The sequence below is a fragment of the Myxococcales bacterium genome (assembly GCA_023898405.1).
GTDB lineage: Bacteria > Myxococcota > UBA727 > UBA727 > JABDBI01.
The window spans coordinates 1,095,758-1,153,428 of record CP060221.1 but is presented as its reverse complement, the minus strand read 5'-3'; the positions used below and the strand labels follow the sequence as shown (position 1 = coordinate 1,153,428).

General features: G+C 42.1%; 36 protein-coding genes and 1 tRNA gene (2 of these 37 running past the window's edge). 25 read left to right on the top strand and 12 right to left on the bottom strand.

Annotation, left to right across the window (positions count from 1 at the left end):
- A protein-coding gene (locus H6731_05185; GenBank protein USN51801.1) for a hypothetical protein crosses the window boundary here: on the top strand, positions 1–1,114 show its 3' portion. Its footprint begins 377 nt before the window's first position; only the last 1,114 of its 1,491 coding nucleotides appear in the window; its start codon lies beyond the left edge, outside the window; the stop codon is at positions 1,112–1,114.
- A gap of 44 nt (positions 1,115–1,158) precedes the next feature.
- Here H6731_05185 and H6731_05180 read toward each other — a convergent pair whose 3' ends face one another.
- Together H6731_05180 and H6731_05175 are read right to left on the bottom strand one after the other, a co-directional pair.
- Positions 1,159–1,605, bottom strand: coding sequence for a hypothetical protein (locus tag H6731_05180; GenBank protein ID USN51800.1), 447 nt, complete (start codon positions 1,603–1,605; stop codon positions 1,159–1,161).
- Between the two features lie 500 nt (positions 1,606–2,105).
- The gene (locus tag H6731_05175) at positions 2,106–2,456 is read right to left on the bottom strand and encodes an arsenate reductase (glutaredoxin) (protein ID USN51799.1); all 351 of its coding nucleotides are present in this window, start codon (positions 2,454–2,456) and stop codon (positions 2,106–2,108) included.
- Positions 2,457–2,594: 138 nt separating this feature from the next.
- On the opposite strand from H6731_05175, the gene H6731_05170 reads away from it, so the two are divergent.
- Positions 2,595–3,011, top strand: coding sequence for a hypothetical protein (locus tag H6731_05170; GenBank protein ID USN51798.1), 417 nt, complete (start codon positions 2,595–2,597; stop codon positions 3,009–3,011).
- On the opposite strand, the gene H6731_05165 is transcribed toward H6731_05170, so the two are convergent.
- The gene (locus H6731_05165) at positions 2,974–4,035 is read right to left on the bottom strand and encodes a leucine-rich repeat domain-containing protein (GenBank protein ID USN51797.1); all 1,062 of its coding nucleotides are present in this window, start codon (positions 4,033–4,035) and stop codon (positions 2,974–2,976) included. The genes H6731_05170 and H6731_05165 overlap by 38 nt on opposite strands.
- A 164-nt stretch (positions 4,036–4,199) precedes the next feature.
- Positions 4,200–4,508, bottom strand: coding sequence for a hypothetical protein (locus H6731_05160; protein USN51796.1), 309 nt, complete (start codon positions 4,506–4,508; stop codon positions 4,200–4,202).
- A 632-nt stretch (positions 4,509–5,140) separates the two neighbouring features.
- On the opposite strand from H6731_05160, the gene H6731_05155 reads away from it, so the two are divergent.
- A complete protein-coding gene (locus H6731_05155) occupies positions 5,141–5,473 on the top strand; it encodes an ASCH domain-containing protein (protein ID USN51795.1) in 333 nt (110 codons plus the stop codon).
- 111 nt (positions 5,474–5,584) lie between these two features.
- Here H6731_05155 and H6731_05150 read toward each other — a convergent pair.
- Positions 5,585–5,661, bottom strand: a tRNA-Asp gene (locus tag H6731_05150).
- Positions 5,662–6,067: 406 nt separating this feature from the next.
- Here H6731_05150 and H6731_05145 point away from each other — a divergent pair.
- From H6731_05145 to H6731_05100, 10 genes are all read left to right on the top strand, one after another.
- Positions 6,068–8,368: a UvrD-helicase domain-containing protein gene (locus H6731_05145; GenBank protein ID USN51794.1), complete on the top strand. Its 2,301-nt coding sequence runs from the start codon at positions 6,068–6,070 to the stop codon at positions 8,366–8,368.
- A gap of 116 nt (positions 8,369–8,484) precedes the next feature.
- Positions 8,485–10,743 (top strand): S8 family serine peptidase, encoded by a 2,259-nt coding sequence (locus H6731_05140; GenBank protein ID USN51793.1) that lies wholly within the window; start codon positions 8,485–8,487, stop codon positions 10,741–10,743.
- 184 nt (positions 10,744–10,927) lie between these two features.
- Positions 10,928–16,822, top strand: coding sequence for a thrombospondin type 3 repeat-containing protein (locus tag H6731_05135; GenBank protein USN51792.1), 5,895 nt, complete (start codon positions 10,928–10,930; stop codon positions 16,820–16,822).
- 121 nt (positions 16,823–16,943) lie between these two features.
- Positions 16,944–25,301, top strand: coding sequence for a thrombospondin type 3 repeat-containing protein (locus H6731_05130; protein USN51791.1), 8,358 nt, complete (start codon positions 16,944–16,946; stop codon positions 25,299–25,301).
- Between the two features lie 437 nt (positions 25,302–25,738).
- On the top strand, positions 25,739–28,189 hold the full coding sequence (gene gyrB, locus H6731_05125) for a DNA topoisomerase (ATP-hydrolyzing) subunit B (GenBank protein USN51790.1): 2,451 nt from the start codon (positions 25,739–25,741) through the stop codon (positions 28,187–28,189).
- Positions 28,190–28,294: 105 nt separating this feature from the next.
- Positions 28,295–28,690: a nucleoside triphosphate pyrophosphohydrolase gene (locus tag H6731_05120; protein ID USN51789.1), complete on the top strand. Its 396-nt coding sequence runs from the start codon at positions 28,295–28,297 to the stop codon at positions 28,688–28,690.
- A gap of 210 nt (positions 28,691–28,900) precedes the next feature.
- On the top strand, positions 28,901–29,521 hold the full coding sequence (locus H6731_05115) for a hypothetical protein (protein ID USN51788.1): 621 nt from the start codon (positions 28,901–28,903) through the stop codon (positions 29,519–29,521).
- Between the two features lie 57 nt (positions 29,522–29,578).
- Positions 29,579–30,016 carry a hypothetical protein gene (locus H6731_05110; protein ID USN51787.1) on the top strand — a complete coding sequence of 146 codons (438 nt, stop codon included), beginning with the start codon at positions 29,579–29,581 and terminating at the stop codon, positions 30,014–30,016.
- A complete protein-coding gene (gene yidC, locus H6731_05105; protein ID USN51786.1) occupies positions 30,003–31,667 on the top strand; it encodes a membrane protein insertase YidC in 1,665 nt (554 codons plus the stop codon). Before H6731_05110 ends, yidC begins: the two co-directional genes overlap by 14 nt.
- 58 nt (positions 31,668–31,725) lie before the next feature.
- Complete coding sequence (locus tag H6731_05100) at positions 31,726–32,550, top strand: hypothetical protein (protein USN51785.1); 825 nt, start codon at positions 31,726–31,728, stop codon at positions 32,548–32,550.
- Positions 32,551–32,568: 18 nt separating this feature from the next.
- Here H6731_05100 and H6731_05095 read toward each other — a convergent pair whose 3' ends face one another.
- Together H6731_05095 and H6731_05090 are read right to left on the bottom strand one after the other, a co-directional pair.
- Positions 32,569–32,976 (bottom strand): hypothetical protein, encoded by a 408-nt coding sequence (locus tag H6731_05095; GenBank protein ID USN51784.1) that lies wholly within the window; start codon positions 32,974–32,976, stop codon positions 32,569–32,571.
- Positions 32,961–33,896, bottom strand: a complete 936-nt coding sequence (locus H6731_05090; GenBank protein ID USN51783.1) for a sigma-70 family RNA polymerase sigma factor — start codon at positions 33,894–33,896, stop codon at positions 32,961–32,963. The genes H6731_05095 and H6731_05090 overlap by 16 nt, the downstream gene beginning before the upstream one ends.
- 185 nt (positions 33,897–34,081) lie before the next feature.
- On the opposite strand from H6731_05090, the gene H6731_05085 reads away from it, so the two are divergent.
- The 4 genes from H6731_05085 to rpsI all read left to right on the top strand — a co-directional run bounded on the left by H6731_05085 (position 34,082) and on the right by rpsI (position 36,772).
- Complete coding sequence (locus H6731_05085) at positions 34,082–34,585, top strand: cysteine hydrolase (GenBank protein ID USN51782.1); 504 nt, start codon at positions 34,082–34,084, stop codon at positions 34,583–34,585.
- 51 nt (positions 34,586–34,636) lie between these two features.
- The gene (gene hemW, locus H6731_05080) at positions 34,637–35,779 is read left to right on the top strand and encodes a radical SAM family heme chaperone HemW (protein USN51781.1); all 1,143 of its coding nucleotides are present in this window, start codon (positions 34,637–34,639) and stop codon (positions 35,777–35,779) included.
- A gap of 157 nt (positions 35,780–35,936) precedes the next feature.
- Positions 35,937–36,368 (top strand): 50S ribosomal protein L13, encoded by a 432-nt coding sequence (gene rplM, locus H6731_05075; GenBank protein ID USN51780.1) that lies wholly within the window; start codon positions 35,937–35,939, stop codon positions 36,366–36,368.
- Positions 36,369–36,382: 14 nt separating this feature from the next.
- Positions 36,383–36,772, top strand: coding sequence for a 30S ribosomal protein S9 (gene rpsI, locus H6731_05070; protein USN51779.1), 390 nt, complete (start codon positions 36,383–36,385; stop codon positions 36,770–36,772).
- 191 nt (positions 36,773–36,963) lie between these two features.
- Here the strand turns inward: rpsI and H6731_05065 are convergent, their stop codons facing one another.
- Positions 36,964–37,305 carry an iron-sulfur cluster assembly accessory protein gene (locus H6731_05065; GenBank protein USN51945.1) on the bottom strand — a complete coding sequence of 114 codons (342 nt, stop codon included), beginning with the start codon at positions 37,303–37,305 and terminating at the stop codon, positions 36,964–36,966.
- 42 nt (positions 37,306–37,347) lie between these two features.
- Positions 37,348–37,545, bottom strand: a complete 198-nt coding sequence (locus tag H6731_05060) for a zinc-finger domain-containing protein (protein ID USN51778.1) — start codon at positions 37,543–37,545, stop codon at positions 37,348–37,350.
- Positions 37,546–37,893: 348 nt separating this feature from the next.
- Between H6731_05060 and H6731_05055 the strand changes: the two genes are divergently transcribed.
- The 5 genes from H6731_05055 (at position 37,894) to H6731_05035 (ending at position 43,279) form a co-directional block, all read left to right on the top strand.
- Positions 37,894–38,274 carry a hypothetical protein gene (locus tag H6731_05055; GenBank protein ID USN51777.1) on the top strand — a complete coding sequence of 127 codons (381 nt, stop codon included), beginning with the start codon at positions 37,894–37,896 and terminating at the stop codon, positions 38,272–38,274.
- 421 nt (positions 38,275–38,695) lie between these two features.
- Positions 38,696–39,808, top strand: a complete 1,113-nt coding sequence (gene ald / locus H6731_05050; protein ID USN51776.1) for an alanine dehydrogenase — start codon at positions 38,696–38,698, stop codon at positions 39,806–39,808.
- A gap of 170 nt (positions 39,809–39,978) precedes the next feature.
- A complete protein-coding gene (locus H6731_05045; GenBank protein ID USN51775.1) occupies positions 39,979–41,013 on the top strand; it encodes a phosphotransferase in 1,035 nt (344 codons plus the stop codon).
- A 269-nt stretch (positions 41,014–41,282) separates the two neighbouring features.
- Positions 41,283–41,675: a TlpA family protein disulfide reductase gene (locus tag H6731_05040; protein USN51944.1), complete on the top strand. Its 393-nt coding sequence runs from the start codon at positions 41,283–41,285 to the stop codon at positions 41,673–41,675.
- 116 nt (positions 41,676–41,791) lie between these two features.
- A complete protein-coding gene (locus H6731_05035; GenBank protein USN51774.1) occupies positions 41,792–43,279 on the top strand; it encodes a hypothetical protein in 1,488 nt (495 codons plus the stop codon).
- 2 nt (positions 43,280–43,281) lie between these two features.
- Here H6731_05035 and H6731_05030 read toward each other — a convergent pair whose 3' ends face one another.
- Positions 43,282–44,187 carry a hypothetical protein gene (locus tag H6731_05030; protein ID USN51773.1) on the bottom strand — a complete coding sequence of 302 codons (906 nt, stop codon included), beginning with the start codon at positions 44,185–44,187 and terminating at the stop codon, positions 43,282–43,284.
- Positions 44,188–44,377: 190 nt separating this feature from the next.
- On the opposite strand from H6731_05030, the gene H6731_05025 reads away from it, so the two are divergent.
- The 3 genes from H6731_05025 (at position 44,378) to H6731_05015 (ending at position 56,214) form a co-directional block, all read left to right on the top strand.
- Entirely contained in the window at positions 44,378–55,144 is a 10,767-nt protein-coding gene (locus H6731_05025; protein ID USN51772.1) for an S-layer family protein, read from the top strand.
- Positions 55,145–55,312: 168 nt separating this feature from the next.
- The gene (locus H6731_05020) at positions 55,313–55,543 is read left to right on the top strand and encodes a hypothetical protein (protein USN51771.1); all 231 of its coding nucleotides are present in this window, start codon (positions 55,313–55,315) and stop codon (positions 55,541–55,543) included.
- A gap of 98 nt (positions 55,544–55,641) precedes the next feature.
- Complete coding sequence (locus H6731_05015) at positions 55,642–56,214, top strand: hypothetical protein (protein USN51770.1); 573 nt, start codon at positions 55,642–55,644, stop codon at positions 56,212–56,214.
- Positions 56,215–56,252: 38 nt separating this feature from the next.
- Here the strand turns inward: H6731_05015 and H6731_05010 are convergent, their stop codons facing one another.
- Together H6731_05010 and H6731_05005 are read right to left on the bottom strand one after the other, a co-directional pair.
- Complete coding sequence (locus H6731_05010) at positions 56,253–57,500, bottom strand: hypothetical protein (protein USN51769.1); 1,248 nt, start codon at positions 57,498–57,500, stop codon at positions 56,253–56,255.
- A 57-nt stretch (positions 57,501–57,557) separates the two neighbouring features.
- Positions 57,558–57,671, bottom strand: the 3' end of a protein-coding gene (locus tag H6731_05005; GenBank protein USN51943.1) for a KamA family radical SAM protein. 1,002 nt of this gene lie beyond the right edge of the window; the window shows 114 of its 1,116 coding nt (coding positions 1,003–1,116); the start codon falls outside the window, past its right edge; it ends in the stop codon at positions 57,558–57,560.

The window sequence follows — 57,671 nt, the reverse complement described above, 5'->3', positions numbered from 1 at the left end:
GCATTTGAAAAAAGCAGAAGAGCATAGTTTAGCAAGCATTATGGGAAATTCTGCTCAACATGTTCAGAATCTCTATTTAGATATCCAACGGCAGATTTGGCTGATCAGTGTTTTAGAATTTTACAGCCATGAACTCGATAGATTCATTAAATTTTTTCAAGATGAACGCGAGAGAGGATTAATACGCGTGAGTGAGGGAGATATTCAGGCACTAAAAAATATGCAAGGCCGATTTTTAAGTGACCGAGCATTTGTCGACGGTCTTTCAGCTTCAATACCAAAACTTGCAGCTGCTATGGGGTTTAGTCCTGAAATAGACTGGTCTGAGTTGCCGGTGGAGGCAATGCAAATTAAAACTCTGGGAGATGTTTATAAAAGACACTATTCAGAATTTTGGGAACTCGCCTATGAACGCTCTACAGAGCTTGCAACAGTTCGCGAACTTATTACTGCAGCACACAGTCAAAGACGAGCACTCTATTTAGATCCGCTCGATCCTGACTCAGGCAATAATCTTGGTCTTATGATGGCGCCACGGATCAAAAGTACCCGTACCAATGTGCTTCTTCTCATTAATAAATTAAAACAAACTGCCATCCAACTGGGTACTGCAATACAGGATGAGCTCAACAACTATAATGATGCGGTAGACTCTCTATCGGCTTTAAAAGAAAGCCTTGAATCATTACATGGAATGAAAAAAGAAATAGAAAAAAAATTAAATAACAGATATTCGCCAATTGATTTTAATAAAGTTATAAGACTTTTAGAATATTCAGAAATTACGGCAACAGACTATATAAAATATTATTTTTCACTTAAAGAAGCTGAAGCTAAGCTTAATCGGCTCACTTGGAACGGCGAAATTTATAAAATTGTAAATGATTACCGGGAAAATGAGATACCAAAAATGTTGAAAGAGATCAGGAAAGAGCAATCTTTGCGCCATAGGATAAAAAGAAAAGTGAAAAAAATTATTCCTTCTTGTCTAGAAGCAACACATGAAAATAGAGTATTAGATTTTAGTTCTGCTTGTATGCCTGAGCATGCATTAAGAAGTTGCCGTCAGCGAATTATGGAACAGCAACCTCTCTTTAACCACGCGGCCAAATAGTTTGCACTGATGTTGCACTTTTGGCGTTAATAAAGCTATTGCGATTAAATACACTGATAGGTTATTCGCCATTGTTCGATATCGTAGGTTCGAGTGGTGGCGTTCTCATGTTCATGTGTTGATGAGCGTGAATGCGCTTTGGCTTTTGATCTAATTTCGTCTCCGCCATAAAAACTGTAACCTTTTTGAGTTTTTGCCGTCGCATTTCCATGGGAGGCTGTGTCAGAATTTTGGCTGCGGTGAAAAGATGTTTCTTCACCAACTTTAACGTAACCTTCTTCGAGAATTTTTACTTTTCCGCTACCGCAATTGAATTCCATGGCAGCCATGGCCTTTGCTCTTACCTCTGGGTCGTAAATAGATTTGAAACCAGGGTTTACTGCAATGATGCCGCCCTTACCAGGCAGAAGCCTAATTGGTTTGATGGAAACGCAACCAACAGTAAAAAGTGTTGCTAAACTTAGAGCAATATAAGCGATATTCTTAGGCATTTTTAGCTCCAAAAACTAGTTTAAAATTAAAGATCGCAGCGGTTTTATCGTGAAAAAAGAAAAAATACCAGGCCCTAGGTTTTTTTATTTAAGTGAAAAATAACTCTTTTAAAATAGGGATGTATTGTGATTTTATGCTTGCTTATGTGTTGTTGTTTTTATGTTTATTTATTTGTTTGTTTTTTGTTTTCTTTAGTTCTTTTAAAATATTCACAGCAAAGTCAGTTGCTTAAATTTTGTACGATTGGACCTGCTGCTTATTGATAAAAAAGTTGTCATCGCTCTGCCACCAGCACTGAAAAATTTTATGCAGCCAAGAAGTTTAAAAATTTTAAGAATATACAGTGGAAGTTTATAAGCTGATTTTTCTTCGGAGACTTAAAGAGGCGTATCCCAAACTTATCTTAGAGCCTTTAAGTTCAATCTAAATCGATGGCGCAATTGTATCCTATGTTAGAACTTACTTAGTGTAGGGCCATTGCTCCTAACATTATCAACTTCTAAAGCATCGTATTTATGAGTTCTGGCGGCCGAGCGATGATAACTTTTTTATCAATAAGTAGCAAAGGGCGCTCTAATAATTTAGGGCAGTCATGCAAAATTTGAGCAACTGACTTTGCTGTGAATTTTTCAGTAGTGCAAAAATCTTCGAATTCTTTTTCCTTTTTTCTAATGAAAGTATCGGGGGCCAAACTTGAGTTGATAATAATCTGTTCCATCTCTTTTTTATCGATACCTACTTTAAGATATTCGATAATTTGTGGCTCAAGCTTTTTTTCCTGCAAAATCGCCAAAGCTTGTCGACTCTTTGAACAGCGAGGATTATGAAAAATTTTCAAATTTGAAGCCATAATTTCTCCTAAAAAATAGTGCGAGAATGCTTAGATGTATCTTGTTATTCAAAGTTGTTAAGAGCTGATCCTATGAGTTTAAAATGAGAACGATTAAATGAATTATACTTTTATTGATTGATGAAGTCGGGGATAAGAATGTTGCGCAATTTTTTGATGGTGGGCTTTTGTTTGCTTATGTTAGTTCTTGGTGGAGGATGCGCAAGCGCAACCATACTTAAGGCTGAAACTGGTGCTAAAATTTATGTCGATGGAAGATATGTGGGTGAGGAGTCAGCTTTTTATTCAGATAAAAAAGTTATCGGCTCTTTTACGGTAGTGGAAGTAAAAAAACCAGGATTTAAAGACAAAGTAGCCATTATAAATCGTTCAGGAGAAATCAATACACCGGCATTGGTTGGTGGTATTCTTTTGGCACCAACAGTGGTGGGGCTGTTGTTTTTTTTGTGGGTGATGGACTACAGGCCTTACTATGTATTTGATCTGGAACCAGAATCAAAGCTGGCTCGCAATAGTTTTATTGGAAATCACCCTGTAAATCATGAAGTGAAATAAAAGTTTCAGAGAATGTTCCATCGCCATTATTCACAAAAGCTTTTATTCGTTTTGAAAAAAGTGCTTCTTTTTGAAATTCAGGGGTACGTGAATCGCCGTAGACAAAATTGTTTGTGCCTATTTGGAAAGAAAGCTGTGGCAGAGGATTGGTTTGGAATTTATTGTCGCGAGCGCAGAGCATTTTTAAATTTTCTAAGGAGCAAAGTTCATTAGGCAATGAATAAAGCTGATTTTCATGAATAAGAAGTGTTTTAAGTTTTTTCAGCTTAATAATCTGAGGGGATAATTTATTTAGTTTGCATTCGCTGATCGCCAAAAATTCTAAATTCGATAATTCCCACACAAACGATGGAACATGATCAAAATAATTTTGACTCAGATGAAGCGTTTTTAAATTTTTGAGTTGGATAATTTCTTGAGGCAGGGCACTCAACTGATTGCCGGAAAGGGCCAACGTTTCAAGAAAATTAAGACAAGCTATTTCTTTGGGGAGCTGATGCAGTTGATTGCTGCAAAGGGAGAGCCACATAATATGATGATTCTCTGCCAATGGCTCAAGCAAGGGAATTAAAAGAGAGAGTAGTTCATGGCGTTGAGTGAAGAGTATGTTATCCGGAAAAATAATTTCAAGAAAGCACTGCTCGCTTCTTTGCCCACAAACGCGCTTTTGTTGAATTTTAACGAATTTCTTGAGCGACTTTGCTGTGGGTCGTAGGTCAATCTCATCTATGCACAAGGTAGGGTGATTCATTGAGTATAAAATTCTTACAGCCATAGCAAAATGTGCGTCGATAATATTCATGAAGGCATGTTGATTTTGCTGGTGAGATAATAAGCAGAACTCTTCGATCCATTCTTTGGCCTCACTCACAATCATTTGTGCGCCCACTAGATTTAGAGATGATTTTGTCTGAGGTGTATCAATTATTTCTTCAATTGTTGTTGATTCATCATCTGTGAAATCAAGAGCAAAATTGTAAGTTGAAAATATGCAAAATAGGACTAAAAGATTATATTTACGCATTAAGAGCTTCCCTGAAATTTTGAGCTTTAAATTGCTGTGAAGTTTTATACGTAATTAAATTTTTGAAACAAGTAGTTTTGTTGTGCTCAAGATGATAAATGAAGCACCAAGGCGAGTACGTTTAGGTAGCCAATTACCTTGATGTAAAGAGATGTCTGAGCAGATTAACGGCGGTGTATCAGATTATTTATCTTGATCCTTTCTGTAGTATCGGCACGTAGGATCTTTTTTTCACTTTTGATATTTCTACTGAAATGAAGTCCGCACGCATTGCAGAGAGATTTTTTGCCATCTGGCCCCCTTCGCCACTGTGGAGTGAAACCATTGCCACAATGGAGAAATAGTTTAGGCTGATTTGGATCAGTATAGGACTGTCGTGAATAATGCTCTAATCTTTCTTCATAAAAAGCAGATAAAGAATGAGCTAGAAAAAAAGCACAGCTAAAAACAAAAAATAATTTATAAAGTTTCATGAAAAATCCTCTTAAAATTTATTAAGAAAGAGTTTTTCATATTTATGAAAAAATACAATATGAATAAAAATTAAAAAAAGTATATTAAAATACCAAGTGCTATTTAAACAGTTATCGCTTAATTTTTTTGGCTAAGATTTTATGCATGAGTTTTAAATTTTGATGAGCTCCAGCCACTTTACCTAATTCAAGTGTTGTTTTGTGAGGAGAAGCCCTTAATAAAACGCTAAACTTTGCTCATGAAGTAATAGAGCATTTAGAAAGCAAAGAGCACAAATTGATCTTTCGCTTGTTTTTATTTCAAACCCAGCTTCGTTTAATTTTTAATAAGGGCAATCCTTTTGATTTAGATCGGTAAAACACACCAGCAATAACAAGGTGGGAAATATTTATTTCCAAAAAACATTTAGATAGCAAAAAATTTTGGTGAAGGAGATTAAAAAAGCAGGAAAGATATAAACTGGGATAAATAGCTTTATTGATGTGCAGTTGTGGGGACTTGTTTCCATATTTGGCAGTGATAGGGCCCTGCAAAAAAGTAGAGCAGCACTTCAATTGTGGAAATTAATTGTATAAGGGGAAAACTCCATTAAATGCTTATGCTAAAAAAATTTCACTTGGGTGACTGATTTATGATCCACAAAATACATTGCCAAGAACCATGGTTTTCACTGATACGTGAAGGTAAAAAGCCGGTTGAAGGGCGTAAAGCGAGCTCTGCTTATTTAAAAATAAAACCTGGTGATAACATTGAGTTTTTTTGCGGCGGTGAAATGTTTCAGGCTCAGGTTGTTGGGGTTAATCGCTATGAATCTCTTGAAAAATACTTAGAAACTGAGACCCTGGAGCGCGCCTTGCCAGGCGTTTCTACAATCGATGAAGGAGTAAGAATCTATTTGCAATGGAGCACGAAAGAGCAAATATTAAAGCACGGATTTCTAGGAATTCAGGTGAGGGTAAAATGAAAATTGAATCCTTTATGGATTTGTAATGCCGGAAAAAGTTCAAAGGTTATCAAAACTAAAAAACGCAGCTAATGTGCCTGTAGTTAATAAAAAAAATTTGTGGGAAAAATTTGGCGGGGTGGACGGGACTCGAACCCGCGGCCTCCGGCGTGACAGGCCGGCGTTATAACCAACTTAACTACCACCCCAGGCAGATAAACAGTTACAGCGATAGTTAGTAAACGATTTTTACAAAGGGCGCAAGTGCAAAAATAAGGAATTTTTTAAAATTTTTGATTTTTTATAGTGATACGTTCAAAGACCAAGAAAAATATCTTTCCTGATGGTGCATAATACACAGTGCCTAGCATAAATTTATGAACCGCTTCGCTTGCTCTTTTGGCCTAGATTTCTTCTATCACTCGCTCAAATAGATCAACTATTCTCGATCGCGCTGAAAAAAAATCTAGAGCAAAATCTCTGCGCGAATCAATTTGGAAATTTGCTAAGCGCCGTAAAGAGCGAAATGGAGCCTCGCTAGATGAGTGCATTGGCCAATGTGCCAACATATGTTAGGTAGTGATCCTCTAAATAATAGATATGGTGATAAAGCACATGGCTTATACTTCGGCTCTAAGCATTGAACAGCAACAAGCGGCGCTCATGATAGATGCGCCTATTTGTATTTTGGCAGGTGCTGGGAGCGGAAAGACCAGAGTTATCACCCATCGTATTGCTCATTTGGTAAAGGATGTGGGTGTCGATCCACGCTCAATTATGGGCCTTACTTTTACCAATAAAGCTGCACGGGAAATGCGCGAGCGGGTGGAACGTTTGTTGCCTTATCAGGGAAACGAAATTCTTTTGGGAACTTTTCACGGTATAGCTGCGCGTTTTCTTCGCTATTATGGAGATTTTGTTGGGGTACAGAATGACTTTCTGATTTATGACGAAGACGATGTAACTCGCTTGATCAAGAAAATTCTTAAAGAACGCTATGAGCTCACAAAAGATGAAGTAAATGCCGAAGTGAAAAAAGTTATGCGTTTTCGCGACTCAGATCAAATAGAACGAGAAAAAACTGCGACAAGCGAAAGGGCAGAACAAATTTTGCAGCTGTATCGTGAGCGCCTAAAAAAAATTGGTGCATTGGATTTTTCTTCGCTCTTATACAAATTTTATGAACTCATTAGTCACGAAGAAGGATTAAAAAAAGTAAGCAGCAGAGTGCGCCATCTGCTGGTAGATGAGTATCAAGATACTAATGCTCTGCAGTCAAATATTGTGCACACTCTGGCAAAGCACTGTGACAGTGTTGCCATTGTTGGTGATGATGATCAATCCATCTATGGCTGGCGTGGTGCATCTGCTCATTTTATGCAGAAATTTTTGACAGATTTTCCTAATGCGAAACTCTACAGACTTGAAGATAATTATCGATCGACCAAACCAATCCTCGATGCAGCAAATGCTTTGATTGCTCATAACAAAGAGCGCTTAGGGAAAACTTTGCGCTCCATCAGCGGCGATGGACCACTCTTGCGATTAAGTAAGCATTATCGCGATAATCAAGAGGCGACATCGGTAATCGAGCAATCGATGCAACTTTTTGAACGCTATGGATCAAAGTTTGAGATCGCTGTGCTGATGCGTACTAATGCTCAATCTCGAGCTTTGGAAGAGGCTCTGCACAAAGCACGTTTGCCTTACCGAATGATCGGGGGTATGCGCTTTTATGATAGAAAAGAGATTAAAGATATTTTGGCTGCCCTGCGATCGGTTATTTACAATAATAGTGATGTGGATCTCTTGCGTGTCTTAGATTCCTTGCCCTTAGGTATTGGAAAAAAGACTCAAGATGCGCTGTCATATTATGCGGGTAACCATGGTCTGAGTTTTTTCGATGTGATGCTTGATGAAAGACAGTGTGAGCAGGCCCTAGGTTCATCTCGCGCGAGGAAAAAAATCTCTGAGTTTGTAAATTCTCTTCAAGAAATGCGCAGGGAGATGGTGCAAACATTGCCAGATGGTGAAGTAAAAATTTTAAGGGCTGATGAAGCGCTGATCTATGTTATCGATCGTTTTGGTATTGCCGCTAAACTCGAACAAAAAAACGATGATGAATCTGAATCTCGCCTAGAAAATATCGAGCAACTTGTGCAGGCTGCGGTTTCTTTTGTTGAAGAAGCTGAGAGTTTGGGTATGCCTTCAGATGCACAGGCATTTTTGGAGAATGTAGCGCTTATTTCTAAAGATGAATCTGTGGCAGAAAATCAAAGTGCAAATATTGGAACCATTACGCTGATGACTTTACATGCTGCCAAAGGCCTCGAGTTTGACGGAGTCTTTTTGGTCGGTCTCGAAGAAGGAGTTCTTCCTCATAGTCGATCTCTTTATGGAACCGACGAGGCTGCACGAAATTTGGCTTTGGAAGAGGAGCGCAGGCTTTTGTATGTGGGCATGACCCGAGCTAAAAAACGTTTGTTTATTAGCTATTGTCAAGAGCGTTTTCTCCACGGGAAAACCAGCATTTCCGCTCCATCAAGATTTTTAAAAGAGATTCCAAAAAGTTGTTTTGAAGGCAGTGACCATTATTTGCTTGAGCGTTTGAAGGGTGAAAATTTCGAGCGAGCAATAGTTTCTGAAAAATCCTGGACATCAAACTCTAAAGAATTTTTTTCCAAGCCTCGCAAAGAAATTGATAAGGGCGATAGTTCTTATCAGATCGAGTATGAAGATGAGTACTTTCAATCCTCACTTTCGCTAAAGGCTGGAGCCCGTGTAAATCATGCTACCTATGGCCATGGAAAAATTTTAGCAATTAATGGTGTAGGAAAAATGATGAGAGGTCATGTCAAATTCGATAATGATGGTTTAGTAAGGACTATAATGGTGAGTCATTTGCGCGCTTTGTAGTAGAACTAATTAAGTACCCATAAATTCAATCAAAAATAAAAATATATTTAGTGTTGCATTAATTTTTAGCAGGCAAGCTATCGTGTATGGCGCATTCCTTTTTTTTAGGGATTATCATGAAAAACTTGCTTGTCCTGTGTATGTTTTTGTTCACCTCTCAACATGCTTTGGCGGATGATGCTAGCGTTCAGTATAGCCCCTTAGTAAATGAAATGTCTAAGCTTTCTTATCCGAAGGCCGATACCCTGCTCAAGCAATTGATAGCACAATATCATCTCAATCAAGTTGCCCATGAAGCAAACCCTTCCATAGCAACTGCCATGCCAGAGATGAAGTTTGTCAAAATGCAGGATGGAAAAGTTTTGGTAGATATATCTATCATTGGAAACAGCAAAGAAGTTTTTGAGTCACTCGTATCTTTAGGTCTTGAACGCGCATCTCATTACAAAAATATGGTTTCCGGATATATAGCCATGGATAAGGTTGAGGCCTTGATGAACCATCCAGGCGTTAAATTTGTCCATGTATCACTGATGAAGCTCAGCGCAGGAGATGTGGATACCCAAGGTGATGCTGTCATGAATACTGATGCTGCACGTAGCACTTTCCAAGTGAATGGAGCTTTGGTTCGCGTGGGCACTCTTTCCGATTCTTATAATAGTTTGGGAACAGCTCAAGCTGATGTTTTGAGTGGAGACCTTCCATCAGATCCAGAAATACTAAAGGATTTAGCGCTTGGTTTAGGAACAGATGAAGGCAGAGCGATGATGCAGATAATTCATGATGTTGCACCCGGAGCTAGCCTTTTATTTCGTTCTGGCGGGGAAGGACAGGCTGATTTGGCGCAAGGAATCATAGATCTGGCCAATGCTAATGCTCAAGTAATTGTAGATGACATCAGCTATTTTGATTTGCCTTTTTTTCAAGACGGAATTACCGCTCAAGCTGCAACTCAAGTTGTTAAGCAAGGTATTCACTATTTTAGCGCTGCTGGAAATTTGAACGAGCATAGCTATCAAGCCCCATTCGTCGATTCGATGATAAGCGCTCCAGTTGTAGGCGGAACTATGCATAATTTTGGTGGAGGCGATACTTATCAGTCTTTTACCATTGATAATACACCAGGTGATAATGTCATAACGATTGTTTTCCAGTGGAACCAGCCTTTCAAGACGGTATGTGGTGAGGCATGTCCTGGTCCTACCAGCAATCTCGATATTTATTTAAGAGATCAGGCTACCACCACAATTATTGCGGCATCTCAGATCGACAATGTAACTGCTGGGGTTCCTATTGAAGCAGTACAATATGTAAATAATGGTATAGCTCCTCAGGTGATTGAGCTTTTTATTGTACATCGCTCAGGTCCGATACCGAGCCTGATGAAGTACATAGTCCCTATAGGTCCTGGGCCAGATGAATATGCAACCTATAGCTCAACCTCATTTGGTCACGCTAATGCAGAACGAGTTATAGCTGTTGCTTCAACTGCTTTTTTTAACACCCCTGCTTTTGGAGTTGATCCAGCGGTAGTCAACAGTAGCAGTTCTTTGGGGGGAACACCTATATTTTTTAACAGCATCGATAACAGTGCTTATAGCGCACCTATCTTGAGAAGAACTCCTGATGTTACAGGCCCCGATGGTGGAAATAACACTTTTTTTGGCTTCGATTCAGTAAATGATCCAGATCTCTTTCCTAACTTTTTTGGAACATCTGCCGCAGCACCTCATGTTGCTGGGCTTGCAGCTTTGATTATCCAGAATTCAGTTTCACAACTTTCCACTTCCCAAATGGAATTGATTCTTGAAACCACAGCATTAGATATCGCTGATGCAGGCTATGATTATAAATCAGGTTTTGGCTTGGTACAGGCTGACGGACCATTTGGGGCAGTATGCGGCGATATTGATGGTGATAGTTTTTGTATCGATGCTGATGAGTGTCCTAGTGATCCAGACAAAACTGAGGAAGGCTTGTGTGGATGTGGAGTTACTGAAGGTACATGCGATGAAGAGCCTGTAGAGACGATTATAGTTGAAGAAGATAATTTGGTTCCATTCCCTGTGCCAGTTTCACCTGTATTACCTGTGCCGCCTGCTTTTGCGCCTCCAATAACTCCAATATCCACTGTATCAGTAGATCCTACTGCTGAACGCTCTGAAAAAGCACCTAAACTTCTTGATATAAGCTTAAGTTATCCAGATGCAGATGAGTATAGTGAAAATATTGACGCAGAGATTTTTGATGACGGTTATGATGAGTCTGAGGCTTCGTCCTGTTCAAGTGTTAATTCAAAAGATACAACTTTGTGGTTTTTTGTAGTTATAACACTGCTGTGTTATTTTAGGAGAAAAACCACTTTGGTAAGCTAGTCTGGAAAATTAAATACTGTTTAAATGGCGTCATTGTTTGGCGCCATTTGCTTTATTGTGTTTGTTGTTTTGATTTGTATTTTTTATGGTATTAAAAAAGATGACTTGGTGTTGAGATTAATATTACTATAATTCTTGCTTGACTTTTTGTGTGTATTGACACGTTTATTGAGTGGGAAAACGAATGAACTGTAAAATCTCAAAGTATAAGTTTATTTTTATAGTTTTCATTGTGTTATTAGGGAAGGGTAGTAGTGTGTTTGCTCAGGTATGCCCTACAAGTCCTGATACGGATTTAGACGGAGTTGGCGATGCTTGTGACAATTGCTTGACTATACCAAACTTTGATCAAACAGATGTTGATTATGATGGCGTAGGGGATGCATGTGACCCTTGTGTGGATCAAGATCTTGATGGTTTTGCGGATCAGTCATCGGCTAATCAGGTATGTGCTAATGATAATTGTCCTTTTCTAAATAACCCAGCACAGACCAATGCAGATGGAGATGCTTTTGGTGATGCTTGTGATGCTTGTCCCAATGATGCAAGCAACACCTGCGCCACCGATACTGATCAAGATGGTGTGCTCAACGTAGTCGATAACTGTATTGCTAAGCCTAATCTTGCACAGACCGATGCAGATGGCGATGGTATGGGTGATGCTTGCGATCCTTGCCCGAATGATGCCACTAACACTTGCGCTACTGATACCGATCAAGACGGTGTGCTCAACGTAGCAGATAACTGTATTGCGGTTCCTAATGCTCTTCAAACCAATATTGACGGTGATATCTTTGGAGATGCTTGTGACCCTTGTCCTAATGATGCCACCAATACTTGTGCGACTGATACCGATCAGGATGGTGTTCTTAATGTGGTTGATAACTGTATAGCCAAAGCCAATGTGGCTCAGACTGATAGTGATTTGGACGGGATGGGCGACGCTTGCGATCCATGTCCTAACGATGCAACCAATACGTGCGCTACCGATACTGATCAAGATGGAATATTGAACGTGGTTGATAACTGTATTGCGGTTCCTAATGCCCTTCAAACCAATATTGACGGCGATATCTTTGGAGATGCTTGTGACCCTTGTCCCAACGACGCGACCAACACCTGTGCTACTGATACCGATCAAGATACAGTACCAAACGTAATTGATAACTGTATTGCTAAGCCCAACCTCGCACAGACCGATGCAGATGGAGATGGTATGGGCGATGCATGCGATCCATGCCCCAATGATGCGACTAATACTTGTGCTACCGATACCGATCAGGATGGTATTTTAAATGTGGCAGATAACTGTATAGCCGTATCTAACGCTTCCCAAACTAATATTGATGGCGATATTTTTGGAGATGCGTGTGATCCATGTCCCAATGATGCGACTAATACTTGTGCCACCGATACCGATCAAGATGGTGTGCTTAATACAGTTGATAATTGTATTGCCAAGGCAAATCTTGCTCAAACTGATACTGATCTTGATGGTATGGGAGATGTCTGCGACCCATGTCCTAATGATGCGACCAATACCTGCGCCACTGATACCGATCAAGATGGCATTCTCAATGTGGCAGATAACTGTATAGCGGTTGCAAATCCTCTACAGACCAACACCGACGGCGATATTTTTGGTGATACCTGCGATCCGTGTCCTAACGATGCGACCAATACCTGTGCTACCGACACCGATCAAGATACAGTACCAAACGTGCTTGATAACTGTATCGCTAAGCCCAACCTTGCACAGACCGATGCCGATGGTGATGGCATGGGAGATGTCTGTGATCCGTGCCCCAATGATGCGAGCAACACCTGTGCCACTGATACCGATCAGGATGGCATTCTCAATGTGGTTGATAACTGTATAGCAGTAGCCAATCCTCTGCAGACTAATGCTGATGGTGATATTTTTGGTGACGCGTGCGATCCATGTCCTAATGACGCAACCAACACCTGTGCTACCGATACCGATCAAGATGGTGTGCTTAACGTAGCAGATAATTGTATCGCCAAGGCTAATCTAGCCCAGACCGATAGTGATTTGGATGGCATGGGAGATGTCTGTGACCCATGTCCTAACGATGCGACCAATACCTGTGCCACTGATACCGATCAAGATGGCATTCTCAATGTGGTTGATAACTGTATAGCAGTAGCCAATCCTTTGCAGACCAACACCGACGGCGATATTTTCGGTGATACCTGCGATCCGTGTCCCAACGATGCGACCAATACCTGTGCTACTGATACCGATCAAGATACAGTACCAAACGTGCTTGATAACTGTATTGCTAAACCAAACCTCGCCCAGACCGATGCCGATGGTGATGGCATGGGTGATGCCTGTGACCCTTGCCCTAATGATATAACCAATACCTGTGCGACCGATACGGATCAAGACGGCATTCTCAATGTAGTAGATAACTGTATTGCAGTGGCTAACCCATCTCAAACTAATGCTGATGGCGATATCTTTGGTGACGCGTGCGATCCATGTCCTAATGACGCAACCAACACCTGTGCTACCGATACCGATCAAGATGGTGTGCTTAACGTAGCAGATAACTGTATCGCCAAGGCTAATCTAGCCCAGACCGATAGTGATTTGGACGGCATGGGAGATGTCTGTGACCCATGTCCTAACGATGCGACCAATACCTGTGCCACTGATACTGATCAAGATGGCATTCTCAATGTGGTTGATAACTGTATAGCAGTAGCCAATCCTTTGCAGACCAACACCGACGGCGATATTTTCGGTGATACCTGCGATCCGTGTCCCAACGATGCGACCAATACCTGTGCTACTGATACCGATCAAGATACAGTACCAAACGTGCTTGATAACTGTATTGCTAAACCAAACCTCGCCCAGACCGATGCCGATGGTGATGGCATGGGTGATGCCTGTGACCCTTGCCCTAATGATATAACCAATACCTGTGCGACCGATACGGATCAAGACGGCATTCTCAATGTAGTAGATAACTGTATTGCAGTGGCTAACCCATCTCAAACTAATGCTGATGGCGATATCTTTGGTGATGCCTGTGATCCATGTCCAAACGATGCGACCAACACTTGTGCGACCGATACTGACCAAGATGGTGTTCTCAACGTTGTAGATAATTGTATAGCAAAACCAAACCTTGCACAAAGCGATACAGATTTAGATGGTATGGGCGATGCCTGTGATCCGTGTCCAAACGATGCGACCAATACCTGTGCGACTGATACTGATCAAGATGGTGTGCTTAACGTGGCAGATAACTGCATAGCGCTTGCAAACGCGCCCCAAACCAATGCTGATGGTGATATCTTTGGAGATGCCTGCGACCCGTGTCCTAATGATGCCACCAACACCTGTGCGACTGATACCGATCAGGATACCATACCAAACGTGATCGATAACTGTATCGCTAAATCAAATCTTGCGCAGACCGATGCCGATGGCGATGGAATGGGAGATGCGTGTGATCCTTGCCCTAACGATATAACCAATACCTGTGCAACCGATACGGATCAGGACGGCATTCTCAATGTAGTTGATAACTGTATTGCTGTGGCTAACCCATCTCAAACTAATGCCGATGGCGATCTTTTTGGTGATGTCTGCGACCCTTGCCCTAACGATGTGACCAATACCTGTGCGACCGATACTGACCAAGATGGTGTTCTCAACGTTGTAGATAATTGTATAGCAAAACCAAACCTTGCACAGACGGACAGCGACTTAGATGGAATGGGAGATGCGTGTGATCCGTGTCCTAATGATGCCACCAACACATGCGCTACTGACACTGATCAGGATGGTATTCTCAATGTGGTTGATAATTGTATCGCCGTAGCGAATGCTCCGCAGACCAATGCCGATGGTGATATCTTTGGTGATGCGTGTGATCCTTGCCCTGATGATGCGACAAATACCTGTGCTACTGATACCGATCAGGATACCATACCAAACGTGATCGATAACTGTATCGCTAAATCAAATCTGGCACAGACCGATCTTGATGCTGATGGTATGGGTGATGCGTGCGATCCTTGCCCTAACGATTCCACTAATACTTGTGCAACCGATACCGATCAGGATGGTATACTCAACGTGGCTGATAACTGCATAGCTGTGATTAATCCTTTACAAGACGATGTTGATAGCGATGGTATAGGAGATGCGTGTGATCCATGTCCCAACGATGTTACCAACACTTGTGCGACCGATACCGATCAAGATGGTGTGCTTAACGTGGCTGATAACTGTATCGCTAAAGCAAACCTGAATCAGGCAGATGCTGATGCGGATGGTATGGGTGATGTTTGTGACCCATGTCCTAATGATGCGACCAATACCTGTGCTACTGATACCGATCAGGATGGAATACCGAACGTCGCTGATAACTGTATTGCCATCGTGAATCCAGCTCAAACAGATGTTGATGGTGATGGTATGGGCGATGCGTGCGATGCTTGCCCTAATGATGCGACGAATACTTGTGCTACTGATACCGATCAAGATGGTATTCTCAATGTGGTCGATAACTGTATCGCTAAGCCAAACCTAAATCAGGCTGATGAAGATAATGATGGTATGGGTGACGTGTGCGATCAATGTCTGAATGATCCATTGAATAGATGCAGTGTTGACGCCGATGAAGATGGCATTTTGAATGCAGATGATAACTGTCCATTTTTGCCTAATCCCTTGCAGCAGGATAGCGACCAAGATGGAGTAGGAGATGGATGTGATGGATACAATGAAGATGCCGATGGTGATGGTATACCCAACGATCAAGATAATTGCCCTTTGATAACAAACGCTGATCAGGCAGATACAGATAATGATGGTCAAGGTGATGTATGTGATCCATGTACTGACACAGATAGCGATGGATTTGCTGATCCAGGATTTCCGACTGGTGATTGTGCCGTGCCCAATGTAAGCGACCAATGTCCTGGTTTTGATGACCATATTGATATCGATGCAGATGGGCTTCCAGATAAGGTTGGTTGTGATCCTTGCGTAGATCCTGACGAAGATGGTGTATGTGATCCAAATGATAATTGTCGATGGACTTACAACCCTGGTCAGGTTGATCAAAATGCGAATTTGATTGGTGATGCCTGTGAAAGTGACTTTGACAACGATGGTGTGATTAATCCATTTGATAACTGTCCGCGTATACCAAATTCAGATCAAACAGACACAGATATGGATGGCATGGGAGACGTATGTGATGCTTGCACGGATACGGATAATGATGGTGCAGGAGATCCATCGGTATTTCCTGTTGGTATGCCTCGTAAATGTGTTGAAGATAATTGTCCAACTATTTTTAATCCATCCCAAGCTGATAGCGATGGTGATGGGCTAGGTAATGTGTGTGATGATTGTCCTCAAGATGCTGGTAATGATTCAGATGAAGATGGCGTGTGTTCACCTGCTGATAATTGTCCCAATGTCTATAACCCTGATCAAGCTGATTTAGATAATGATGGCATAGGAGATCTCTGTGACAATTGTCCTGACGATGCACAAAATGATGTCGACGGAGATGGAATCTGTGGCAATCTAGATAACTGTCCTTTTGATCGTAATCCAAGCCAAGCCGATGAAGATAATAATGGTGTAGGTGATGCTTGCGATGAGGAAAGAGATTTTGTTGTTGTACCTCCACCACCTGTACTTCCACCGCCACCAGGATTTCCTCCAGTAGGACCAGGGCCAGTAGCTGGAGGACCGGCACCAGGCGGCGTAATTGATGCCATCGATAAAGCTCCAAGCGCTGAAATTAAAGTGACTTATGATAGCGATGGTGATGGTATCGAGGACGGTCGAGATAATTGCCCTCGTGTACCTAACCCAAGTCAAGCCGATGACGATCAAAATGGTATAGGTAATGCATGTGACAATTATGATGATTACGTTGATGCCGAAGAGGGTTCGCTTTACTCTGAAACAGAATCAGGTGGAGGTTGCTCACAGATTGATGGCTCAGCTAATGCTTATTTCTTTCTTTTAATACTTTCTATATTTGCTTGTGTTCGAAGGAAAAAAATAATTAAGTAGTAAATAGTATAAAGTGATTTTTTAAGCGGCTCTAATGCCGCTTTTTTTTGTGGATTTATTTTATGTAAAAGTTTGGTTTTGTTGTCGGTTATAGTGTTATATTTTTTTTGTTATGTGTTGAATGGGGAATTGCGTGTTTAATATGGAATCATTTAAAAGATATTTTATATGGTCTGTTTTAATCGTCAGTTGTAATACTTATGGAGCATTATTTAATCCAGTTACTGTTGCTGACTTAGTTACAGCAGTCAACACAGCAAATGCAAATGGAGAAAATGATACAATCGATTTGGGCGGCGGAAATTTTACTTTTAGTACAGCTAATGGCTCACTTCTTGCAGGTAGTGATACTGCGCTGCCGACTATTTCAGAGGCTGGTTTTAGTCTTACTATTCAAAATGGAACTATTGCGCGAAGTGTGGCGGCCGTTGATCCTTTTAGACTTATCGGAGTTACAGCCACCGGTACACTTAATCTTAGTGGTGTAACATTGAGGGATGGAGTTGTTAGTCAGGATGCGCTTGCCATATTAGCATATGAACCCTTTGGGGGAGCTATTTATAATTACGGCTCTATTCCTTCAATCGATAACTGTACATTCGATAACAATTTTGTTCTGGGTAATGATGATGTAGTGCAAGTGCTTAATGCTGGTACAAAGAATGCTGACGGTGGTGCGATTTATAACGCAAGCACAGCTACTATTGGTACCATCAGCAATAGTGTTTTTACTAACAACTCTGTCCTTGGTGGAATTGCAGCCTTTGGCCTAAACGGAATTAACCCTGGTAGAGGAGGGGCCATCAGTTCTCTTGGCACGATTGCGGCTATATCAAATACTCAGTTTACCTCCAATACCGCCACTGGTGGCCCCGGAGTAGCAGTGGTGGCTGCAGGAGGAAGAGGGGGGGATGGTCATGGAGGCGCAATATATACAACTTTTGGGGCATCAATTGGCTCTATTTCAGGTTGTAGTTTTAGCGGAAATACAGCGACCGGCGGTAATGCTGCTGCTTTGTTGTTAGATAGTCGACCTGCTGGAAGCGGAAGGGGAGGAGCAATTTATATTGACGATGCTTCTGTTACCGATATAACCGATACTGATTTCTTAAATAATACAGCATCAGGTGGTGATGCAGCCCTTAATCTCCTGGCTACGCCCGGGCCAGCTTATGGTGGTGCGGTTTACCTTTCGGGGGGCGCAAACATTGGCTCTATACTGCGTGATACTTTTACTGGGAATCAGGCCCAAGGAAAGGCCGCTTTAGTTGCCGCTTTATCTTCTGCGGATGCCGGAGGAGGAGCTCTTTATCTTGATGCCTCGAGCATAGGAAATATTTCATATTCATCTTTGACTAATAACAGTGCCGCTGGTGGAGATAGTTTATTGTTGGCTGCTGGAGATGGTATAGGTAGTGGCGGCGGTATTCATATGCAGGCAAATGGGGCCAATCCATCATTGATAACCATTATTGAAAATTCAACACTAGAATCCAATAGCGCAACAAGCGGGAGCGGAGTTCTTGCCGATGGTTCCGGATTTGGTGGTGGTATTTATATTGATAGTAACAATCCTACTGCATCAACAATATCAACTATCGTCAACTCAACTCTTTCGGGAAATAGTGCCAAGAATTTCGGTGGTGGAATATATCTTGATGATGTGAGCGTTATAGCCGATTTAAGTTCTACAACGATCACGCTTAATTCCGCAGGTGAGACTTTGGGAGGCGGCGGTATTTATATTAATACGCTGGCTAGTATCACTAACTTTGAAAGTACCATTGTTGCAGCTAATACCGATGCTGGTACAGCAGATAGTCAAGACGTTCACAGCTTAGGTACGATAGGAGCTTCTTCATTTAATCTCATTGGGGTCGATACAACTCACACAATTGTAAACGGAGTTAATAATAATCAGGTAGGAACAGCTGGGGCTCCATTAAGTCCAGGGCTTGGTCCAATACAAAATAATGGTGGTATCACTCGAACGCACGACTTGCTTCTTGGCAGTTTGGCCATAAATACAGGATCTGATCCAGGCACTGCTTTTGATCAACGTGGTGCCGGATTTCCTCGAGTTCAAGGGGCTCAAACAGATGTTGGAGCGCTTGAAACACTTGCATGTGCAGCCGATACTGACGGAGATGGTATCTGTGATGTTGATGATAACTGTCCTCTCATAGCGAACCCCGCTCAGACCGATACTGATGGTGATGGAGTGGGGGATGTCTGTGATGTCTGTCCTGCTATAGCAGATCCTCTGCAAACTGATACCGATGGAGATGGCGTTGGCGATGCCTGCGATGTTTGCCCTCTCGTAGCAGATCCTCTGCAACTTGATACCGATGGAGATGGAGTTGGCGATGCCTGCGATATTTGTCCAACAGTGGCGGATCCTTTGCAAACAGATACTGATGGAGATGGAGTTGGCGATGCCTGCGATGTTTGCCCTCTTGTAGCAGATCCTCTGCAACTTGATACCGATGGAGATGGAGTTGGCGATGCCTGCGATATTTGTCCAACAGTGGCGGATCCTTTGCAAACAGATACCGACGGAGATGGCGTTGGTGATGCTTGTGATGTTTGCCCTCTAGTGCCAGATCCCCTGCAAACAGATACCGATGGAGATGGAGTTGGCGATGCCTGCGATAATTGCATAGTTGTGGCTAATCCAGGGCAGATAGATGCTGACGGAGATTATATCGGAGATGTTTGCGATAATTGCCCTGCTGTAGCTAATTACGATCAAACAGATGTAGATTTTGACGGTGTTGGAATTGTCTGTGATCCCTGCGTGGATCAGGATGGGGATGGCGCAGCCGATCAAGTTTCACCTAATCAAATATGCGCTAATGATAATTGCCCCTTGGTGTCTAATCCTGCTCAAACCGACACCGACTTAGACGGAATAGGTGATCTATGTGATCCGTGCTACAACGATGCTACCAATACTTGTGGCGAAGACAGCGATATGGATGGAGTGCCAAATACTTCCGATAACTGTATCGCTAAGCCTAATCTAGCCCAGACTGACAGCGATTTAGATGGCATGGGCGATGCGTGCGATCCCTGTCCTAACGATGCCACCAATATCTGCGCTGATGATACTGACCAAGACGGTATCTTAAACGTAGCCGACAACTGTATAGCAGTGCCTAATGCTCCACAGACCAATGCCGATGGCGATATTTTTGGTGATGCGTGCGATCCGTGCCCAAATGATGCCACCAATACCTGTGCCACAGATGCTGACCAGGATGGAATTTTGAATGTGGCAGATAACTGCATTGCCAAGCCCAACCTCAATCAGACTGATGCAGACGGTGATGGCATGGGTGATGTGTGCGACCCATGTCCTAACGATGCTAGCAATACGTGCGCCACAGATACGGATCAAGATGGTATTTTGAATGTGGCAGATAACTGCATTGCAGTGGCTAATCCATCTCAAACTAATGCCGATGGCGATATTTTTGGTGATGCGTGCGATCCGTGCCCGAATGATGCCACTAACACTTGCGCGACCGATAGCGATGGCGATACGGTGCCAAACGTTATTGATAACTGTATTGCTAAATCAAATCTAGCCCAGACTGACAGCGATTTAGATGGCATGGGTGATGTGTGCGATCCCTGTCCTAACGATGCCACCAATACCTGCGCTGATGATACTGACCAAGACGGTATCTTAAACGTAGCCGACAACTGTATAGCAGTGCCTAATGCTCCACAGACCAATGCCGATGGCGATATTTTTGGTGATGCGTGCGATCCGTGCCCAAATGATGCCACCAACACCTGTGCCACAGATGCTGACCAGGATGGAATTGTGAATAGTGTAGATAACTGCATTGCCAAGCCCAACCTCAATCAGACTGATGCAGACGGTGATGGCATGGGTGATGTATGCGATCCCTGTCCTAACGATGCTAGCAATACCTGCGCCACAGATACGGATCAAGATGGTATTTTGAATGTGGCAGATAACTGCATTGCAGTGGCTAATCCATCTCAAACTAATGCCGATGGCGATATTTTTGGTGATGCGTGCGATCCGTGCCCGAATGATGCCACTAACACTTGCGCGACCGATAGCGATGGCGATACGGTGCCAAACGTTATTGATAACTGTATTGCTAAATCAAATCTAGCCCAGACTGACAGCGATTTAGATGGCATGGGCGATGTGTGCGATCCCTGTCCTGATGATGCCACCAATACCTGCGCTGATGATACTGACCAAGACGGTATCTTAAACGTAGCCGACAACTGTATAGCAGTGCCTAATGCTCCACAGACCAATGCCGATGGCGATATTTTTGGTGATGCGTGCGATCCGTGCCCAAATGATGCCACCAATACCTGTGCCACAGATGCTGACCAGGATGGAATTTTGAATGTGGCAGATAACTGCATTGCCAAGCCCAACCTCAATCAGACTGATGCAGACGGTGATGGCATGGGTGATGTGTGCGACCCATGTCCTAACGATGCTAGCAATACGTGCGCCACAGATACGGATCAAGATGGTATTTTGAATGTGGCAGATAACTGCATTGCAGTGGCTAATCCATCTCAAACTAATGCCGATGGCGATATTTTTGGTGATGCGTGCGATCCGTGCCCGAATGATGCCACCAATACCTGCGCGACCGATAGCGATGGCGATACGGTGCCAAACGTTATTGATAACTGTATTGCTAAATCAAATCTAGCCCAAACTGACAGCGATTTAGATGGCATGGGTGATGTGTGCGATCCCTGTCCTAACGATGCCACCAATACCTGCGCTGATGATACTGACCAAGACGGTATCTTAAACGTAGCCGACAACTGTATAGCAGTGCCTAATGCTCCACAGACCAATGCCGATGGCGATATTTTTGGTGATGCGTGCGATCCGTGCCCAAATGATGCCACCAACACCTGTGCCACAGATGCTGACCAGGATGGTGTGCCCAATAGTGTAGATAACTGCATTGCCAAGCCCAACCTCAATCAGACTGATGCAGACGGTGATGGCATGGGTGATGTATGCGATCCCTGTCCTAACGATGCTAGCAATACCTGCGCCACAGATACGGATCAAGATGGTATTTTGAATGTGGCAGATAACTGCATTGCAGTGGCTAATCCATCTCAAACTAATGCCGATGGCGATATTTTTGGTGATGCGTGCGATCCGTGCCCGAATGATGCCACTAACACTTGCGCGACCGATAGCGATGGCGATACGGTGCCAAACGTTATTGATAACTGTATTGCTAAATCAAATCTAGCCCAGACTGACAGCGATTTAGATGGCATGGGCGATGTGTGCGATCCCTGTCCTGATGATGCCACCAATACCTGCGCTGATGATACTGACCAAGACGGTATCTTAAACGTAGCCGACAACTGTATAGCAGTGCCTAATGCTCCACAGACCAATGCCGATGGCGATATTTTTGGTGATGCGTGCGATCCGTGCCCAAATGATGCCACCAATACCTGTGCCACAGATGCTGACCAGGATGGAATTTTGAATGTGGCAGATAACTGCATTGCCAAGCCCAACCTCAATCAGACTGATGCAGACGGTGATGGCATGGGTGATGTGTGCGACCCATGTCCTAACGATGCTAGCAATACGTGCGCCACAGATACGGATCAAGATGGTATTTTGAATGTGGCAGATAACTGCATTGCAGTGGCTAATCCATCTCAAACTAATGCCGATGGCGATATTTTTGGTGATGCGTGCGATCCGTGCCCGAATGATGCCACTAACACTTGCGCGACCGATAGCGATGGCGATACGGTGCCAAACGTTATTGATAACTGTATTGCTAAATCAAATCTAGCCCAAACTGACAGCGATTTAGATGGCATGGGCGATGCGTGCGATCCCTGTCCTAACGATGCCACCAATACCTGCGCTGATGATACTGACCAAGACGGTATCTTAAACGTAGCCGACAACTGTATAGCAGTGCCTAATGCTCCACAGACCAATGCCGATGGCGATATTTTTGGTGATGCGTGCGATCCGTGCCCAAATGATGCCACCAATACCTGTGCCACAGATGCTGACCAGGATGGAATTTTGAATGTGGCAGATAACTGCATTGCCAAGCCCAACCTCAATCAGACTGATGCAGACGGTGATGGCATGGGTGATGTGTGCGACCCATGTCCTAACGATGCTAGCAATACGTGCGCCACAGATACGGATCAAGATGGTATTTTGAATGTGGCAGATAACTGCATTGCAGTGCCTAATGCTCCACAGACCAATGCCGATGGCGATATTTTTGGTGATGCGTGCGATCCGTGCCCGAATGATGCCACCAATACCTGCGCGACCGATAGCGATGGCGATACGGTGCCAAACGTTATTGATAACTGTATTGCTAAATCAAATCTAGCCCAGACTGACAGCGATTTAGATGGCATGGGTGATGTGTGCGATCCCTGTCCTGATGATGCGACCAACACTTGTGCAAGCGATACAGATCAAGATGGAGTGCTCAATGTAGATGATAATTGTATCGCTATGGCAAATCCTGGACAGGAAGACGCTGATAGTGATGGTATTGGTGACGTATGTGATCCTTGTCCCAACGATAATACCAATACTTGTGCTACTGATACCGATCAAGACGGAGTGCTCAATGTAGTTGATAACTGTATTGCTAAAGCTAATCTCAATCAGGCAGATAGTGATGGTGACGGTATGGGAGATGTATGTGATCCTTGTCCTGATGATGCAAGCAATACTTGTGCAACCGATACAGACCAAGATGGCATTTTGAACGTGGCAGATAACTGCATTGTAAATGTTAATCCTAATCAGTTGGATGTGGATAACGACGGATTGGGAGATGCTTGTGATCCCTGTCCAAATGATGCCACCAACACCTGTGCCACAGATACGGATCAAGATGGTGTTTTGAATGTTGTTGACAATTGTATAGCCAAGCCGAACCTAAATCAGGCTGATGAAGATGGGGATGGCATGGGAGATGTATGTGATCCTTGTCTTAATGATAGTTTGAACTTATGTAGTATCGATGCCGATGAAGATGGTGTCCTTAACATAGATGATAACTGCCCATTTGTTGCTAATCCTTTGCAGTTCGATACAGACAATGATGGGGTAGGCGATGCTTGCGACGGCTATAACGAAGATGCAGACATGGACGGTGTGCCCAATGATCAAGACAACTGTCCCATCACTGACAACGCATCGCAAGTAGACACAGACGGCGATGGTTTAGGAGATGAGTGCGATCCTTGTACTGATACAGATAGTGATGGATTTGCTGATATCGGATTCCCAACAGATAACTGTGCAGAGCCCTCTAGTAATGATCAATGTGCAATGTTTGACGATAATATTGATGTTGATAACGATGGTATTTCAGATGCCTGTGATCCTTGTGTGGATCCTGATGAGGATTTTGTATGCGATCCAATAGATAACTGCCGGTGGGTTGGCAATCCAGATCAATATGATTCAAATGGAAACGGGATAGGTGACGCCTGTGAAGCGGATATTGATCAAGATGGAATCATAAATGACTTTGATAATTGTCCTGAATATCCTAACCCCACTCAGTTAGATACAGACATGGATGGAATAGGTGATGCTTGCGATGCTTGTACCGATAGCGACTATGATAAAACAGGAGATCCTAATATTGCGCCTGTGGGAATGCCGCGGAAGTGTGAAATAGATAATTGCCCTACTATCTATAATCCAGAGCAGAAAGATTCAGATGGTGATCGAATTGGTAATGTTTGCGATAGATGTCCTTTAGATATCACCAATGATGCCGATATGGATGGTATTTGTGCGCCTCAAGATAACTGCCCAGGGGTTTTTAATATTGATCAGAGTAACAACGATGGAGACGCTTTTGGTAATGTCTGCGATCCTTGCCCCAACGATAAAAACAATGATATTGATGGGGACGGTATTTGTGGAGACGTAGATAACTGTCCTGCCTACTATAATCCGGATCAAAGAGATAGGGACAATGATGGTGTAGGCGATGTATGCGATAATGATCGCAAGATCGTTGTAGTTGGTCCTCCGCCTGTGATTCCTCCACCCGGTTTTGGGGGAGCACCCGCGCCCGGTTTTGGGGGCCCTGGAGTTCCACCTCCTGCTAATTTGGATGTTATCAATAAAGCCCCGAGCGCTAATATTGAGCTTGACAGCGATTCTGATGGTGTAGTTGATGCCAAGGATAATTGTTTAACAGTTCCAAATCCGAGCCAGGCTGATTGGGATAACAATGGAATAGGCAACGCTTGTGATGCAGACTTTAATGCTCAAGAGTATGGGGATAATCAAGGGTTGAGTGAACAAGCCAGCAGCTCAGGTTGTTCGCAGTTAGACTCATCATCCCAAAACACGAATTTATTCTTTTTGATGCTGATCTTGATGGGAGTTTTGAGAAAGCTTGTGAGGACTCCTAGAAAAAACTAGCAGTGAAGTAACATGATTATTTAAACGACTCATTTTGAGTCGTTTTTTATTTTGATAGAAGTAGGTTATTTCTAAGATTGTCGATTACTGGTGACTAGTAGCGATAAATCAAAATGTTAGGCAGTCATACACTGTGCAATTTTTGTTGAAAATTTGCGTTTATACTTTTGTGCCAAGCACCCAAAATCCAATTTTTGGGAACTTTGATTGTTTAAGGGAATCCCCAGCTGTCTTTACAAGGAATCTGTTGTAGATAGACTTCACTAAGCTGTACATTTATTAATCAGTATTTATTTAAAATTTATTGGTGGCTGCAGGAAATTTCAAAAAATGATTTGCCTCCAAATCAGGGGCCTGTGACATTTATTTGATGCGTGCTACGCTTGTGCAGAAATTTTTAATAAAAAGAACATAAGAGAATTACTGTGGTGCAAACAATGACTTCATCTTCCGATTCGAAAAAAGAACTTGGATCGTCAGCCTATGACGAGTCTTCTATAAAAGTTTTAGAAGGTTTGTCTGCTGTAAGAAAGCGGCCAGGCATGTACATTGGTGATACTGACGATGGTTCTGGTCTGCATCACATGGTTTATGAAGTAGTTGATAATGCTGTCGATGAAGCATTAGCTGGCTACTGTGATCAAGTGGATGTGGTGATTCACGAAAACTCGTGGGTTTCAATTTCTGACAATGGTCGGGGTATTCCCGTTGGGATGCATGAATCGGGTCGTCCAGCGTGTGAAGTGATTATGTGTGTTCTTCATGCAGGTGGTAAGTTCGATCAAAATTCTTACAAGGTATCCGGGGGACTGCACGGAGTTGGAGTAAGTGTTGTCAATGCTCTTAGCGAGCATTTGAAACTTGAGATTTGTCGTGATGGTTTTCAATACGAGCAGAATTTTAGCCGTGGAGATCCCGTAAGCGGCCTTTTAAAAGTAAGCCCCACTTCCAAAACAGGCACTAAAATTAGTTTCAAACCAGATCCAGAAATTTTTTCTAATATCGATTTTCACTTTGATATTTTATCTGGCCGCCTAAGAGAACAAGCTTTTCTAAACAAAGGACTTAAGATCAATATCTTGGATGAACGAAGCAGCAAGAGTCATAATTTCTTTTTTGAAAATGGCATCTGCGAGTTTGTTCAGCATTTAAATCGCTCAAGCACTCCTCTTCATAAAGAGCCTATGCTTATCAGTGGAGAACGGCTTATGGGCGAGCAGGCACAAGGAGCAATGTGCCAAGTTGATATCGCTATGCAGTGGAATGGTACTTATCAGGAGCGCATGTATTGTTTTACCAACAATATTAAAAATAATGATGGTGGCACGCACCTAGCAGGATTTAGAGCAGGTTTAACCCGAAGTGTTACGGCCTATATATATCGCCAATTTGAAAAATTGGTTTCTAAGGGTGGAGTTAAAAGCGAAGATATTAGAGAAGGACTTACTGCTGTATTAAGTGTAAAACTTCCCGATCCCAAATTTAGTTCTCAAACCAAAGACAAGTTGGTTTCTTCTGATGTAAAAGCGGTTGTTGAATCATTAGTTTCAGAACATTTATCGGCATGGTTGGAAGAGCATCCCAACGAAGCAAAAGCAGTATGCCAAAAAGTTATAGAGGCTTCGCGCGCACGTGAAGCTGCCCGCAAGGCGCGTGAGCTCACTCGTCGCAAGGGTGTGCTTGATGGGATGGGTCTGCCAGGCAAACTCGCTGATTGCCAAGAAAAAGCACCAGAGCAAGCCGAGCTTTTCATTGTTGAGGGACAGTCAGCCGGTGGTTCAGCGAAGAATGGTCGTGATCGTAAGTATCAAGCGATTTTGCCTTTGAGAGGTAAAATTCTCAATGTAGAAAAAGCTCGGTTCGATAAGATGCTATCATCACAAGAAATAACAACGCTTATTACGGCGCTGGGGTGCGGAATCGGGCCTGATGAATTTGATGCTTCAAAAGTTCGCTATCACAAAATTATTGTAATGACCGATGCGGACGTGGATGGAAGCCACATTCGCACGTTGCTGCTTACTTTCTTTTATCGTCAGATGAGAGAGCTCGTTGAACGTGGATATCTATATATTGCCCAGCCGCCGCTGTACAAAGTGCAAAAAGGTAAAAAAGAAAGCTACGTAAAAGATGATGAAGCGTTGGAAAAATATCTTTTGGAGCAGAGTTTGAACCAAACTATGGTGACTGTTTCGAATCAACCTGTCGATGAAAAACAAGCCTTAGCAGCCTTGACTGCATTTTATACCTATAAGCGAAGCCTTAATAAGTTAAGAAAGAGATACGATGAAGAGATTCTTGATGCTCTTGTGAGGGCAGAGGGAATGGATACTAGTGACCCAATAGCCCTTGACCCTGCTGTACTCGAAGAAAACGTGCGAAGCTATCTTAGTAAAAGGGATTCACTTGCTTTGCCTATCTCAGTTGAAAAAGTTGAGAATGATACCGAGAAATATTTTTTGATTAAATCGCAGCGCGATGGTTCACCTTTGATAACTAAAGTAGCTTCTACCTTTCTTATGGGCCCAGACTACCGGGATTTGATTAAGAATTTCTCCCTTGCTAAATCTCTTGGAGAAGCGCCTTTTGTGATTATTCGCGGTGGTTCTGAACATAGTTTTGATAATTTTGATGATTTTGCTGAGCATATCGAGATGTCTTCCAGAAAGGGGCATACCATACAGCGATATAAAGGTCTTGGAGAGATGAATCCTACGCAGTTGTGGGAAACCACTATGGATCCTAACGCTCGGACTTTGTTGCAGGTAAATATCGAAGATGTGGTGGAAGCAGATCAGGCTTTTGCTGACTTGATGGGAGACGAAGTAGAGCCTCGGCGCGAATTCATAGAAGAAGTTGCTTTGGATAATTTCGAGATTGATATTTAGAGTCAAATTGAGAAATTTTATCTACAACCCCCTCGCAATGAGGGGGTTAAGTTAATCAGACGAGTTTTTTATCGCTGCATTTTTAGCAAGACCGAAGGATAAGCTGTGCGTCAATTCAAACAAAATAAATTGTGGCGTGATAAAGCAATGGCTTTACTAGAATCTCAAGGATCGCGAGTTAATTGGAGAAAGCTTGAGCAAAAAGAATTTCAACAATGCTTAAAAGAAAAACTGCTGGAAGAAAGTAAAGAAGTGGTATCGGCAAGTTCTTTGGAGCAGATAGTTGAAGAGCTGGCGGATGTTATGGAGGTAATTGAGGCCATGGCAGAGGCATATGAAATTTCAATGGATGATATTATTACAGCCAAAAATAATAAAAAATCTAAACGTGGCGGATTTTCAGATCGAATTTATGTTGAAAGTACCCTTCATCCTGAGGGCAGTTTCGGTGAAAAATATTGCTTGGCCGACCCGCAAAAATACCCAGAAATTTTTGAGTAAAAAGTGCAGAAATTGATGAACGCCTTACTCCCTTCTTGAAGGAACTAGATATTGATTCTTTTTTGGAGTGTCACTGTTATCTTATTGTTCGAAGAAATTCGCTTTGATATTAGTTTTCCCCATGTAGATCCTGAACCGTTCACTCTAAGTCCCGTGTGGGAAGAAGAAATTTTAGAGGGTCGGTGAAATAAATATGAAGAGGAATTTCGTTTGCATTGTATGAAATGCCCGAGAACAGCATCAATTTTTTTTATACCACTGCTCTATGGAGTGATTGCAACAAGTTTTTCCTTCGGCATGTTTTTTTTGAGCGCATCTAAGCTTAGTGCGGGAACTGCCATGCCCATCACACTATTTTCTGACTGGTGGGATATAAAAAATAGTCCGAAAAAAATAGAATTTGCTGGTTTAAGTTTTGAAATTCCCTACAACTGGCAGTGCCAAAAGGAATCATTACAGCACGAAGCGCTTTCCTGTAAAAAACCAGGCACCTTGGAAGATACTTTATTGCTTGAAAAAAATATTATTTTATCAAGCGCCTCTTTGGCATTGTTGAAGATGCAAAGAATGCGTTTATGGAAAAAAAACAATATAAAACAAGATGTTGAACAAAGCATCTCTTCTCCTTTAGGGGTTCATAGCGTGAGTAGAGGGGTGTATTATCAAAACAATAATATTTTGACTCCAGTATTGATTAGAACTTTTGATGTAGTAGTAGGTGAAAAGACTTGTGTGAGTATTACAGTCAAGTGCGCTATTTCTGATTGCCATAATCTGGAAAAAGAAGTTAATCATTTGGCGTCTTCTTTAAGTAAAACCAAGAGCAAATAATTACTAAAAGAAAAATCTAAGAGCATGAATGTGGGCTCGCGATAGATAAAAAACATTATGAATCAAAAAAGATTTGAAAAAAGAACACCAATGCCAAAAGTTGTTGGGGCAGCGCGTAATAGTTTTGGAACGCGAGTGTGCCAGCGTATTGAATGTAGCCGATGCCATCAAGTGGACTACGTCTCGTTAAAAATTGGTGGAGCAAAAACTAAGTACTGCCGTACGTGTGCAGAGAGATTGCTTGAAACTTATGAAAGCGGACGTTTGGTGCAGCAGAAAAAATTAAAATGTACCTGCATGCAGTGCAAGTGCGAATTTGAAGTGAATGAAGCGATCGTTCTAAAGAAAAAAGAATTGCTTTGCCGTGATTGTCTTCGGGGCTTCGAGGTATGGCAAGGCAAAATTTCTCAAAGCAATGATGAGAAAAAAATGAGTTATGTGATCAAAAGAAGTAAAACTACTGTTCTAAGGAAAGCCATCAATGACACAATTTAACATGGTTGATCCTGGGCAAGGCCCAGATATTAAGCGCCTACTTTTAGCAGTAGTGGTTTCAAGCGCTATCTTGATGGCTTATTCATATTTTTTTCCCCAACAAAATGCTCCTATTGCACAGAGCAAGCCTACTCCTGAGCTGAAAAAAGAAGAGCTAAGGGCTGAAGCAAAAGAAGTAGTAAATGAAGCTCATGCACATTTTGCAGGTGCTACCTCGACTACAACGCCGCTCGTGAGCAAAGAATTTGTTGTACCTCAAAGCGAGAATGCTTTTGATGCAAGAACTTCTTATAAAGCACAGATATCAAGCCGTGGGGCTTTGTTGAGCGAGTTCGTTCTTACAGATTTTAGTCAAGAAAAGCCCCTGCTGAGCGAACAAGACAATGGCTCTTCGTGGTTGAGACTCACATCTAGAAATAATGCTCTTTCTGTTGATGAAAATAGTAACTACGAAATAGTCAGCTCTGATGCTTCGAGCATTCTTTTTCGTTTTGTTAGTAGTGAAGGATTGCAGATTGATCGCCATTATCAATTTCATCCGGATGGAAAAATTTCAGAGATCATCACTTGGAAAAATTTGAGCAAAGTTCCTCTTAAAAGTGAGTTTATTTTAAGTGCAGTTAAAGATGGTGAGGCGCAAGCAGAACCAGGATTGATGAACCCTGGAGTTCAGGCTGAATCTTTGGTTGTGAAGCTACCAAAAGAACACGAAAAGCTTAGCTATAAAGACTTAGCGACCCAATCACAAAGCTTTCATAATTGTTCATATGTAGCCTTTGATGATCAATTTTTCATATCGGCATTTTTGCTCAGCGAGAATGAAAAAATTGAAAAAGTTGAAGCTCGGGTAAAAGAAATCAATGATATTCGCCGAGAAGCTCGATTTGATATTCACCTAAAACCTTTTATTCTCATGAATGGTGAAGAAAAATCTTTTAGCTACAATATGTTCATGGGTCCTAAGCAGGTTTCACTTTTAGCTTCTGTAAGACCTCCTTTAGATGAGAATATTGATTTTGGTTGGTTTGGTATTTTGAGCAGACCAATGCTGTGGTTGCTGGTACAGATCTTTGGCTTTGTACATAATTATGGAATAGCCATTATTTTGATCACTTTGATCATTAAACTTCTTACCTATCCGCTAACTGCAAAATCTTTTTCATCGCAACAGTCCATGAAGGTATTGCAGCCAAAACTCAAGGAATTGCAGGGCAAGTTTGGTCATGATCGAACTTTGTTGGGTCAAAAACAAATGGAGCTTTATAAACAGCATGGTGTAAACCCGGTGGCCGGATGTTTGCCGATGTTGATTCAGCTTCCTATTTGGTTTGCGTTTTTTCAAATGTTGAGAAGTTCTGTCGAGCTGCTTGATCAACCCTTTTATTGGTGGATCAAAGATTTGACGCGTCCAGATCAATATTTTGTGCTTCCCGTATTGATGGGTCTGAGCATGCTGATTCAACAAATTTTCACGCCGCCACCAGCGGATCAGCCGCAGATGAAATATGTCATGTGGGCTATGCCTATTTTCTTAACTTTTATAATGTTAAAAATGCCGTCAGGACTATCTTTATATATCTTGACTAATAACTTGCTAACTATATTGCAGCAGATAATTATTAAAAGACAATCAATTAAAGTGAAGGTGTAGAAAAAGCTAATTGCTTTGATGTAATTAGTTGATAATCAATCGAACAAAGGTATTGTCGATGAGTATAGGCAGTAGAGGTTTTCGAGGAAGGGGAGTAGCCCCCAAAACTCGATCTACGGGAAATCAGTTTGAAGTGGGCAATCGCAGAAGCTTTGAGGAAATTAAAGTTCCGCCCGATAATATCGGAAATAAAATCCAAAATGACTTTTTGGAAGATTTAGTACATGACGGGTTAGGTAATTCATTGGATGAAGAGCCGAGTCATTTAAAAAGCGGTATTCTATCAAGCATTGTTGTAGAAAAAAATACAGCGCCAAAAATTCGTCGCTCTCATAATTTTGCGGGTAGTTACAATTCTAGAAGTGGATCCCAAAAAAATGGCGATAAAGCTTATGTCCCGAGTAAGGCTTTGCCACCCAAAGTAAGCAACGGACAGAAGAACACCCAAAAATCAGCAGAACACTATCTCGCTCAATTGAATCAGGATTTTGCTAAACTTTTGAAAGAGCGCAGTGGTATGTCGTTTTCGTTTTCTATGAAGCCTATGGAAGAAAGTGGCGTGCTAAGCCTCGATCTTGAGCGAGAGCTTGGTGAGCTTGCTTCGATTATTGATAATTTGCTTAAAATTAACTCTATTGGAGCTCAAGTCAGACTAAGTCAGTATAAAACACCATCTCACCGATTTGCCGTTTATTTTATTGATCCTCAAGAAAGCAATGCTGCTAAAAATAAGGAATTAATTGCTGCTTTACGGCAAGTCATCAATGGATGCTGTGAGAATATCGTGGTGTCACCAATCAATATCTTTTTGGTTCTTGCTAACGCCAAAACTATTATTGAGGATCACTTGGCAAAAATTGGCGCGCAAAAAATAGACGACTAAAGTTAGCAATAAATAGTTTTATAAATTGTTCTCGAAGGCTAAAGATGCATGAAGGTTGATGTCGCGATCGAGTTTTTTGCTAATGTAAAATCCGTTGGCGTAAAGTGCAGTTTTTAAAATTACAATAAATGTTAGTTCGCTAATTTTTTGTCCTATTAAATAGCTCATATTAATCCGAACAAAGTTCGCGGCATTTTTTTGTTTTTGGGCAATTTTTTCGATAAATTTTTGAAAAGATTTTTGAGATATAGTTTTGGCTTCATCGATTTCCATCAACGATGATGTGCTCTCGACACCCATCGTCCAAGTGGGCATGCACAAGAGAAAAAATGTGGAAAAAATACACGACAACAGCGGTGGTTGCCGGTTTTTTCGCTGAGTGATTTGAGTTGTTTCAAACAAAGAGTGTTCTAGTCTTTTCGCCATTTTTTTAATCGCTGCCGAGCGAGCTTAAGCATCTTTGCTTCTAACAGCCGTGCTCCTTCTCGTGATAGATTTACGCGAGATCCTACTTTGGTGAGTGTTTCTGGTTCCTCAGCTAATAAACGCCATTCAATAATTGCATGTAGACGCTCATCTTGTAGCTCTTCAACTATTCCAAGCAAGACTTCTTTGATAACTTTGTCTCGTTCAATTTGCAAAGCTACTGATTCTGGGTTTTTCGAGTCCGATGGAAGCAGCTCACTTAAGTTACGGCTTTGATCATCTTCTTGGCTATGTTCTATGCTCACCTTTCTTGCGCGAGGGCGTCTTCGTTTTCCTTTTTCGTCTTCTAGCATTTCAGCGCCACTGATAACTGGGATATCGTCACGTTCAATTTTTTGTAAAAAGCGCTGAATTTTTGCCCGAATCCAATAGACGCTGTAAGTAGAAAAGCGAACACCTCGATTAGGCTCAAAGGTTTCAGTAGCTCGAATAAGTCCCATTGTACCTTCTTGCACGAGATCCTCGTAGCGAACGGGTGGGCGACAAAACTGATTAGCAACGAGGTGCACAAGTCCTATATTGGACATCACCAAGCAATTCCTTGCATCAAGATCGCTGTAACGCTGAACCCTTATGGCAAGCTCAGCCTCATCATCAGCAGATAGTCTTTGGCGTCCGGTCAAATGGATACGATCTTTGCTGGTGTCTCTTGGAGGAACTCTGGTTTCAAGCTGCCCCTTCTCAACCAGATGTAAGATGTGTGAGGCATCTTGTAAATCTTGGTCGGATGGTATGAGTGCATCAGCGCCAGGGGGACCGGGGCGTAGTTTTTGGCGCACAGGGAAGAAGTCTTCTTCCAGTATGGAATCCTCATTCTCGAGTTCATTGGTCATTTCGGTCTTCTTATCGGGCGTTTTCATGAAGACAATCTCCTGGCAATGCTTTTAGGCGCACCCTTTGACTAAAGTGGGCCACTGTGAAAGCATTCCTCTTTGAATCCATATCTAAAATTAGCCCGCCCATTATAACGATCTGTTATTGTGATCGATCGCGAATTGTTGAATAATAAAATATATTAAATAAAACGACAGTTAAGGAGGATGAATTGCTGAGTGATAACAGATCAGAGAAGGCGATATTAGTTGTTGATATGATCAATGAGTTTGCCCATAATCAAGGAAATTTTTTTGTTCCATCATCACGAGAAATAATTCCTTATATTCTCGGTGAATTACAATACTTTCGTGAACGCAACCGTCCTGTCATATTTTGTAATACAGTGTGGGAGAAGGAAAAAGCTTATTCCAGTGCTGTTATTCAAGACTTAAGTCCTCGCACAAAAGAATTGTGTATTAATAAAATTCGTCCCAATGCTTTTTTTAAAACAGAATTAAAATCAATTTTAGAACAACTAAAAGTAAAAAATCTTATTATCGTTGGAGTGCCTTTTCATACGAGCGTTCTGCTTACTGCTGCGGCTGCTATGGATCATGGATTTTTAGTAGTGGTACCGGAGACCTGTGTAGGGTCAGCCCATGAACAAGAGTATATGTCAGCTCTCCAAATAATTAATCGATGGCAGTCTTGTGAACAGATGAAAATAATCTAGAGTAATGTTTCAAATGTCACTAGTTATTAAAGGTTTTAAAGAATTTATTATATGAATGCATATGCAATTTATATACATGTACCCTATTGTCGCAGGCGTTGTCCTTATTGCGACTTTTATTTTGTAGTAAATAAACCACACAAAAATTTTGCTCACGCACTGCTCGAGGAATGGGACGCACGCTCGAGCATATGGTTGCAAGGCCCTGCATTGAGCCTCTATTTTGGTGGTGGGACTCCGTCTTTGTTAGCTGCTCAAGAAATAGAATTATTATTGGAATTTTTTAAGAATAATGGTGCTCTTAACAACGATGCAGAAATAACCATTGAAGCTAACCCTGAAGACATAACTAGTGAATATATAAAATCAATAAAGAGGGCTGGAGTAAATCGTGTGAGCCTGGGGGTGCAGAGTTTCCATGATCCCTTGCTTAAAATTTTGGGCCGAAAGCATAGTGGTGATCAGGCCAAAAAAGCGATTGAAACAATATTGACTGCTGGAATCGAAAATATTTCGGTAGATATGATTCTTGGGGTTCCCAAAGAAATTCAGGAAGCTACATTAAAGAGTATTGATTACTTGGTGGAAAAAGTTCCTCATATCAGCACCTATTTGCTCACTATTGAAGAGGGGACCCACTTTTATAAAAAGATCCAAAATAAGAAAATGGCGGAACCCAACGAAGACACCCAGGTAGAAATTTATCGCCTGGTGCAAGAGAAACTATGCTCGGCTAATTTTATTCAATACGATATTTCAAGCTATGCCCGGGATGGATTTTTTAGCAGACATAATCAAGTTTATTGGGGATTAGGATCCTATATTGGTCTTGGGCCATCAGCTCATTCCATGCGTTTTTTAGAAGGTGGTGGAATTTGTCGGGCTCACAACAGTGCGAGTCTTGAACAATGGCTTTTAGATCCCAAAAGTGATCTTTGTTTTAAATATGATCAATTGAATGCTCAAGATGCTTTAAAAGAGTCTTTGGCTTTTGGCTTGAGGAATATGAAATTAGGAATTAATCCAAAAAAATTAGCTGAGCGCCATCAACAGCAGTTGCCTCAGGGATTTTTCAAAGCAATGCAGAACATGTTGAAAAATGGGTGGTTAGAAGAGAAAAATGAAGAATTTTTTATCAGCCAGCAGGGAGCTTTATTCGCCGATGCCATAATGAGAGAAATTCTTTGCTGTTAGAGTGCCAAGCTTGCTTGACAATAGACCATTTAACAGGCACAAACACAAGCGGTCTGTGTGTGCATAAGGGGCAATGCGACAGTTTATAAAGTTAGTTTTGTTATCCAAAACGAATTTGCCTATTGAATGAGCACAAAAATTGGCAGGGATTGAAGTAATGAAGACACAATTTGCAAGTGTGGAATCGGTTTCGAGACAGTGGCACCTAGTAGATGCCCAAGATCAAATTCTTGGAAGAATGGCAACCAGGATTGCTTCTGTGCTTCGTGGAAAGCATAAAGCAACCTATACCCCACATGTCGATACCGGTGATTTTATTGTTGTGGTGAATGCTGATAAAGTAAAAGTTTCTGGTGCTAAAGCGTCTGATAAAGTGTATTGGACACACTCAGGCTATACCGGAAGCGAAAAAGGAGTCTCCTTTGAAAAACAAATGGAGAAAAATCCTACTTTAGTAATCGAACACGCTGTTCGCGGCATGTTGCCAAAAGGTCCACTTGGCCGGAAAATGTTTAAAAAATTGAAGATTTATTCAGGTGCTAACCATCCGCATGTTGCACAAAACCCAACGAATATGAGTATAGGTTGAGGAGTTAAAGTTTTATGAATCGTTTTTATGCAACTGGTCGTAGAAAAGTTTCGGCAGCTCGAGTTTGGTTGAAAAAAGGCACTGGCCAGATCGTTGTCAATGGGCAGACTTTAGCCGCTTATTTTAAGCGTGAAGTTTTGCAGATGATCATCAAGCAACCTTTTGAGGCAACAGAAACTTTAGGAAGCTATGACGCTCACATTACTGTTAGTGGTGGTGGTCTGTCGGGACAGGCTGGTGCTGTTCGCCATGGTATCTCACGCGCCTTGCAGCGAGATGAGACACAAAATTTGGGTCCAGCATTAAAACGAGGTGGTTTTCTCACCCGTGATGCCAGAATGGTTGAACGTAAAAAATATGGACAACCAGGCGCTCGTAAGCGTTTCCAATATTCGAAACGATAAGATACTTTTTGGTTTATCTGTAAAGAACTCCCCTTGGGGAGTTTTTTTATGCAAGCTGTTTTTATGTTGTTGTAAAAGTTTATCGATTGCTTATTTAGGATTTTTTATTGGCGAGGATAATCTTTAAGTAAAATTCTTATTAGGTGAGCGTCGATTATCCACCGTCTAGATATTTAAGAATTTACTAAGGATCACGAAAAACTTGATCCGCAGCCGCAGGTTCTTCTTGCATTGGGGTTGTCGAATTTAAACCCAGCACCTTCAAGGGTTTCTTGGTAGTCCACTGTGGTATTTGCTAGATAGCGAAGGCTAAAAACATCGCTTGCTATCTTTAACTCACCGAATTGGCTCCAAACATCGAAGTGGGAGCTTTGGTCATCAATATCAAGATTGTATTGAAGCCCAGCACAGCCTCCACCCCTAACGCTGATACGCAAAAAAAGTTTTTCGTTATCACCTTCAGCTTTGGTTGCTCGCTCAGCCATGGCTTTCGCTTTTTCGGTGATGATAATAGGAAATTCTTGGTGAGCCATCTCAAATGGTTCAAGTTTGATTTCTTTGTTATGCATTGTAAATTATTCCTCGGTATCAAGCGGAGCGTTCGCTTCATCGTTGTTCGCTTCTAACACATATTTTTCGCTTAACCATTGGCCTAGGTCGATCATCTTACAGCGCTTAGAGCAAAATGGATGCGCACTTGTAGGAACACTATTAAGCTCAAAGTTCTTTTTACACTGAGCACATATTGTTTGTTTGGTGTTTGTTTTTTTCATTTTTATTCCTAATGCGTCAGTTATTCTATTTCATCAATCATACTTTTCAATGCAGGTCGTTTTTTAAAATAGTTTTTCTTTGTTATTTATTAAAATAATAAGTTTTTTTCATGGCTCTTAAAACTAATAAAATCGAGAATTACTTGATAAAAACATTAGGATAACAGCTTAATATTACAGTTAAAATGTGATTTTTGGTATTGAAAAATAATAAGGAATCTGTTTATTAAACTCACTAAGAGTAGCACATATTTAATTCTAAATATGGCGCAGTTATTTTTTGACTTAACTTTTTCACGAGTGTGAGGCAGACATATAACTGACACTCAACCGCGGGGTAATAATACTATGTCAGAAAAAAGAAAAAGACGTTCGGCCGTATCTTTCAAGGATGTTCAGATCGCGTATCTCTGCTCGGGCATCAGCCCAATCGAGCAGATGCATAATCGCCGCTTAGCATCAGCAAGCACCATTCGGCGCGCTCTTCATCAACTAAAATGTAACGGAACTCCTGCAGAACCCTTAGAAAAATGGTTTCATGAAAATTTTGGTCCTGGTACTCGTGGAAGAGCTGCTCCTCAGGCTGGACAGGAAAGGATTTATCGAGCTCAGCAAATTAAAACCAGCGGAACATTTTTGCGTTTGCCTCTTGCCGCATTGTCGATTGGCAAGGGTGAAGTGGTGACGGTAAAATTTGAAAAAGATAAGATTGTTGTCAAAAAAGTATAAAAATTAGTGATAACTGCCTAAAAAAATAAATTAAGTCTTTGTAGCTCTTTTTTATAATACGCCCGCTTGTCGGGCTTTTAAAATTCTTGCTTTATTGAACGTTGTAATACTAAAGTTGTTGGCCGGTTTTATCATCAAATATTACTCTTAGTTGGTTTTTTGCCCAATTTTTAAATCGCGCTTCGTGTCAATATAATGGATAGTGTTGCTGTCCGTGATGCAATCCTGGTTGCACGAGTTTCCAAACATAAAATTATTTACTCTTTGCATGGGGTAGAGAATTATTTTTTTGCTTTATATATTGCGGCAAAAAAATTGGGAAAACGTAAAAAAAATTGTCGAAATTTTTATTGAATTGCATAAATCTAGTTTAGCTAGTGTTTTAAAAAAAATGATAGCAACTCTTTATCGAGGAAAAAATATGATTATCGGTTGTCCTAAAGAAGTAAAACTTTTTGAAAATCGTGTTGCTCTGACACCTCCAGCCGTCAACTCGCTTACAAACCTCGGTTGTAAAGTGCTCGTTCAGCAAGGAGCGGGTTTAGGATCATTTATCAGCGATGAAGACTATCGTAAAAATGGGGCTGAAATTGTAGAAAATGCTCATGCTCTTTGGGCGCGCTCCGATATTATTACCAAAGTAAAAGAACCTTTAGCTGAAGAGTTTGGCTACTTTCGCGAAGGGCAAATAATTTATACTTTTTTGCATCTTGCTGCAGAACCTGAGCTCAGTGAAGCTTTGTTAGAGAAAAAGGTTACTGGAATTGCTTATGAAACAATTGAAGAGAATGGCCACCTGCCTCTTTTGAAACCCATGAGCGAGGTAGCAGGTAGAATGGCAACTCAAGTTGGTGCTTGGAGTTTACAAAATCTTCACGGTGGAAAAGGAATTTTATTGAGCGGAGTTCCAGGCGTACGCAAAGGCCGTGTGGTTATTTTAGGAGCAGGGGTAGTTGGGAAGAATGCGGCTAAAATTGCTCTTGGTATGGGTGCGCAGGTCACCATGCTTGATATTTCTCCAGCTCGTCTCGAAGAAATAGATGATCTTTTTTTGGGGCAAGTACAAACAATCTATTCAAGCGAAAATTCTATTATAAGTCAGATATCCAGAGCTGATCTTGTGATTGGTGCAGTGTTGCTTGCTGGAGCCCGGGCACCTCGACTCATAAGCAGAGAAATGCTTAAAGAAATGGAGAAGGGAACTGTATTGGTGGATGTGGCAGTCGATCAGGGTGGTTGTATGGAGACGGTGAGAAGAACAACTCATGAAAATCCAACCTATATGCTTGATGGCATTGTTCATTATGGCGTTGCCAATATGCCCGGTGCAGTAGCGACTACTTCAACCTACGCTTTGTCTCAAGTTACACTTCCCTATCTATTAAAAATTGCTCGAGAAGGTTTGATGGATGCAATCAAAAATAATTCGTCCTTGCTTAAAGGAGTTAATACATTTAAAGGTAAAGTTACTCAGTCAGGAGTGGCCACAGCTTTAGGCAAAGAGTATTTTGAGCCTTTGAAAATTCTTTTATAAATTTAAGACTGTATTTAAATTATTTTTTGCTGTAGCAAAGTCACTTACAGCAAAAAAAATAATATGTTTAGTGGTTCAATTTACTTGAAATATTTTTAATGTCTCAAGATTTATTGGAAGTTATTAAAGCTTGTTAGAAGAATAGCCTTAGGTTTTTGAGGTGGTCCATTTTGAAGAACAATATTTTTCCTCGAGAAATTATAGATTTATATCCTCAGCTTGCTGATTTAGTTGATATTGTTCCTATGGAAAAAGGGCTTATCAATAAAACATTTTTAGCAACGACAAAAAAATCCCGCTATATTTTGCAGGAGGTCTCGCCAATTTTTGATATCGGCATACATTTTGATAGTGAAAAAGTTTGTAATTATTTGTCGCAATTTAATATCCCTGTCCCAAAAATAAATAAAAATAAATCAGATGAATTAATTTCTGTTTATAAAAATAAAATTTTTCGATTGATGGATTATGTCGACGGACAAAGTTTCGACTTTATAACTTCCCCTCACATGGCATATGAGTGCGGAAGGGTAGTAGGACAATTTCATTTTCATATGGCTGATTTTTCATATGCATACTGTTCTCAACGTCGCCATAAGGGTGATTATGGTTTTCACACAGAAAATTTAATTGAAGCGTTAAAAAAACATGGAGATCATGATTATTTTTCTTTGGTGAATCCTTTTGCTAAAAAAATGTTAGATAAAATAAAATTTTATATTGAAAACATTGAGACGACTCATCGCCATGCTCATGGTGATCCAAAAATTTCAAACATTTTGTTTAAAGATCAAAAAGCTGTATGTTTGATAGATTTTGATACGCTAGGAAATTCTGGATGGTCGTTGGAAATGGGAGATGCCTTGCGATCGTGGACTAATCCTCGCCATGAAGATAATATCGATGCTTGTGTTGAGCTTGATCTAGTTGAGCAGTCGCTTAGAGGCTATACATCTTTGATGAATGGTTTGTGGAGCGTGAGAGAAAAAAAAGAATTAGTTTTGCACAGCCAGGCAGTAAGTTTATGCCTGGCCATTCGTTACCTCACTGATGTACTTAATGAAAATTATTTTAGTTTTTGTGAAAAAGAATTTTCTCGTCCAGCACAGCACAATTGGCTGCGAGCTCAAGCTATGTATTATTTGTACGAAGATTTTCTATCTAAACAAAAATCAATAGAAGAAATAGTTTGTGATTTATTTTAGCAAAGACCCAATAGACAGCGCCGACTAGATTGTTTTTATTAGCGCTCATGGGAAATTCAATTGCACTGGATGAGGCCAAACTCAATCCACCGCCAAAAAAATATCGCGTTTCACAAAAAACTAAAGTGATATTTAGTGTTTGTTTTTTATTGGGATTGGCGTTTTATTTTTACATGATTGTGGAGCGAAGAGTTTCTCAAAATCGTTATCTGTTACAAAACCAAATGGCGGCAATTAAATTGGTTTCTCGCGCGATACCTTCTGTCCCAATGTTTGATCCGCTTGGTGATAAAGAAGTAATATTTGATAATTTCAAAGGGAAATGGGTACTGTTGAATTTGTGGGCAACGTGGTGTCCACCGTGTCAGGCCGAAATGCCAAGTTTAGAAATTTTAGAGAAAAATTTCGGAGACAAATTGACAATCATTGCATTGTCAGCAGATGACAGCATTGAGCCAGTACTCAGCTATATTCAAACGCATAAACCAAGCTTCAAAGTGTATTTTGATCAAAAAAAGCAGATGACCAAGTTGCTTGGCATAGATAAATACCCAGAGACTTTTTTGATATCGCCTGAGGGTAGATTTGTTTCTCAAATGAGCGGGCCAAGAGATTGGTCGTCGAAGGCGGCGTTTAGTTATTTTGAGCACATAATAAAATAGTCCTAAGAGCTTGGCGCACACTTTAAGCACAGCTGCCGAACAAAAATCAAAAAATGATTCCCTTCCTTAATCTCATGTTGGATTGTGAATTTTCTTTTGGTTTTAGAGGAAATGAAATGCTGTGTAAAAAAATTAATGCCCTCAAATATGTATGGCTTTGTTTGATATTAGTTTTTAGTTTTTCAAGTTATGGGTGGGCAAAGTGTAAAGACCTGCCAAAAATATCTAGTACGCCATTATTTAGAGAACATGAGATCTCGTATAACGAACGATATGTTTTTTTAGTTCACAAGGGAGATATCTGCATCAAGCGAAAAAATTCGAAGGCACGATGGCATAAATTAAAAACGCTGTCTGAAATGAAGGAACAGGTGGAAGAAATTTCTGTTGATGGTTCGCGTTTGGTTGCAAAGACAAAAAATGGCCAAATCTATTTTATGAAAAGGGCTCATAAAAAAACAGACAAATTTATATGGACTGCTCGCTGGGGAGTACCCTTAGGATTTGGCAGTGGCTTAAGTTTAGCGGATGATATTAAAACATGGGACTTTTCATTTTTATCACCAAAGGCAGATAAGAGTTATGTTGATTCAGCCAAAGTTAAACACACAGTTGGTTTGGGGGTGAGCACAATTTATGCTGTGCGTGGCGATCAGCAAACTATTAACTACTACGACCCTTGGTTGCCTTCAGATGACAGTTATGGTTTATGTGGGCCTTTCAGAGGCCAGCTTGTTATTCAATCATTGAGTGCGAGTGGTTCCACTGTGGTGGTGATGGATAAATATGGAAATATTTTTATTCTTCGCTCCGACTTTGATATGGCAGGAGGAGACCGCTTCTTTTTTGGCTATACATATGAAATTGAACAGGCCAAAGGCGGTTTAATACCGTGGTTAATTTCTCCTAGAAAATTGCCCGTTCCTGACTGGGTGCAATTGCCAAAAATAAATGGTGTCATCACTGACAGAATATCAATTGATAGAGAAGGTGAAGGAGCGCAGGTTCGAGTAGTGCGAGTAGAAGGTATGAAAGATGGGCAGAGTGGTTATTACGAAACAAAATATGATTTTATCGCAAATAGCCCTGTATTTCGTGATGAACCTGAATTTATTGAATGGAAGTTTATTAAAACTGATATGCCTCTTTTAGGAAATAAAATTGATGCAGGTGCCTTAGATAACGACAAGGTGGATCTTGGTTCCAATAAAAATCAAGACTATGGCGTCGTTATTTTTAAAGAGGATAGCAAGCCCATATCTTTCAAGTTGATAGATTTTAATAGCTTCTGCGGTTCGGCATTTTTAAAAATACGTTTCTTTAATCCTGATGAAACTATGGAACTTTTCCTTCATAGCACGGAACAATTTAGGTTTGTAAAAAATAAAAAAACTCTAAAAAAATATGCCACCATAGAAATCCCTAAAGAACTTTTGGACAATTTTGATAGCTTAAGTAGAAGAAAACAAAAATTTATAAAGAGACATTTAAATCAGGGGAGATTTACTTCAATTGAATTAGAGGTCAAAAAAAATGTGATTGTTTTAGATGGTTTTAAAAATCTAAAACGATTAGAACTAGGTGGGCTGGATTCGGTTTATTAAGCTTAGAGGTTTATGCATCTGCCTCTTAAGCTTCTCTTAAAGTCATCAACAATTTCGTTGAGGACATTGAAAAACTTTTTGCTAAACATAATCACGTACTTTTTATCTTGTAAAAATTGATAGATAGGTGCTGTTGCACCTATTCCAAATTCAAGTTGAGGAGAAGAACCATAGCTTTGCTCTAACGACGAAAAGAAATCATCTATATTTTGTGGTTGTTCACCTGGGCAAAATAATTGCTTGCTCGTGAAATACTCTAGCTCTGGAACATGACGAGCTCCCAGCATAATCAGGATGCGTTTATTATTTTTTTCAGCTTTTTTAAGCGCGCTTACCATAGTGAGGTTGCGCTTTAACAATGAATTTACTTGAGGTATATCCCAGCCAAAAAATGGAGTGGCCTTGTCCATAAATGGTTTTAAAACCCAAATATTGCCACTGTGGATATATTTAAGTTGATCCGAGTTGCTTTGAATTTTATTGGCAAGTTTTTGTAAGCTGGCCTCAAATCCATGGGCAGAATAGCGCTCTTTAGCTTGCTGGCTTTCAGTTGCTGCTACTATTTCCATAGTTTTTTGTGAAAATACTTCCCACGAACTTTTTTCCAGTGCCTGTAGGCTTTCATCTAAGACTATAAAAGGTTGGCCTTTTTGTTTTTCTGATGAGATTAAGAGAAGCTGAACCAGCTGACTGTCTGGGTTATCATGAACTTCAGGTAAAAAGATAAATTGAGCGTCTTTTAAGGACGAATTACCCATTGAAATTATGGGTCCCAAATCTTTGAGATGCGAAGCAGGAGCTGTAGCTTTTTGAGCAATGGATTGAATGAGCGCAAGTGATTGAGATCCGCTGAGAGCTAACGTAGGTATATGAAATATTAGAATTAATATTAATAGTGGTTTATTCATATGTAATTCCTGCGCGGTTTGAAAATAAGGTATTCAATTGTAGTTATTTTTTATTTTTATGCAGTATTTTTATTTTATTTTTCAGTTTTTTTATGTTGAGGTGAAGTATTTTTACTGGAGTAAAATTTGACATTTAATGTGTTTTAATATGAGATTTATTGGTGGTGTTTTTTGGTTTTTGGAGCAATAAGTGTCCGCCAGTAAATTTGTTATTAGGTTATTATTTTCTAGTTTTTTTCTATCTACTCAGCTGATGGCCGTTATAAATTATAATGTTACCAACATAGGTGACTTGAATCTCGCACTTTCGGTTGCTGGTACTGATGGTGACGACAGCGTAATCGATTTATTGACAAATACAATTTCAGTTTCGGCAGTAAATAATACGACCAATGGCGAAAATGGAACAGTGAGCATAGTTAATGAAGTTGGATTTACGCTAACGATCACTAATGGAACCATTCAAAGAACTGGCGGAACAAGTTTGCGTCTTTTGCATATTCAAGCAGGGGCTCAAGTAACCCTCGATAATCTGGTTTTGGATAATGGGCTTGCTGTTGCTGCCGGCTCAGGGGAGCCCTTTGGTGGAGCTGTTTATAACTTAGGCAATCTTACAGTTACTGACTGTACCTTCAGCAACAACGTGGCGAGCGGAACAAACGGTCTTTTGGCTGCGAGCGGCGCTTTTGGAGGAGCTATCTATTTAGGGAGTGGAAGTTCTCTGAGTGCAACTAATGCTATTTTTAGCAATAATCAGGCTTTGGGGGGGAACGCCCTAGTCTCTTTATTGAGTAGTGCTGGGACAGGTGCTGGTGGCGCCATATACTCAGATTCCAATTCTACAATTTCTCTTATTCAAGATGGAAATTTTCAAAATAACTTAGCTCAAGGTGGGATTGCTGCAGTTGGACTTAATATCATCTTATTAGGCGGGGATGCCGGGAGCGGTTTTGGGGGAGCTATAGGTTCATCAGGACTTTCAATTGGCACGATTGATGGAGCGATATTTAGTAGTAACCAGGCTGTTGGCGGGAATGCCGTAGCAAGCGCTTCTATTTTAGGAGGGTCATCGTTTAATAGTGCACCGGCATGGGGCGGAGCCATTAGCCTAGATGGCACAACAATCAGCAACCTGACTGCTTGTGAATTTACTGGCAATAGTGCCAATGGCGGAGACGCCGCAGCCAGCATTTCCTTATTAGGCAATGCTGGAGCAGATGCTTCAATGTCTTTTGGTGGCGCTATTTATTTAAGCAATGGGGCTGGAATAACCACTCTCCAAAATACAACTTATACGAGCAATGAGTCCAATGGTGGTGCTGCAGCAGTTGCTACTTTAAGCTTGAGTTTAGCCTCAGGGGTTGGGCAAGATGGCTTAGGTGGAGCATTATTCCTCGATAACTCAAGCATAGGCATTATCGGTAATGCCTCAGATTCTAATCTGGGTGTAACTTTTACATCAAATAGAGCCACCGGTGGTTCTGGCGCTGTGGCTGCTACTTTGGGAGCAAGTGGTGGTGAAGGTTACGGTGGAGCCATTTATTCGCGTAATGCTTCGGTCATTGGTCCTATCGGATATTCAAGATTTGAGGACAATAGAGCTGTCGGAGCAGATGCGCTCATCACTGCGATTAATGCTCAAGGGGCCTTTGGAGGAGCAATTTACGTTCTTGGTTCTACAGTTTCGGTTGTCACCTTTACTACCTTCGATGCAAATCAGGCTACTGGTGGTCAAAATACGCTTGCTGCGCTTAACGGTGGCAACGGAAGGGGAGGGGCGATCTATCTTGATACGACCTCTGCAGCTGCGGCAGCAATTTTTGGTATTCAATACTCCACTTTTTCAAACAATATCGCTGGGGGAGGAAGTTCAACAATAAGTATTCTGGGTGAGATAGGAAGCCATGGTGGAGGAATCTATTTAAATGGTTCGGATTTTTCAGCAACAATCCCGCTTATTATAAACTCAACTTTCAGTGCCAATAGTGCAAACCCTGGACATGGTGGTGCTATAGATATTTTTGGTGCAAATGCTGAAATTACTAACATCCGCAACTCAACATTTACTGTAAATGATACCACTGAAGCACTTGGTGGTGGGGGGCTGTATTTGCATGCTGGTGTCGTATTAGCTGACTTGCAAAGTTCTATAGTCGCGTTCAATTCAGATGGAGATACTGCCGCAGGTCAAGATATCGTAGATCTTGATGCACCATTGATAGGGGCGAAGACTATCTCTGCTTCAAGCTTTAATCTCATTGGGGTAGATGCAGGGCATAGTATAACCAATGGCGTTAATAATAATCAGGTCGGTACAGTAGCAACACCTTTGGATCCAATGCTTGGTATTTTGCAAAATAATGGCGGGGTGACTTTAACTCACGCACTACTTTCTGGCAGTCCAGCCATAGATACTGGAGCAAATCCAAACTCATTAACCAATGATCAACGTGGAGCTGGATTTTTGCGTGTGGTTGGTTTGCAAACTGATATAGGAGCTATCGAACGAGAGCAGGGAAATGCAGCTTGCGATCCTCTTGTAGATGGAGATATGGATGGAGATGGTATCTGTGATTCAGAAGATAATTGTCCGATGTTTCCTAACGCTGATCAAACCAATAGCGATGCTCCGGGTGATCTTGTTGGGGATAAATGCGATAATTGCCCGCTGATTGGAAACCCAAACCAACTGGACTCAGATGGAGATGGCATAGGAGATCTTTGCGATCTTTGCCCTAATGATGCACTTAATACCTGTGCGCCAGATGATATAGATGGCGATGGTATCTTGAACACCGCCGATAACTGCCCCGGTAAAGCCAACCCGTTGCAGGAAGATGGCGACTTAGACGGTATGGGTGATGTATGTGATCTCTGCCCTAATGATGCACTTAATACCTGTGCGCCAGATGATATAGATGGCGATGGCATTTTAAACACCGCCGATAACTGCCCCGGTAAAGCCAACCCGTTGCAGGAAGATGGCGACTTAGACGGTATGGGTGATGTATGTGATCTCTGCCCTAATGATGCACTTAATACCTGTGCGCCAGATGATATAGATGGCGATGGCATTTTAAACACCGCCGATAACTGCCCCGGTAAAGCCAACCCGTTGCAGGAAGATGGCGACTTAGACGGTATGGGTGATGTATGTGATCTCTGCCCTAATGATGCACTTAATACCTGTGCGCCAGATGATATTGATGGCGATGGTATCTTGAACACCGCCGATAACTGCCCCGGTAAAGCCAACCCGTTGCAAGAAGATGGCGACTCAGACGGTATGGGTGATGTATGTGATCTCTGCCCTAATGATGCACTTAATACCTGTGCGCCAGATGATATTGATGGCGATGGTATCTTGAACACCGCCGATAACTGCCCCGGTAAAGCCAACCCGTTGCAAGAAGATGGCGACTCAGACGGTATGGGTGATGTGTGCGATCTTTGCCCTAATGATGCGCTCAATGCCTGTGCGCCAGATGATATTGATGGCGATGGTATCTTGAACACCGCCGATAACTGCCCCGGTAAAGCCAACCCGTTGCAGGAAGATGGCGACTCAGACGGTATGGGTGATGTGTGCGATCTTTGCCCTAATGATGCACTTAATGCCTGTGCGCCAGATGATATTGATGGCGATGGTATCTTGAACACCGCCGATAACTGCCCCGGTAAAGCCAACCCGTTGCAGGAAGATGGCGACTCAGACGGTATGGGTGATGTGTGCGATCTTTGCCCTAATGATGCACTTAATGCCTGTGCACCGGACGATATTGATGGCGATGGCATTTTGAACACCGCCGATCTTTGTCCAGGAGTAGCAGACCCATTACAGGTTGATAGTGATTCCGATGGCATAGGAGATCTTTGCGATCTTTGCCCTAATGATGCGCTCAATGCCTGTGCGCCAGATGATATTGATGGCGATGGTATCTTGAACACCGCCGATAACTGCCCCGGTAAAGCCAACCCGTTGCAGGAAGATGGCGACTTAGACGGTATGGGTGATGTATGTGATCTCTGCCCTAATGATGCACTTAATGCCTGTGCGCCAGATGATATAGATGGCGATGGCATTTTAAACACCGCTGATAACTGCCCCGGTAAAGCCAACCCGTTGCAGGAAGATGGCGACTCAGACGGTATGGGTGATGTGTGCGATCTTTGCCCTAATGATGCACTTAATGCCTGTGCACCGGACGATATTGATGGCGATGGCATTTTGAACACCGCCGATCTTTGTCCAGGAGTAGCAGACCCATTACAGGTTGATAGTGATTCCGATGGCATAGGAGATCTTTGCGATCTTTGCCCTAATGATGCGCTCAATGCCTGTGCGCCAGATGATATTGATGGCGATGGTATCTTGAACACCGCCGATAACTGCCCCGGTAAAGCCAACCCGTTGCAGGAAGATGGCGACTTAGACGGTATGGGTGATGTATGTGATCTCTGCCCTAATGATGCACTTAATACCTGTGCGCCAGATGATATTGATGGCGATGGTATCTTGAACACCGCCGATAACTGCCCCGGTAAAGCCAACCCGTTGCAAGAAGATGGCGACTCAGACGGTATGGGTGATGTATGTGATCTCTGCCCTAATGATGCACTTAATACCTGTGCGCCAGATGATATTGATGGCGATGGTATCTTGAACACCGCCGATAACTGCCCCGGTAAAGCCAACCCGTTGCAAGAAGATGGCGACTCAGACGGTATGGGTGATGTGTGCGATCTTTGCCCTAATGATGCGCTCAATGCCTGTGCGCCAGATGATATTGATGGCGATGGTATCTTGAACACCGCCGATAACTGCCCCGGTAAAGCCAACCCGTTGCAGGAAGATGGCGACTCAGACGGTATGGGTGATGTGTGCGATCTTTGCCCTAATGATGCACTTAATGCCTGTGCGCCAGATGATATTGATGGCGATGGTATCTTGAACACCGCCGATAACTGCCCCGGTAAAGCCAACCCGTTGCAGGAAGATGGCGACTCAGACGGTATGGGTGATGTGTGCGATCTTTGCCCTAATGATGCACTTAATGCCTGTGCACCGGACGATATTGATGGCGATGGCATTTTGAACACCGCCGATCTTTGTCCAGGAGTAGCAGACCCATTACAGGTTGATAGTGATTCCGATGGCATAGGAGATCTTTGCGATCTTTGCCCTAATGATGCGCTCAATGCCTGTGCGCCAGATGATATTGATGGCGATGGTATCTTGAACACCGCCGATAACTGCCCCGGTAAAGCCAACCCGTTGCAGGAAGATGGCGACTTAGACGGTATGGGTGATGTATGTGATCTCTGCCCTAATGATGCACTTAATGCCTGTGCGCCAGATGATATAGATGGCGATGGCATTTTAAACACCGCTGATAACTGCCCCGGTAAAGCCAACCCGTTGCAGGAAGATGGCGACTCAGACGGTATGGGTGATGTGTGCGATCTTTGCCCTAATGATGCACTTAATGCCTGTGCACCGGACGATATTGATGGCGATGGCATTTTGAACACCGCCGATCTTTGTCCAGGAGTAGCAGACCCATTACAGGTTGATAGTGATTCCGATGGCATAGGAGATCTTTGCGATCTTTGCCCTAATGATGCGCTCAATGCCTGTGCGCCAGATGATATTGATGGCGATGGTATCTTGAACACCGCCGATAACTGCCCCGGTAAAGCCAACCCGTTGCAGGAAGATGGCGACTTAGACGGTATGGGTGATGTGTGCGATCTTTGCCCTAATGATGCACTCAATGCCTGTGCGCCAGATGATATTGATGGCGATGGTATCTTGAACACCGCCGATAACTGCCCCGGTAAAGCCAACCCGTTGCAGGAAGATGGCGACTCAGACGGTATGGGTGATGTGTGCGATCTTTGCCCTAATGATGCACTTAATGCCTGTGCACCGGACGATATTGATGGCGATGGCATTTTGAACACCGCCGATCTTTGTCCAGGAGTAGCAGACCCATTACAGGTTGATAGTGATTCCGATGGCATAGGAGATCTTTGCGATCTTTGCCCTAATGATGCGCTCAATGCCTGTGCGCCAGATGATATTGATGGCGATGGTATCTTGAACACCGCCGATAACTGCCCCGGTAAAGCCAACCCGTTGCAGGAAGATGGCGACTTAGACGGTATGGGTGATGTGTGCGATCTTTGCCCTAATGATGCACTTAATGCCTGTGCGCCGGACGATATTGATGGCGATGGCATTTTGAACACCGCCGATCTTTGTCCAGGAGTAGCAGACCCATTACAGGTTGATAGTGATTCCGATGGCATAGGAGATCTTTGCGATCTTTGCCCTAATGATGCACTTAATACCTGTGCGCCAGATGATATAGATGGCGATGGTATCTTGAACACCGCCGATAACTGCCCCGGTAAAGCCAACCCGTTGCAGGAAGATGGCGACTTAGACGGTATGGGTGATGTATGTGATCTCTGCCCTAATGATGCACTTAATACCTGTGCGCCAGATGATATAGATGGCGATGGCATTTTAAACACCGCCGATAACTGCCCCGGTAAAGCCAACCCGTTGCAGGAAGATGGCGACTTAGACGGTATGGGTGATGTATGTGATCTCTGCCCTAATGATGCACTTAATACCTGTGCGCCAGATGATATAGATGGCGATGGCATTTTAAACACCGCCGATAACTGCCCCGGTAAAGCCAACCCGTTGCAGGAAGATGGCGACTTAGACGGTATGGGTGATGTATGTGATCTCTGCCCTAATGATGCACTTAATACCTGTGCGCCAGATGATATTGATGGCGATGGTATCTTGAACACCGCCGATAACTGCCCCGGTAAAGCCAACCCGTTGCAGGAAGATGGCGACTCAGACGGTATGGGTGATGTATGTGATCTCTGCCCTAATGATGCACTTAATACCTGTGCGCCAGATGATATTGATGGCGATGGTATCTTGAACACCGCCGATAACTGCCCCGGTAAAGCCAACCCGTTGCAAGAAGATGGCGACTCAGACGGTATGGGTGATGTGTGCGATCTTTGCCCTAATGATGCGCTCAATGCCTGTGCGCCAGATGATATTGATGGCGATGGTATCTTGAACACCGCCGATAACTGCCCCGGTAAAGCCAACCCGTTGCAGGAAGATGGCGACTCAGACGGTATGGGTGATGTGTGCGATCTTTGCCCTAATGATGCACTTAATGCCTGTGCGCCAGATGATATTGATGGCGATGGTATCTTGAACACCGCCGATAACTGCCCCGGTAAAGCCAACCCGTTGCAGGAAGATGGCGACTCAGACGGTATGGGTGATGTGTGCGATCTTTGCCCTAATGATGCACTTAATGCCTGTGCACCGGACGATATTGATGGCGATGGCATTTTGAACACCGCCGATCTTTGTCCAGGAGTAGCAGACCCATTACAGGTTGATAGTGATTCCGATGGCATAGGAGATCTTTGCGATCTTTGCCCTAATGATGCGCTCAATGCCTGTGCGCCAGATGATATTGATGGCGATGGTATCTTGAACACCGCCGATAACTGCCCCGGTAAAGCCAACCCGTTGCAGGAAGATGGCGACTTAGACGGTATGGGTGATGTATGTGATCTCTGCCCTAATGATGCACTTAATGCCTGTGCGCCAGATGATATAGATGGCGATGGCATTTTAAACACCGCTGATAACTGCCCCGGTAAAGCCAACCCGTTGCAGGAAGATGGCGACTCAGACGGTATGGGTGATGTGTGCGATCTTTGCCCTAATGATGCACTTAATGCCTGTGCGCCAGATGATATTGATGGCGATGGTATCTTGAACACCGCCGATAACTGCCCCGGTAAAGCCAACCCGTTGCAGGAAGATGGCGACTTAGACGGTATGGGTGATGTATGTGATCTCTGCCCTAATGATGCACTCAATGCCTGTGCGCCAGATGATATAGATGGCGATGGCATTTTAAACACCGCCGATAACTGCCCCGGTAAAGCCAACCCGTTGCAGGAAGATGGCGACTTAGACGGTATGGGTGATGTGTGCGATCTTTGCCCTAATGATGCACTTAATGCCTGTGCGCCGGACGATATTGATGGCGATGGCATTTTGAACACCGCCGATCTTTGTCCAGGGGTAGCGGATCCATTACAGGTTGATAGTGATTCCGATGGTATAGGAGATCTTTGCGATCTTTGCCCTAATGATGCACTTAATACCTGTGCGCCAGATGATATTGATGGCGATGGTATCTTGAACACCGCCGATAACTGCCCCGGTAAAGCCAACCCGTTGCAGGAAGATGGCGACTTAGACGGTATGGGTGATGTATGTGATCTCTGCCCTAATGATGCACTTAATACCTGTGCGCCAGATGATATTGATGGCGATGGTATCTTGAACACCGCCGATAACTGCCCCGGTAAAGCCAACCCGTTGCAAGAAGATGGCGACTCAGACGGTATGGGTGATGTGTGCGATCTTTGCCCTAATGATGCGCTCAATGCCTGTGCGCCAGATGATATTGATGGCGATGGTATCTTGAACACCGCCGATAACTGCCCCGGTAAAGCCAACCCGTTGCAGGAAGATGGCGACTCAGACGGTATGGGTGATGTGTGCGATCTTTGCCCTAATGATGCACTTAATGCCTGTGCACCGGATGATATTGATGGTGATGGTGTGCTCAATACCGATGACGATTGTCCAGGGGTAGCGGATCCATTACAGGTTGATAGTGATTCCGATGGTATAGGAGATCTTTGCGATCTTTGCCCCAATGATCCACTTAATGTCTGTGTGGCGGATGATATTGATGGTGATGGTGTGCTCAATACCGATGACGATTGTCCAGGGGTAGCGGATCCATTACAGGTTGATAGTGATTCCGATGGTATAGGAGATCTTTGCGATCTTTGCCCCAATGATCCACTTAATGTCTGTGTGGCGGATGATATTGATGGTGATGGTGTGCTCAATACCGATGACGATTGTCCAGGGGTAGCGGATCCATTACAGGTTGATAGTGATTCCGATGGTATAGGAGATCTTTGCGATCTTTGCCCCAATGATCCACTTAATGTCTGTGTGGCGGATGATATTGATGGTGATGGTGTGCTCAATACCGATGACGATTGTCCTGGGGTAGCGGATCCATTACAGGTTGATAGTGATTCCGATGGTATAGGAGATCTTTGCGATCTTTGCCCGAATGACTCAGCTAATAATTGTGACAACGATGATATCGACAATGATGGAATATTAAATAACGATGATAATTGTCCCGCTAAGGCAAATTTTGATCAATCTGATGTTGATTCCGATGGTATGGGTGATGTGTGTGATAGCTGTCCAAACGATGCTGCCAATATCTGTAACCTCGATCCTGATGAAGATGGAGTTCCAAATATATTTGATAATTGCCCCATGACTTATAATCCACAACAAACCAATTTTGATTCTGATGATAAAGGGGATGCCTGTGATCCTTGCATTGATAGCGATAGAGATGGTTTTAGTGACCCTACATTTGATCCGAGCGGTTGCCCGGATCCAGACGGTCCTATCTATACTCCTATGCCCAAACGCTATCGATTAAAAGGAAGAAATGCCAATAGGCCACCTTTTGAAATCTTAGCAGATCCAATGGTTGATATTGATAATTGCCCCTTCGATTTCAATCCTGGTCAAGAAGATTTTGATGGAGATGGTGTTGGGGATATCTGTGATTTATGTCCACTCGATCCTGAGCAAATACCGGAATTATATGATACTGACAATGATGGAATCTGTAACTCAACTGATTTCTGTCAGGATGATCCAGAAAACACGTGCACGGAAATTCACGATCTTGATGGAGATGGCATACCTGATGAGTGGGATAATTGTCCTGAGGTTCAAAACATTGATCAAGCGGATAAGGATGGAGACGGAATTGGTAATGCTTGTGATGGCTGTACCGATGCTGATGGGGATGGCGTAGGTGCTCCAGGAACAGATACTAGTTTATGTCCTAATTTCCCAGGATCAGAAGATAACTGTGAATATGTTCCAAATCCAACTCAAGCAGATAGTGACAACGATGGACTAGGCAATAGCTGTGATGTATGTCCGAGTGATCCAAATAATCTTTGCACTAACGATGATATCGATGGCGATGGTGTTTTGAATATAAATGATAACTGTCCTTCGGTTTATAATCCTGGTCCTGACTCAATGAATCCTGCGCTCAACCAGTCAGATGCAGACGGAGATGGTATTGGTGATGTTTGCGATCAATGTCCAATGGGGCACATGGATGATGACCTAGATGGCGATGGTATACCTAACGCATGCGATTTCTGTGTAGAAGATTCCACCAACACATGTACTTTTGCTTTGAGCGATACCGATAATGATGGAACTGTCAATCTTATTGATAACTGTCCAAACTCTGCTAATGCAGACCAGAAAGATACTGATAGGGATGGTATTGGCGATATCTGCGATCTTTGTACCGATAGAGATGGAGATGGGGTAGGTGATCCTGGCTTCGATAATTCAGATTGTGATTATCCCGGTGAAGATGATAATTGCTTGTTTTTTCCAAATCCAGAACAAGAAGATCTTGATGGAGATGGCATAGGTGATCGCTGCGACACCATACCAGGCGGAACTTCCTATGTAGGCATCCCTGCACCACCCCCTCCCCCTCTGTCGGCTGTGACTCCTGGAGCAGGAGTTGTTCCGCCGCAAGCAAGCTTGGATCCGACTACTAATGCTCCAAATCCAGATATAACTAATTTGCCCATGACAGAACCACAGCATAAGAGAAGACCTCATAGAAAAATTAAAAGTTCTGGTGGGTGCTCATCCCTTGATAATTCTGAAGCTCCTCTATGGTCAATTGTGTTGCTTGCCTTGTTTGCGTTTAGACTAGGAAGAAAGAAAAATTCTATATTTGATATGTAAATTCATTTCTCTATAAGTTTTGCCCATTGTGTTGGATTCCTTAAAAACATAATGGGCTTTTTATTTTATAGTGAAAAATATTCTGCTTCGGAATGAGCGCATAGCTTTTCGGGAATAAATTTTATTTTATGCTTGCTTTTGAATAAAGCAATTTTGTAGGGAAGATCGATGAAACATATTTTTTTCTTTCTGAGTATATTTTTGGCTTGTTTGGGTGTCTTTAGCGTTGAAGAAGGTGAAAATCCTGACAATAAAGCAATTAGCGTCTATCACAAAGTAGGTGAACAAACTCTGGAAAATGGAAAAGTAGTTCATATATTCAAAAATAGTGAAGGCGATATCTGTATAAAAAGAGCAGAAGACTTTAGAGTAAAGCGCCAAAGAGCAGTGCCCAACTAATATTGTGTGGTTCAAAACTTTTGATGGCATGGTTTTTTAGGGATGTGCAATTCCTAAGCCCCTTTTAAGAATCATTATGAAGGTGAGAAGGAGTATTTATGCGCATTAAAAAAATCATTCTATTCTTGTTGCTCAACACTTTTATAAGCACAAATTTATTTACAGCGCATTTTTGTCTTTATAATCCATTTGAGTTAACTATGCAGGGTTTTGCTCATAATGGCTGTTGGGTATCCGATAAAGATAGGGAAATCTTAAGTTTTGATTCCAGATTTTGGCGTCAAATTGAAAGCTCTTTAAATACTGCCAAAGTTAAGAGAAAAATGATTTGCTTAAATTGCCAAAAAGGTTTTTTAAATGTAGCAGAGTTATCCGTTTCTTTTAATTATAAAAAAGTAAAACGCGAACATATTTCTTATGTAAGAGATTCCCTTGTTCCTTGGTCAAAAAATAAGAAATATTATGTTGTTATTGATAATAAGAAGTGTGAAGTGTGGTTTCCTCCTCCGGTGTATCAATTTATTGAAGATAAAAAGGACGAAACATTTTTTCTAATAAACCTCGAAGCGCTGACTGAATATGTAAAAGATGACGTAGAATCTCTTTCGAGAGATGAGTTAATCAAGCGTGCCTCTTTAGAACTACAGAATATAGAAGAAGAGGCAGATTAATAATTATCTCGAGAGACTGTTTTTGAAAGTCTCTTAGCTTAGTAATGTTGCTGTTCTTGAACCATAAGCTCCGATACACTAGCAAAAAATTTTTTCATATTTTTTCTGAGATGAATTCTTCTTTTTGAGGGACCAAGCCTCTTAAGTTTCCGCTGATCTTTTATTTTTGTATAAGGGTGCAGGAGCCAGCGGTTGGATAAACCTTTTTTAAATTCACGAGCGATTTCGTCAAGCAAGCTCATCTGTTGTTGGGCTGATAAATGATCGTAGGCTTCGATATAGCCAATAACAAGTTGTTGCCAGAGTTGATGCCAGATTTGATCGTTGATACCAAAGTCAGCGTTAGTGAAAATTTGTTTAGCAAAATAATGGGCAAAAGTTTTGGTACTGTGTAGCAGATAAAGATCGATGACATCATTTATGCCAGAACTCTTGTGTTTGAGCGACATTGCATAGGTTTCGTTATCAATCAGAGTTACATCGCCGTTTTCTGTAGCGTAGAAAATATTTTGTGCATGAAAATCACCGTGAATGAGGGTTTTGCCCATGATTCCATGATCCTCAAGACTGTGTTGTGAAAATTTTTGATGTAGCTTCGAAGTGGCAAAGCCAATACGATAAAACATATGCTGCATATTTCTATACGCGGGGCTATTTTCTATTTGAGTAGTATCGAGCATTTCAATGTGATTTCCAAATTCAACTAAAATACTGTGTAGGCTTCGCCCTTTTGCGGTTTGTAGAAGAGAGAAATAGCGAGTTTGGCTCTTGTTTGTAATGCTAAAGTGCATGTCATCAAAACTGATAAGTGCCTCGGAATTATTTTTAGAGCTATATGATTCTTGCAAAAGTTGTTTAGTGCTAATTCTTTTTTCGCCTAAAATGGATTGCTTCACACGAAATAAATTCTTTATCTCAGCAGGGCCTTTGGTGGTTTCTTTTAGAATGTAGAGAGGACGCCAGATTATTTCTCCTCCCACAAGGCATGCCTGATTATAGCTGATAGAAAACAACTGACCGCTGTGTACACCTTTGAGGCTTGCACTTAGAGCTCTTACTTTTAAACATGAGTCAATATTATCCATATCCATAAGGGGAGAAGGTAGATCAAGATATTTATTTTTTAGCAGTTCACCAATGATTTCAAGAACGGAGTTGTTGTTTAGTGAACTACTATGAGCAGAATTAAGCTTAGGTGAAATTTGTTTGAGTGAGATAATTTCAGGTTTATCTTTCGCCAGCAGGCTAAAACTTAAAAAAAATAAACAAAAATAGTTGATTACCATAGCCACCCCCAGGAACCACTTCCTAGTGGTAGCTACGATAAAACTGATTTGGACTGATTATGGCTCAATATAGGTAAAAGTTCTTCGCTGAAAATTTCTCAATGTCCATTCTTTATCCTGATGTTTCACCACATAATCGGGAAGCAGGGGAATTTTACCTCCTCCCCCCGG

Excerpts from the sequence above, each read along its gene's own strand:
- yidC (USN51786.1), top strand. The coding sequence starts at position 30,003 with ATGACACAATTTAACATGGTTGATCCTGGGCAAGGCCCAGATATTAAG.
- H6731_05055 (USN51777.1), top strand. The coding sequence starts at position 37,894 with ATGTCAGAAAAAAGAAAAAGACGTTCGGCCGTATCTTTCAAGGATGTT.
- H6731_05040 (USN51944.1), top strand. The coding sequence starts at position 41,283 with ATGTTTGATCCGCTTGGTGATAAAGAAGTAATATTTGATAATTTCAAA.
- H6731_05180 (USN51800.1), bottom strand. The coding sequence starts at position 1,605 with ATGCCTAAGAATATCGCTTATATTGCTCTAAGTTTAGCAACACTTTTT.
- H6731_05160 (USN51796.1), bottom strand. The coding sequence starts at position 4,508 with ATGAAACTTTATAAATTATTTTTTGTTTTTAGCTGTGCTTTTTTTCTA.
- H6731_05060 (USN51778.1), bottom strand. The coding sequence starts at position 37,545 with ATGAAAAAAACAAACACCAAACAAACAATATGTGCTCAGTGTAAAAAG.
- rpsI (USN51779.1), top strand. The coding sequence starts at position 36,383 with ATGAATCGTTTTTATGCAACTGGTCGTAGAAAAGTTTCGGCAGCTCGA.
- H6731_05175 (USN51799.1), bottom strand. The coding sequence starts at position 2,456 with ATGGCTTCAAATTTGAAAATTTTTCATAATCCTCGCTGTTCAAAGAGT.
- H6731_05020 (USN51771.1), top strand. The coding sequence starts at position 55,313 with ATGAAACATATTTTTTTCTTTCTGAGTATATTTTTGGCTTGTTTGGGT.
- H6731_05090 (USN51783.1), bottom strand. The coding sequence starts at position 33,896 with ATGAAAACGCCCGATAAGAAGACCGAAATGACCAATGAACTCGAGAAT.
- H6731_05135 (USN51792.1), top strand. The coding sequence starts at position 10,928 with ATGAACTGTAAAATCTCAAAGTATAAGTTTATTTTTATAGTTTTCATT.
- H6731_05130 (USN51791.1), top strand. The coding sequence starts at position 16,944 with ATGGGGAATTGCGTGTTTAATATGGAATCATTTAAAAGATATTTTATA.
- H6731_05165 (USN51797.1), bottom strand. The coding sequence starts at position 4,035 with ATGCGTAAATATAATCTTTTAGTCCTATTTTGCATATTTTCAACTTAC.
- rplM (USN51780.1), top strand. The coding sequence starts at position 35,937 with ATGAAGACACAATTTGCAAGTGTGGAATCGGTTTCGAGACAGTGGCAC.
- hemW (USN51781.1), top strand. The coding sequence starts at position 34,637 with ATGAATGCATATGCAATTTATATACATGTACCCTATTGTCGCAGGCGT.
- H6731_05065 (USN51945.1), bottom strand. The coding sequence starts at position 37,305 with ATGGCTCACCAAGAATTTCCTATTATCATCACCGAAAAAGCGAAAGCC.
- H6731_05110 (USN51787.1), top strand. The coding sequence starts at position 29,579 with ATGAATCAAAAAAGATTTGAAAAAAGAACACCAATGCCAAAAGTTGTT.
- H6731_05015 (USN51770.1), top strand. The coding sequence starts at position 55,642 with ATGCGCATTAAAAAAATCATTCTATTCTTGTTGCTCAACACTTTTATA.
- H6731_05095 (USN51784.1), bottom strand. The coding sequence starts at position 32,976 with ATGGCGAAAAGACTAGAACACTCTTTGTTTGAAACAACTCAAATCACT.
- H6731_05170 (USN51798.1), top strand. The coding sequence starts at position 2,595 with ATGTTGCGCAATTTTTTGATGGTGGGCTTTTGTTTGCTTATGTTAGTT.
- ald (USN51776.1), top strand. The coding sequence starts at position 38,696 with ATGATTATCGGTTGTCCTAAAGAAGTAAAACTTTTTGAAAATCGTGTT.
- gyrB (USN51790.1), top strand. The coding sequence starts at position 25,739 with ATGACTTCATCTTCCGATTCGAAAAAAGAACTTGGATCGTCAGCCTAT.
- H6731_05035 (USN51774.1), top strand. The coding sequence starts at position 41,792 with ATGCTGTGTAAAAAAATTAATGCCCTCAAATATGTATGGCTTTGTTTG.
- H6731_05155 (USN51795.1), top strand. The coding sequence starts at position 5,141 with ATGATCCACAAAATACATTGCCAAGAACCATGGTTTTCACTGATACGT.
- H6731_05140 (USN51793.1), top strand. The coding sequence starts at position 8,485 with ATGAAAAACTTGCTTGTCCTGTGTATGTTTTTGTTCACCTCTCAACAT.
- H6731_05010 (USN51769.1), bottom strand. The coding sequence starts at position 57,500 with ATGGTAATCAACTATTTTTGTTTATTTTTTTTAAGTTTTAGCCTGCTG.
- H6731_05100 (USN51785.1), top strand. The coding sequence starts at position 31,726 with ATGAGTATAGGCAGTAGAGGTTTTCGAGGAAGGGGAGTAGCCCCCAAA.
- H6731_05145 (USN51794.1), top strand. The coding sequence starts at position 6,068 with ATGGCTTATACTTCGGCTCTAAGCATTGAACAGCAACAAGCGGCGCTC.
- H6731_05030 (USN51773.1), bottom strand. The coding sequence starts at position 44,187 with ATGAATAAACCACTATTAATATTAATTCTAATATTTCATATACCTACG.